The organism is Streptomyces sp. NPDC043746 (assembly GCF_056436485.1).
Window position 1 is genome coordinate 281,095 of record NZ_JBWKCM010000003.1, and the last position, 56,499, is coordinate 337,593.

A 56,499-nucleotide genomic window follows, 5' to 3' on the forward strand; every position below is an offset into this window, starting at 1 on the left:
TCCCTCCGGGACGTTGCCCATCGGCCCGCCCGGCGGGCCTGCCAGCCCCACCCCCTCCCCCCCCCCCCACCCCCCCCCCACCCCCCCCCCTCCCCCCCCCCCCCCCCCCCCCCCCCCCCCCCCGGGACGGCGGGGTGATGAGGCCCCTACCGGCCGCCGGAGACCGAGGCCAGGTACGCCTGCGTCTTCTCCGGCTCGAAGAAGAAGTTCTCGAAGTCCGCCGGGTCGTTGAAGCCGTTGGCGAAGCGGTCCGCGACGGGCTGGAGCTGCCCGGCGGCGCCGATCAGGTTCAGCACGTGCTCCGGCGGGACGCCCAGCATGGCGTTGGTCCACTTCACCACGTGCTGGGCGGTCTCCCAGTAGCGGTCGAAGGTGGACTGCATCCAGGCCGCGTCGAACTCCTTGTCGCCGTGCTCGATGATCGAGTCCAGGTAGGAGTTGGCGCACTTGGACGCCGAGTTGGAGCCCTGGCCGGTGATCGGGTCGTTGGCCACGACGACGTCCGCGACGCCGAGGACCAGGCCGCCGCCGGGGAGCCGGCCGATCGGCTTGCGGACGGTGGGGGCGTAGCGGCCCGCGAGGGTGCCGTTGGCGTCGGTCAGCTCGACCTTGGTGGCGCGGGCGTACTCCCAGGGCGTGAACTTCTCCATCAGCTCCAGCGTCTTCGCCAGGTGCTCGGAGGGGTCCTTGATTCCCTGGAAGGCGTCGAGCGGGCCGCCCGGGACGCCCTCCCAGAAGAGGATGTCGGCGCGGCCGGAGGTGGTGAGCGTGGGCATCACGAACAGCTCGCCGACGCCCGGCACCAGGTTGCACCGGACCGCGTCGTACTCCGGGTGCTCCGGCCGCGGGCCCATCCCGTGGACGTAGGCGACGGCCAGCGCGCGCTGCGGGGCGTCGAACGGCGAACGGGCCGCGTCCCGGCCGAACATGGAGACCAGCTCGCCCTTGCCCGCCGAGACCATCACCAGGTCGTAGGTGCGGGAGAAGTAGTCCAGGTCGGAGACGGCCGCCCCGTGGATGACGAGCTGCCCGCCGCGCTGGGCGAAGGTCTCCATCCAGCCGGCCATCTTCACCCGCTGGTCGACCGACTGGGCGTACCCGTCCAGCCTGCCGACCCAGTCGACGGCCCGGGAGGAGTCGGGGGCGGCGACGGAGACGCCGAGACCCTCGATCTTCGGGGCCTGGGACTCCCAGAAGTTCAGCTGGTAGTCCCGCTCGTGCTGGAGCGCGGTGTGGAACATGCACTGCGTCGACATGACCCGGCCGGTGCGGATCTCGTCGGCGGTGCGGTTGGACATCAGGGTGACTTCGTAGCCCTTGGACTGGAGCCCCAGGGCGAGCTGGAGCCCGGACTGCCCGGCTCCGACTATGAGTATCTTCCGCATCGCGACTCTCCGTTGTGTGTGATCGGGGCGGTGTACGCGTTCTCAGGCGGGGGTGACGTCGAGAGCATGGCCCACCAGGGCCAGCAGCGACTCGACGACCGTGATCCTGTTGCGCGCGTCCATGATCACTATCGGCACCTGCGGCGGTACGGTCAGGGCCTCCCTGACGTCCTCCGCCTCGTAACCGGGCGTGCCCTCGAAGTGGTTGACCGCCACGATGTACGGCAGCCCGCAGCTCTCGAAGTAGTCGAGCGCCGGGAAGCAGTCCTCCAGGCGCCGGGTGTCGGCCAGGACGATCGCGCCGATCGCGCCGCGGACCAGGTCGTCCCACATGAACCAGAAGCGCTGCTGGCCCGGGGTGCCGAAGACGTACAGCACGAGGTCGTCGTCCAGGGTGAGCCGGCCGAAGTCCATCGCCACCGTCGTGGTGGTCTTCTCGGGCGTCGCGGAGAGGTCGTCGGTCTCCTCGCTGGCCTGCGTCATCAGCGCTTCGGTCTGGAGCGGGGTGATCTCGGAGACCGAGCCGACGAACGTGGTCTTGCCCACGCCGAATCCGCCCGCCACCACGATCTTGGTCGCGGTGGGCGCGCGGGTGTGGTCGAGCTGCCAGGGCTGGAGGGCTTCCTCCAGCTGGTCCCGGGGACAGGACGGCTGGTCCAGCGGCCCCGGCTGGCGGGGGGCGAAGAGCGGCGCCTCAGAGACGGCGGAGTCCATTGAGCACCCTTTCGAGCAGTGCGCGGTCGGGCTGGCCGGTTCCGTGACCGGTTCCGTACACGCGGATCTTTCCCTGGTCGGCCAGGTCGCTGAGCAGCACCCGGACGACTCCGAGCGGCATCTTCAACAGGGCCGAGATCTCCGCGACCGTACGCATCCGGCGGCAGATCTCGACGATGGCCTGGAGCTCCGGCATGACGCGCGAGGCCAGGTTGCCGTTGGTCAGCTCACGGCGCTCCTCGGGTGCGTCGAGGGCGGCGACGAACGTCTCGACGAGCAGGACGTGCCCGAAGCGGGTGCGGCCCCCGGTGAGGGAGTACGGGCGGACCCGGGCGGGGCGCTTGTCGGCCCCGCGGACGGGGAGGCGGGGGGCGGGCTCGGCTGCGGCACTCGTCACTGGGCACTCTCCATCGATTTGCGCAGCTCGCTGCGGAGTTCGGGGGTGAGGACGTGTCCGGCCCGGCCGACGAAGAGGGCCATGTGGTACGCGACGACGCTCATGTCGCAGTCAGGGGTGGCGTGGACGCCGAGGAGGGAGCCGTCGCTGATCGACATGACGAAGACGCTGCCCTCGTCCATGGCGACCATGGTCTGCTTGACGCCGCCGCCGTCCATCAGCTTGGCGGCGCCGACGGTCAGCGACCCGATCCCGGAGACGATGGTGGCCAGGTCGGCACTGGACCCTTTGGGTCCGTCCGAGGGCCCCGCCGCCTTCGCCGCGTGGTGGCCGGGGTCGGAGGAGAGCAGCATCAGCCCGTCGGACGAGACGACGGTGACCGAGTGGACCCCTGGCACCTCCTCCACGAGATTGCTCAGCAACCAGTGAAGGTTCCGGGCCTCGGTGCTCAGCCCGAACGTGCTGGGCGCAGTCAACTGCGTGCCTCCTCGACTGTGTCCCCCGTCTCTCCGTTCCGGTGGTCCGCCGCGCGGCCGCCGGTCTGCTCGGTACGTGTGTCGTGTGCGGTGCCTGTGGTGCTCGTGGTGTTCGTGGCGCTGGTGGTCTCGTGCCCCGGACGCCCGTTGGTCACGCCTCCGCGGTCGGCCTCTCGGTCGCCTGCGCGGTCGGCGAGGGCGATGGAGCCGGTGGACTCGGCGATCTCGGCCTCGACATCGCGCCGCCCGTCCTTCGCCGCCTGGTGGAAGCTGCCAAGCCGGCGGCGCAGGTCCTCCTTGTCGAGGCTGCCGGTGCGCCCGGTGGTGGGGGTGCCCTCCGGCCGGACCACCTTGGGGGTGCGCTTGGGCAGCCCCTTGTCGGTGACCCGCCGCTCCTCCGGCCTCCGGGGGCCGGGCACGGTCTCCGCGGCGGCCTGGGCCCGGGGCTCCGGGGCGGCGGCCTCGGCGCGGGGCCCGGGGCGGAAGGCGGAACCGTCCGGCTCCTGACCGCCCGGCCCCCTCTCGGCGGGACGCTCGTGCCGGTCGGGGCCGATGGCGTACGGGTCGGGGGCGGGGGCCTCGGGAGCCGCAGCCGGCTCCGAGGCCGGGGCCGGTTCCGAGGCCGGGGCCGGGGCCGACGCCGGTTCCGCCGGGGGCTTCGGCAGGCGGACCTGCATCGTGATCTCGGGGTCCGACTCCACGGTCGCCTCGGCGGCGGGCTCGGCAACCGGATCGTCGGCCGACGCGGGCTCCCTGCCGGCGGCTGCGGGCGCGTCTGCGTCCGTGCCCGGCTCCGGTACCGGCTCCTGCTGCGGTACGGCGTCGGCTCCGGGCCCCTCGGCGGGTGCGGGCTCCTGTGCGGCGGCCTCCCGGATCGCCCGCTCGGCGGCGGCGATCATCGGGTCGACGAGGGGCAGAGGTGCCGTGGTCTCCGCATCGCCCGGCGTGGCCCCGGCCGCGTCCGGGCCCGGCTCGACGGCCTGCTCGGGCGCCGTGGCGTTCTCTGCCTCCGCCCCGGCTTCCGGAGCGGTCGGAGCGGTCGGAGCGGTCGGCGGCAGGGTCGGCGTACGGCTCGGCAGGGCGTTGGAGTTGGCCTCGGCCACCGAACCCGGCAGGTTGAGCGTGGGCGCCTCGCCGGGCAGGTACACGGCGGGCGGCGAGGAGGCGGGCAGCGAGTTGGGCAGGAGGGTCTGCGGCAGGACGACGACAGCCGTCACTCCACTCCCCTTCTGCTCGCGCAGCTGGACCCGCACGCCGTGCCGGGCGGCCAGCAACGAGGTGACCTGGAGCCCGAGTCCGGCCCCGTCCGCGCTCTGCTCCCCCTCCTCGAAGGAGGCCGGGTCAGCCAGCCTCGCATTCAGCTCGCCCATCCGGACGCTCGACATGCCGATACCCGCGTCCTGCACGGAGAGCATCACCTCGCCGCTCTCCAGCAGCCAGCCGGACAGCTCGACATGGGAGTCCGGCGGGGAGAAGGAGGTGGCGTTCTCCAGAAGTTCGGCCAGGAGGTGGCTGAGGTCGTCGGCGGCGAACCCGGCGATCTGGGCGTGCGGGGGCAGGGACTGGATGGTCACCCGCTCGTACCGCTCGATCTCGCTGACGGCCGCGCGGGCCACGTCGACCAGCGGGACCGGGCCCGTGGGGCCGTGGCCGTGCTCGGCGCCCGCGAGGACGAGCATGTTCTCGCTGTGGCGGCGCATGACCGTGGCCATGTGGTCCAGCTTGAACAGGGTGGCGAGCCGCTCCGGGTCCTGCTCGCGCTCCTCCAGGCTCTCGATGACGGCGAGCTGGCGCTCGACGAGGCCGAGGTTGCGCAGGGAGAGGTTGACGAAGGTGTGGTGGACGGTGTTCTTCAGCCGCTCCAGCTGGGCGGCCAGCTCGGCGGCCTGGACCTGGAGTTCGGCGCGCTGGAGGGTGAGCGCCTCGCGGCCGGCGAGGAGTTCGGCGCGCTCGGCGCCGAGGCTCTCGAAGCGACCGGTGAACTCCTGGTGCAGCCCGGTCAGCTTGGCGTGCAGGGTGTTCATGGACCGGACGACCTGGGCGAACTCGTCGTTGCGGCCGGTGTAGCGGACCGGGTCGGCGCTCGAGGGGTCCTCCGCGAGGCGGGCGGCGCCGATGCGCAGGACGGCGAGCGGCTGGGTGAGGGTGCGGGCGACGGCGGTGGAGACGCCGACGGCGATGAGGAAGCAGCCGCCGAGCAGGGCGATGCTCAGTTCGAGGGCGGTGACGTCGTCGTCGCGGATGCCTTCGAGGCGCTGGACCTGGCTGGTGGCGAGGGCGGACTCGACCCCGCGCATCCGGTCGATGCGGGCGGAGAGCGCGGCCTCCAGCTTGGCGGCGTCGGTCTTGCGCTCGCTCGCGGAGAGTTCGGGGCGGTCGGTGAGGCGGGTGAGGTACTTCTCCGCGCTGTTGACCTCGGGGCCGGTGACGGTGGCGGCGAGCTTGTCGCGGGCGACGGGGTTCGCCGCCTGGTCGAACGCGGCGAGCGAGGCCAGCTCCCGGACCCGGGCCTGCTGGGCGGCGGCGCTCAGCGCGTCCCGGTCGCGATCGGCCCGCTTCGCCTCGTCGTCCCGGGTTTCGACCGGCAGCCCCGTGAAGGGGTCGATCTGCGGGACTGCGGGCTCGGGGCTCGGCACGGCGAGGGCGGCGAGGAGGAGCCCGCGGGTGGCGGAGGCCTGCTCGGCGGCGCCGCCGAGCGCGAGCGGGGCGCGGGCGGCCTCGGCCGCGCGCGGCGGGGTCTTCTCGGCCAGCTCGGCGGCGATGCCGTGCAGCTTGGCGATGACCTCGGAGTACGCCTGGTGGGCCTCCAGGGCCGAGCCCTTGCCGGTGAGGGCGTCTCGGCGCAGGGAGGGCACGGTGGAGAGGTCTCGGCGCAGGGCGGCTGGAGCCGGTCCGTGGATCTCGTCGATCTGCTGGTCGACGCGGGTGGTGCGGGTGAGGCGGCCCTCCTCGCCCTCCTTGCCGTCGTCGGCCCGGCCGCCCGCGATGTACGCGGTGACGGCGTCGCGCTCGTCGGCCAGGGAGTGCGCCAGGGTGACGGCCTGCCGGTTCAGCTGGGACAGGGTCACCAGCCGCTGGGACTCGGCCAGATCGGAGGAGGCGCCGAGCGCCGCGGGGGCGCCCGCCGCGATGACGGTGATCCCGACGACGGCGACCCCGGCGACCAGCCGGCTCCGTACCCGTACGGTCCGCTTGTCGGCTACCGGAGCCGGAGGCTTCGCCCCGGAACCGTCACGCGTGCTGCCCTGGCTCCGCGGCCGCTTCTTCTGCACCGGTGCTCGCAATCTCGACTCGTCCACCCTTGAAGCAGAGGTGACGCTCGGTCACGTAGAAGGCCCCCGCTCCTGGTACGGCTTCCGACCATTCCAGTGCTTTTGAGAGGGGGACGCGCATCGACCGCTCCGCCACTCGAACGAGTGAACCGCACTCTTGAGTTGGCGAACAAGTCTCCCCAGAGACGCCTCTGACCATGCGTAGGGCGCGGGGTGGAACTTCGGCGCCGCCTTTGGCAAGATGCCCGCCCGCACTCGCTCCGGAGCCCCGCGCTCCGCGCACCGGGCCCGCGTTGACCTGCTGGTACGGCTGGAAACCGCTCCCGTGCGGGACTGGTGAAGACCTCGTGCAGACTGGCCCCATGCGCCTCGAACTCGCCACCGTCCCCGGCGACCCCGAACGCCCCAACGAGGACTGGGCATCCGCCGCCCTCCCCGCGTCCGGCCAGGGAGGCGTGGTGGTGGTGCTCGACGGCGTGACACCGCCGCGGGGGGACGACGGTTGTGCGCACACCGTCCCCTGGTTCACCGCCCGGCTGGGCGGCGCACTGGTGGAACTGGCGGGCTCACGGCGAGATCGGGATCTGGCCGAGATTCTGTCGGCGTCCATCCGGCGCACCGCCGACGCCCATCGGGCGACCTGTGACCTTTCTCACGTGCGCACGCCTCAGGCGACCGTGGCCCTGGCGCGTTGGAGCGAACACGCGATCGAGTACCTGGTCCTCTCCGATGCGGTGCTCCTGCTGGAGGCCCCGGACGGCACGGTCCGGGCGGTGGTGGACGACCGCCTCGACCGGCTGCCGCCGGGCTCGCTCTCCTCCACGGCGGACGTGGACTCCCGACTGCGGAACAGGGAGGGCGGCTTCTTCACGGCGGCTGCCGACCCCACGGTCTCCTCACGCGCGGTGACCGGCAGCGTGCCGACTGCCGGGGTCCGGTCGCTGACCGCGCTGACGGACGGGGCGGACCGGTGGACGGCGATGTTCCGGGAGGGCGACCGGGCGGCCACACCGGCGCTGCTGCGCAATGAGGGGCCCCGGGGGCTGATCGACCGGGTGCGGGAGCTGGAGGAGGCCGACGCGGCGGCCGGGCGCGTACGGCTGCGGCGGAGCAAGACGCACGACGACGCGACGGCGGTGTTCGTGGAGCTGTAGGGGCGGGGCGCCCGGTGGGAGGTGCCGGGCGGCTTCGCGGCACGCCGGGGCGCCGACACGCCGCCGGGCTCGCGGGACACCGGGCTCGCGGGACGCCGGGCTCGCGGGACGCCGGGTTCCGCCCACCGGACGTCGGCCTTGCCGGGCGTCACTCCTCCGCGCGGGAGTTCAGCTGGTGCAGCAGCCGGGCCAGCTCGGCCACCTCGGCCCGGTCCCAGTCGGCCAGCTTGCGGACGTACCGCCCGCGCCGGGCGTCGCGGACGCTGCGGAAGCGGGCGAGGCCCTCGTCCGTCAGCTGGACGAGCCAGGCGCGGCCGTCCGCCGGATCGGGTTCGCGGGCGACCAGCCCGAGGTCCTCCAGGGCCCGCAGCTGACGGCTCATGGTGGCCTTGCCGACGCCGAAGTAGGCCGCCAGCTCGGTGGCCCGCTGCCGACCCGCCGACTCCAGGCGGACGAGCAGCCCGTAGGCAGCAGGCTCCAGTTCGGGGTGGACCTCACGGGCCATCTCCCCCGAACTGGCCCGCGCCCGGCGCAGGAAGACCGCCAACTCGCGCTCCAGCGCCAGGAACTCGTGGTCCACGCCAGTTCCGGCGGCCCCGCCCGGCTCCCGCGCGCTCTCGCTCCCGTGCACGTCAGCACCCCTCGTACGGTTTCCTGCCGATGAAAGCCTCTTCCACGGCCGGTCAACGCCGCAGTTGGGCCAGTATTTCGCAGGAGCAGACCAACGGCGGCGGCCAGGCCCCCTTCCGTCGGCCCCGGGACGGGAAGACCCTGCCGGGCGGGCTCGACGGCGAGTGCAACCCGTACGGTGCCCGGGGCTACGGGCTCAGCAGGGCCGCCATGGTGAACCGGATGCGGGGCTTCACCACCGCCTACCGGGCGCGCAGCGGCCGGGACGCGGTCCGCTGCACCGCGAGGGGCCGGTGGGCCGCCTGCCGGCCCGTCCCCACGGTGTGGCAGTACACACATCGAGGGGCCTGATCGTCGGCGCCCACAACCGCTTCAGCGGTGGGCTGGGCCGTGCCGTAGGCGCCGGCTGACGGCAGACAGCAGACAGCAGCCGACGTCGACCGCTCGCGCTCCGGCCTCGGTGCCCCTCCCCGGGCCGCCGGGGTTCCGGGGCGCCCTGCCCCACTATGCACTCGACGTATACATGTTGGGTATAGTCCTCGGCGTACCGCACACCTGTGCGGATATGTCCGCGCAGAGGAGTGGTGTCCGCCATGCCCAAGAAGATGTCCGTGCTCGGTGGCGGGTTGGCCGCCGCTCTGGTGGCGACGCTCACACTGGCGCTCTCCGGCTGCTCGATGGAGACGACGGCTCCCGGCTCGGCACGGCAGGACGCGGCGGCCGAGGCCAAGGGGTCCTTCGGGCGTGCGGACTGCCGCAAGGCGAAGTGCATAGCCCTGACCTTCGACGCGGGGCCGGGGAAGGACACGCCGGAGCTGCTGGACATCCTGAAGGAGAAGAAGGTCTCCGCGACCTTCTTCCTGCTGGGCAAGAACCACGTCCTCAAGCACCCCGAGACCGTGCGGCGTATCCAGGACGAGGGCCATGAGGTGGCCAACCACACCTGGACGCACAAGATCCTCACCGACGAGAAGCCGGAGGTGATACGGGCCGAGCTGGAGAAGACGCAGGAGGCGATCGAGAAGATCACCGGGAAGCGGCCCCGGCTGATGCGCCCGCCGCAGGGCCGCACCGACGACCAGGTCTCCGGGATCAGCAAGGAGCTGGGGCTCTCGCAGGTGCTGTGGAGCGCGACCGCCAAGGACTACTCGACGAACGACTCCGCGCTGATCACCCGGCGGATCCTGGACCAGGCGGGCAAGGACGGCATCATCCTGCTCCACGACATCTACCCGGGCACGGTGCCCGCCGTGCCGGGGATCGTCGACGCGCTCCAGAAGGACGGCTACACCTTCGTGACCGTCCCGGAGCTGATGGCCCCGGCGGTGCCGGAGCCGGGCACGATCTACCGCCCCTGAGCACCGCCGGCCGTCCGCCGTCGCGGGACGGCCCGCCCACGTACGGCCGCGGGACGAACGCGAAGCGGCCCGCCCCCGCCCCGGGGAGCGGGCCGTCCGTACCGGCCGCGTACCTGATGCCGCGCCCGTCACTGCGTGGCGGTCAGGCCGCGGCCGGGATCCTCTCCTCCGCCGGGGCCGAGGCCGGGGCGAGGGCGATCTCCAGCACCTGGCGGACATCGGTGACCGGGTGGACGTCCAGCTTCTCCAGCACCTCGGCCGGGACGTCGTCCAGGTCGGCCTCGTTGCGCTGCGGGATCACCACGGTGGTGATGCCCGCGCGGTGGGCGGCCAGCAGCTTCTGCTTGACCCCGCCGATCGGCAGCACCCGGCCGGTCAGCGATACCTCACCCGTCATCGCCACATCCGTGCGGACGAGCCGTCCGGAGAGCAGCGAGGCCAGCGCGGTCGTGAGCGTGATGCCCGCGCTCGGGCCGTCCTTGGGGACCGCGCCCGCCGGGAAGTGGACGTGCACGCCCCGGTCCTTGAGGTCACCGACCGGAAGCTCCAGCTCCGCGCCGTGCGAGCGGAGGAAGCTGAGCGCGATCTGGGCGGACTCCTTCATGACGTCACCCAGCTGACCTGTCAGGGTCAGTCCGGAGGCCCCGGTCTCCGGGTCGGCGAGGGACGCCTCGACGAAGAGGACGTCACCGCCCGCCCCGGTCACCGCGAGCCCGGTGGCCACGCCCGGCACGGCGGTGCGGCGCTCGGCCGGGTCCTGGGCGGACTCGGGCACGTGGTGCGGCCGCCCGATCAGGCCGCGCAGATCCTCGTCCGTCACGGTGAACGGCAGCTCACGGTCGCCCAGTTCGTGCTGGGCCGCGACCTTGCGGAGCAGCCGCGCGATGGACCGCTCCAGATTCCGTACGCCCGCCTCGCGGGTGTACTCCCCGGCCAGCTTGCGCAGCGCGGACTCCTCCAGGGTGACCTCGTCCTTCTCCAGGCCGGACCGCTCCAGCTGGCGCGGGAGGAGGTGGTCCCGGGCGATGACGACCTTCTCGTCCTCGGTGTAGCCGTCGAGCCGGACCAGCTCCATGCGGTCGAGCAGGGCCTCCGGGATGGCTTCGAGGACGTTGGCGGTGGCGAGGAAGACGACGTCGCTGAGGTCGAGTTCGACCTCCAGGTAGTGGTCGCGGAAGGTGTGGTTCTGGGCCGGGTCGAGGACTTCGAGGAGGGCGGCGGCGGGGTCGCCCCGGAAGTCGGAGCCGACCTTGTCGATCTCGTCGAGCAGGACGACCGGGTTCATCGAACCGGCCTCCTTGATCGCCCGCACGATGCGTCCGGGGAGGGCGCCCACGTAGGTACGGCGGTGGCCGCGGATCTCCGCCTCGTCCCGGACCCCGCCGAGCGCGACCCGGACGAACTTGCGGCCCATGGCGTGCGCGACGGACTCCCCCAGTGAGGTCTTGCCGACGCCGGGCGGACCGACGAGAGCGAGCACGGCACCTCCGCGCCGTCCGCCCACGACCCCCAGCCCCCGGTCGGCGCGCCGCTTGCGCACCGCGAGGTACTCGGTGATCCGCTCCTTCACGTCCGCGAGACCGGCGTGCTCGGCGTCCAGGACGGCCTGTGCGCCCCGGATGTCGTAGGCGTCCTCGGTGCGCTCGTTCCAGGGGAGTTCGAGGACGGTGTCCAGCCAGGTCCTGATCCAGGCGCCCTCGGGGGACTGGTCGCTGGCCCGCTCCAGCTTCTGGACCTCCTTGAGCGCCGCCGTCCGGACGTGCTCGGGCAGCTCGGCGGCCTCCACACGGGCCCGGTAGTCGTCGGACTCGTCCTCCGGGTCGCCGTTGAGCTGGGACAGCTCCTTGCGTACGGCATCGAGCTGGCGGCGCAGCAGGAACTCGCGCTGCTGCTTGTCGACGCCCTCCTGGACGTCCTTGGCGATGGACTCGGCCACATCCTGCTCGGCCAGGTGCTCGCCCAGCCACTGGATGGCGAGCTTCAACCGCGCGACCGGGTCCACGGTCTCCAGGAGCCGGACCTTCTGCGCGGTGGAGAGGAACGGGGAGTATCCGGAGTTGTCGGCGAGGGCGGAGATGTCGTCGATCTGCTGGACCCGGTCCACGACCTGCCAGGCGCCGCGCTTCTTCAGCCAGCTGGTGGCGAGCGCCTTGTACTCCTTGGCCAGCTCGGCGACGGACCCGGGCAGCGGATCGGGCACGACGACGTCGATCACGGTCCCCTCGACCCAGAGCGCACGCCCCGGGCCGCTGGTCCCGGCCCCGATCCGGACCCGGTCACGAGCCCTGATGAGCGCGCCGGGGTCCCCGTCGCTCAGGCGTCCGACCTGCTCGACGGTGCCGAGGACGCCGGTCCCCGTGTACGTCCCGTCGATCCGCGGGACCAGCAGCACCTCGGGCTTGCCGCCCTCGGGCCGGGCAGCCGCCTGCGCGGCCTCCACGGCGGCGCGCACCTCGGCGTCGGACAGGTCCAGCGGCACCACCATGCCGGGCAGGACGACCTCGTCGTCGAGCGGCAGCACGGGCAGGTCGATCGGTGTGAACGCCTTGGACTCGTTAGTCATGATCTCCCCTTCGGCAGGCAAGTTGAGCTACATGGGCTCAATGCTTATGAGCCGCTGAATGTTCCCCTGGCGGTGTTCGCTCTGAGCGATCGACGGATGGCCACCGCGCGGGACCCTCGGGAGCGCGCACCGGAGAAGCGCTGTTCCCGCTGCGCTGTTCCCGGGCCCCCTCCCGCCTGCCTCTTTCCCCGCCGCGTGAACCGGATACGGTCCGGCGGGCGATAGGGAGGGTGTGAGGCTGTTGCGCCCTGTGGGGGAGGACCGGGATGACGGTACGGAGAGAGATGACGCGGCACTCGTCCGCGCCGTGGCACGCGGCGACACGGACGCGCTCGGCGCGCTCTACGACCGGCACGCCGGGTGGCTGCACGCCCGGCTCGCCCGGCGGTGCGCGGACGCGGAGACCGTACGCGAAGTACTCCAGGACACCTTCGTGACCGTGTGGCGCTCCGCCGCCTCGCATCGGGGCGCACAGGTCGGCGGATGGCTGTGGGTGATCGCCTCGCGTCGGCTCGTCGACGCCCTGCGGGCGGACGGCCGCGCGGACCGGCCCCCGGCTCCCCTCCGCCCGGCCCCGGAGGCCCTCGCGCCCTCCGCCGAGGACCGGGTGCTGGCAGGCCTGGAGTACGGGGACGTGGGCACCGCGCTGGCCGGGATCTCCCCGGAGCTGCGCGAGGTCCTGCGCGCCACGGTCGTGGACGGGCTCTCCACGAGGGAGGCCGCGGCGCTGCTCGGCATCCCCGAGGGCACGGTCAAGACCCGCGCCATGCGGGCCCGGCGGGAACTGCGGGCCGCACTGGAGCGGCTGGCGCCGGAAGGCGAAGCCCTGGGAGGTACGGCATGAGCCGGGAACGCCGGGGCCGGGGTCCCGGCTGGCACGTGGACGGCGAGCTGGCCGGGCGCTACGCGGCCGGTACGGCTGCCGAGAGCGACGCCTGGTCCCTGGAGAAGCACGTCGAGGTGTGCGGCACCTGCGCGGCCCTGGTGTCGTCGGCGGTCCGGACGGCCCCGGAGACGGGCGCGCTGCTGGCCGGTGTCCGGTCGGCGGTGCTGGAGCGGGTGGCGCGGGCGGTGCCCGCGTACGCCGACGCGGCCCCAGGCTCCGACGCGAGCCCAGCCCCCGCTGTGGGCACCGCCGCGAGCCCGCCCACGGCCGCCCGGCCCGCCGCGGCCCCGGGCTCCGGCGCGGACCCCACCGCCTACCCACCTGCCGACGCCCGCACCCCGGCAGCCCCCAGCACGGCCGCGGCAGCCACGGGGGTGCCGCCGCGGCTGCCGCGGGCTGCTCGGGCCCTCTGGGCGGCGGGGCCCGCCCTGCGGGGGGCCTGGCCGGTGGCGCTCGTCGTCGTCGCCCTCGGGGCGCTCGCGCTGTCGTACGGGGCCGGGCTCGGGGCCTCCGTACGGCCGTTGCTGCTGGTGACGGCGCCGGTGCTGCCGCTCGCCGGGGTCGCCCTGTCGTACGGGCGGCACGCCGATCCGCTGTACGAGGTCATCACCTCGACCCCGTCCGGCGGGCTGCGGCTGCTGCTGGTACGGGCCGCCGCCGTGCTCGGGGTGAGCGTCCCCGCGCTGACGCTCGCCGGGGCGGTGCTGCCCCCGGCGACGGGCGGCCCGGGGGCAGCCGCCTGGCTGCTGCCGGCGCTGGCGCTGACGCTCGCCGCGCTCGCGCTGGGCAGTTTCGTCGGCAGCCGCCGGGGGGCGGCTGCCGTCGGAGGGGCCTGGGCCGTGTTCGTCGTCGCCCCGGCCACCGTCGGCGGCCCTGCCGGGGCGACGCTGGCGGCGGGGGCCTCCCCGTACTTCTCCGGGCCCGCCGTCCAGAGCGGCTGGGCCGCCGGGGCCCTGGTGTGCGCGCTGCTGCTCGCCGCCCGCCGCCGATCCTTCGACCATCTGGAGACACCGTGACCGCCAAGGTCGCCGGGCTGACCGTCCGGCACCGCAGGAAGACCGCCCTGGACGCCGTGGACCTCGACCTCCCTCGGGGTGTGCACGGGCTGCTCGGGCCCAACGGGGCGGGCAAGACCTCCCTCATCCGGGTACTGGCCACGGTCTCGGCCCCCGACGCGGGGCGTGTGGAGCTGCTCGGCCGGGACGTCGGCCCGGGGGCCGACCACCGCGAGCGGGCCGCTGTACGCCGCCTCCTCGGCTATCTGCCGCAGGAGTTCGGCCACTACCCCGGCTTCACGGTCCGCGAGTTCGTCGGCTACGTGGCCTGGCTCAAGGAGATGGACGGGGCGGGGGTCGCCGCCGCCGTGGAACGCGCGGTGGACCGGGTCGGTCTCGGCGACCGGATCGACGCCAAGGTGAAGACGCTCTCCGGCGGCATGGTGCGACGGGTCGGCATCGCCCAGGCGATCGTCAACGAGCCCGAACTCCTGCTGCTGGACGAGCCGACGGCCGGTCTCGACCCGGAGCAGCGCGTCGAGTTCCGTGCCCTGCTGCGGGAGCTGGGCCGCACCTCCACCGTGATCGTCTCCACGCATCTGGTCGAGGACGTCGCCGCCGCCTGCACGGACGTGACCCTGATCGAAGCGGGCCGGATCGCCTACCGGGGCACGACCGCCGACCTGGTCGGGCTGGGCGACGCGGCGGACGGGCTCGGCGGCAACCCGATCGAGCGCGGCTACACCGCCGCCCTGCGCGCACACCGTACGGGGGCGGGGGCATGACGGAGACGCTGGACCAGGCGCCCGCCGCCCGGACCGCCACCCCACCCCCCGTCCGTCACCCCTCCCGGGCGGCTTTCCGGGCCGAGCTGAGACGGGGGATCGCCCCCTGGACCGCCCCGGCCGTCGCCCTCACCATCGCTGTGCCGATGATCAGCAAGGCCGTTCAGTGGCAGGGAAGTTGGGGTGAAACGCAAGGGCTGCTGCACTCGTGCGCCACGCTGCTGGGCGGGCCGCTGGTCGCGGCCGCCGGGTGCTGGCAGGGAGGCAGGGATCACCGTCGTGGAACCACCGCCCTGTGGCTCACGGTCCCTCGTGGGCGCCCGGCCCAGCTGGTGATGGCCGCCCTGCCGGTGGCGCTGTGGGCCGTCGTCGGGCACCTGCTGGCCGTGGTGGGGGTGCTGGCGGCGACCTGGCCGTACACCGGGGCGGGCGGGCCCTCGGCGGGGCTGATCGCCGTGGACGCGTGGTTCCTGGTATGTGCCGCGTTCGCCGGGTTCGTGGTCGGGCGCCTGTGGCGGTGGCGGCTGGCCGCGCCGGTGCTCGCGGCGGCCACGTACCTCGCCCTCGGCATCCCCTCGTACTCCGACTCCGACCTCCGCTTCCTGAACCCGGCCGAGCAGTACTACCTGGTCGGCCGGGTGCCGGTGGCGTGGTTCGTGCCCGCGATGGTGGTCTGGGCGGGCGCCCCGGTGCTCGCCCTGGTCATCGGGTACGCGGCCCGGCGCCGGCTGTTCGCCCTCGTACCGCTGGTGGTCGCAGCCCTTCTGGCTCCCCTCGTCGTGAGCAGCGGCGACGACCTGTTCCGGGACGACCCGGCGGCCGAGCGGCTGATCTGTACGGAGGCGGTGCCGCAGGTCTGCGTGAGCGCGCTGGAAGGCCCGCTGCTGCCCCAGGTGTCCGACGCGCTGACCGGGCTGTTCTCCCGCCTGGACGGGGTTCCGGGGGCGCCCCGGCGGTACGTCCAGACCCCCGACGACCGGCGGCTCCCGCCCGACACCGCCCGGCTGCCCGTCTCGTCCCTCGGCTGGACCGTGGCGCGCGGCAGGCTCACCGACCCCGCCGCGTACGCCTGGGAGACGGCCGCCCGCCTCGCCGACCGCGACTGCCCCCTGGCCGTGATCATGGCGGAGGACCCCGCGACCGCACGCGTGGGGGAGACCGACGAGGCCGTGGCGCAGTGGCTGGCCCCCCTGGGCGGCTCATGGCTCGACCCCGACCGGGGCGGCAGATACCTGGACCGGCTCACGGCCATGGACGGGACCGAGCGCCGCGCCTGGCTCGGCCGCTATCTCGCCACCCGTACCAGCTGCGACCCGAAGGCGGTGCCCACGCTGTGACGACCCCCGTACGGACGGTGCCGGGCAGGCTGCCCGTCCTCTATCTGCGCTCCCGCGCCGTCCCGGCGACCCTGGCCGCGCTGGCGGGCGTCGCCCTGCTCGCCGCGTGGGCCGCCGACTGGCTGCAGAGCCGACCGCAGTTCGACCACACCGCGCGCGTCCCGGTGCAGGCGCTCGCCCCGCTGCTCGCCGCCGCCGCGATCGGCACCGGGTTCTTCTCGCACACCGAGGAGCTGGACCGCACCGCCGTCCGCCGCTGGTGGCCCCGGCGGCTGGCGTGTCTGCTGGCCCTCACCGCACTCGCCGCCGGGGCCCTCGCCCTCGCCGTCCCGGGGCAGCCGGAGCAGTTCGGCGCCACGGCGATGGTGCGCAACGTGCTGGGGGCGACGGGGGTGACGGCCGCGGCGGCCACGGTCCTGGGGGCGCGGGCGAGCTGGCTGCCGATGACGGTCTACGGGGGCGCGGTCTACCTGGCGGCCCCCCGGACCCCGGGCGGGGCGGCGGCGTACTGGGCCTGGCCGATGCAGCCGGGGCCGCAGGCGGCGGCGTGGGCGGTGGCGGGAGCGGCGTACGTGGCGGGGGCCGCGCTCCTGGTGCTGCGCGGCCCCCGCCCGGAGCGCTGAGAGACCGCGGCCGGCCCCGGCCCGCCCCGAGGCCGGTCGGCAGGGGGCGGCCGGGGCGCGAAGGTGATCTCCCTGGGGCCGCAGCTTCCACGCTCCTAAAATCGGGCCCATGGAGCCCCGCACCGACGCCACCGACGCCTTCACCTGCGCCATGATCCCGCCCGCCCCCGTCACCCTGGACCGCCGCGAAGGCCCCTTCGGCGAGGTCGTCCTGCGCGGGCGCGGGGAGCACTTCGAGATCATCGCCAACGGCTGCTTCCTGATGGACACCTCCGACGGACGCTCCGAGCGACTGCTGATCGATGCCGCCCTGGCCGCCCTGCCCGCCGGGCGGACCGGCCCCTCCGTGCTGATCGGCGGGCTCGGGGTGGGCTTCTCGCTGCTGCGGGCGGCCGAGGAGGAGCGGTGGGGGCGGATCGCGGTCGTGGAGCGGGAGCGGGCGATCGTGGACTGGCACCGGCACGGGCCGCTGGACCGGATCTCCGGGGCGGCGCTGGCCGATCCCCGCACCGAGATCCTCCACACGGATCTGCTCGACCACCTCCGTACCACCACGGAGCGTTACGACGCGCTCTGCCTGGACATCGACAACGGGCCGGACTGGACCGTCACGGAGGACAACGGAAGCCTCTACTCCCCCACCGGACTGGCCCGCTGTCTCGACCGGCTGACCCCGGGCGGGGTGCTCGCGGTCTGGTCGGCGCAGCCGTCGGCGAGCTTCGAACGGGCGTTGCGGAATGCCGGGTTCACCAGAGTTCGGACCGAAGAAGTGGCTGTTGCCCGAGGTGTGCCCGACGTGGTCCATCTCGCATCGAAGAGTTACTGAAAGGGGCGCGGAACCCCCTGTCGGTATGCCCGGCCCGGCGGTGAGGCGGTCATCGCGGCACAAGGCCGACGATCCGCCGCCCCGCCGGGCCGCTCCCGCACCCTCGGGGCAACACCCTGCGTAGCCGAGAGCCCTCCGCTGCCTTTACGCTGCTGAGCGGCACACGGGGATCACCCACGAAATCCACGAGCGAAGACCGTGCCTCACGGGGGTTGGCCCCCCGCGAGAGCGGGCAGGGGCGGGGCGATGGAACAGACACACACCACCCACAACGGCGTCGCGGCCACCCCGGGGGCCCAGCGGCGGGTGCTGGTCGTCGAGGACGACGCCACGATCGTCGACGCCATTGCCGCCCGGCTCCGGGCGGAGGGCTTCCTGGTGCAGACCGCGCTGGACGGGCCCGCGGCCGTGGACGCCGCCGAGGCCTGGCAGCCCGACCTGATGGTGCTCGACATCATGCTCCCGGGCTTCGACGGCCTGGAGGTCTGCCGCCGGGTGCAGGCGCAGCGCCCGGTGCCGGTGCTGATGCTCACCGCGCGCGACGACGAGACCGACATGCTCGTCGGTCTCGGGGTCGGCGCCGACGACTACATGACCAAGCCGTTCTCCATGCGGGAGCTGGCCGCTCGGGTGCACGTCCTGCTGCGCCGGGTGGAACGCGCCGCCCTGGCCGCCGTCACCCCCCGCAGCGGGATGCTGCGCCTCGGTGAGCTGGAGATCGACCACGCCCAGCGCCGGGTCCGGGTGCGGTCCGAGGACGTCCACCTCACGCCGACCGAGTTCGACCTGCTGGTCTGCCTGGCGAACACCCCGCGGGCGGTGCTCTCCCGCGAGCAGCTGCTGGCCGAGGTCTGGGACTGGGCGGACGCCTCGGGCACCCGTACGGTCGACAGCCACATCAAGGCGCTCCGCCGCAAGATCGGAGCCGAGCGGATCCGTACGGTGCACGGCGTGGGGTACGCCCTGGAGACCCCGGCTCCATGACCCGACCAGGGTCGGGGGTGCGGCCCTTCTCCATCAAGGCCAAGCTGGGCACGCTCGTCGTGGTCTCGGTGTTCATCACGACGGGGCTGCTGATCGTGGCCCTGCGGACCCGTACCGAGTTCCAGTTCATCACCGTCTTCTCGGTGATCGCGACGCTGCTGATCACCCAGTTCGTGGCGCACGGGCTGACCGCGCCGCTGGACGAGATGCGGGCGGTGGCCCGGTCGATCTCGCACGGCGACTACACGCGCCGGGTGAGCGGCGCCGGGCGGCGGGACGAGCTGGGCGACCTGGCCCGGACGATCAACCGCATGGCGGACGACCTGGAGGCGGAGGACCGGCACCGCAAGGAGCTGGTCGCCAACGTCTCCCACGAGCTGCGCACGCCCATCGCGGCGCTGCGGGCCGTGCTGGAGAACGTGGTGGACGGGGTGTCCGCCGCCGATCCGGAGACGATGCGTACGGCCCTGAAGCAGACCGAGCGGCTCGGCCGGCTGGTGGAGACGCTGCTGGACCTGTCCCGGCTGGACAACGGGGTGGTGGCGCTCAGGGCCCGCCGTTTCGAGGTGTGGCCGTATCTTTCGGGCGTACTGAAAGAAGCCAATCTCGCCGCCTCGCAGCGCCGGCTGTCGTCGGGGTCGGGCAACCACTCCCGTACGGACGTCCATCTCCACCTGGACGTCTCGCCGCCGGAACTCACCGCGCACGCGGACGCCGAGCGGCTGCACCAGGTGGTGGCCAACCTCATCGACAACGCGGTCAAGCACAGCCCGCCGCACGGCCGGGTGACGGTGCTGGCCCGGCGCGGCCCCTCCCCGGAGTCGCTGGTCCTGGAGGTCCTCGACGAGGGCCCCGGCATCCCGGAGGCGGAGCGGCACCGGGTCTTCGAGCGGTTCAACCGGGGCCAGGCCCCCTCACCGCACGGCCCGGGCAGCGACGGCGGTACGGGACTGGGCCTCGCGATCGCCCGCTGGGCGGTGGATCTCCACGGCGGCCGGATCGGGGTGGCCGAATCCGCTCGGGGCTGCCGCATCCAGGTCACCCTCCCGGGGCTGCCCGAGCGAAGCGGTTGACGATGCGGTTGACATAGGGTTCGAACCGGGAGGGCGCGGTCCCCGTGTCCTTCTGGGAGGGGGTCCCCGAGGGGAGCCCCAGGGGATACGGTCGCAGGACCGTATCCACGGTCCTGCGTACCCGAAGTGCAGTGGAACCTCGCTTGTTTCCCGCCATTTCCTGCGCCGAAACCCGCGTTGCGATGTGATGTGCACGACGAAGCACCGGCCCGGCCTGCAAGGAACGGTTTGGGGGGCGTAGCCTTGATTTCCGCTGTCCATCACCTTGTGAAGCGGAAGAGGGCGGTTGCCGCCGTGTCGTCTCAGTCCCCCAGTAACTCGAGCATCTCGACCGACCAAGCCAGCCCGGGTACCGACCCGGCCGCCGCTTTCGGCGCCAATGAGTGGCTCGTCGACGAGATCTACCAGCAGTACCTCCAGGATCCCAGTTCGGTCGATCGCGCCTGGTGGGACTTCTTCGCCGACTACAAGCCGGGTTCCTCCGGCACGGCGGACAAGCCCGCTCCCGGCGCCGCAGCCTCGGGGGCTGCGGCACCCCAGGCCCCGGCCGCCACCACCCCGGCGAAGCCCGCGGCCCCGGCCGCTGCCGCTCCGGCCCCGGCGAAGCCCGCCGCCGCCCCGGCGGCACCGGCACCGGCCAAGCCCGCCGAGGCCGCCCCGGCTGCCGCTCCGGCGAAGCCCGCGGCGGCCAAGCCCGCCGCCGCGCCCGCCAAGCCGAAGGCCACGGCGGACGAGGCCACCGAGGCCCCGGCAGGACCGGAGTACGTGACGCTGCGCGGCCCCTCGGCCGCCGTCGCGAAGAACATGAACGCCTCGCTGGAGCTGCCGACGGCCACGTCCGTCCGCGCGGTCCCGGTGAAGCTGCTCTTCGACAACCGCATCGTCATCAACAACCACCTCAAGCGCGCCCGCGGCGGGAAGATCTCCTTCACGCACCTCATCGGGTACGCGATGGTCCAGGCCCTCAAGGCCATGCCGTCGATGAACCACTCCTTCGCCGAGAAGGACGGCAAGCCGACCCTGGTCAAGCCGGAGCACGTCAACCTGGGTCTCGCCATCGACCTGGTGAAGCCGAACGGCGACCGCCAGCTGGTCGTCGCGGCCATCAAGAAGGCCGAGACGCTCAACTTCTTCGAGTTCTGGCAGGCGTACGAGGACATCGTCCGGCGCGCCCGCATCGGCAAGCTCGGCATGGACGACTTCACCGGCGTCACCGCCTCGCTGACCAACCCCGGCGGCATCGGCACCGTCCACTCGGTGCCCCGCCTGATGCCCGGGCAGGGCCTCATCATGGGCGTCGGCGCGATGGACTACCCGGCGGAGTTCCAGGGCACCTCCCAGGACACCCTGAACAAGCTCGGCATCTCGAAGGTCATGACGCTCACGTCGACCTACGACCACCGGGTCATCCAGGGCGCCGCCTCCGGCGAGTTCCTGCGGATCGTCTCGCAGCTGCTGCTCGGCCAGAACGACTTCTACGACGAGATCTTCAAGGCCCTGCGCATCCCGTACGAGCCGGTCCGCTGGCTCACGGACATCGACGCGTCGCACGACAGCGACGTGACGAAGGCCGCGCGGGTCTTCGAGCTGATCCACTCCTACCGGGTCCGCGGCCACGTCATGGCCGACACCGACCCGCTGGAGTACCGCCAGCGCAAGCACCCCGACCTCGACATCACCGAGCACGGCCTCACCCTGTGGGACCTGGAGCGGGACTTCGCGGTCGGCGGGTTCGCCGGCAAGTCGATGATGAAGCTCCGCGACATCCTCGGCGTGCTGCGTGAGTCGTACTGCCGCACCACCGGCATCGAGTTCATGCACATCCAGGACCCGAAGCAGCGCAAGTGGCTCCAGGACCGGGTGGAGCGGCCCCGCGCCCAGCAGCCCGAGCGCGAGGAGCAGCTGCGCATCCTGCGCCGGCTGAACGCGGCCGAGGCGTTCGAGACCTTCCTGCAGACCAAGTACGTCGGCCAGAAGCGGTTCTCGCTGGAGGGCGGCGAGTCCGTCATCCCGCTGCTCGACGCGGTCATCGACTCCGCCGCCGAGGCCCGCCTCGACGAGGTCGTCATCGGCATGGCCCACCGCGGCCGCCTGAACGTGCTGGCGAACATCGTCGGCAAGTCGTACGCGCAGATCTTCCGCGAGTTCGAGGGCAACCTCGACCCGCGCTCGATGCACGGCTCCGGCGACGTCAAGTACCACCTGGGCGCCGAGGGCACCTTCACCGGTCTGGACGGCGAGCAGATCAAGGTCTCGCTGGCCGCCAACCCCTCGCACCTGGAGGCGGTCGACCCGGTCCTGGAGGGCATCGCCCGCGCCAAGCAGGACATCATCAACAAGGGCGGCACGGACTTCACGGTCCTGCCGATCGCGCTCCACGGCGACGCGGCCTTCGCGGGCCAGGGCGTCGTCGCCGAGACGCTCAACATGTCGCAGCTGCGCGGCTACCGCACCGGCGGCACCGTGCACGTGGTGATCAACAACCAGGTCGGCTTCACCGCCGCCCCGGAGTCCTCGCGCTCCTCGATGTACGCCACCGACGTGGCGCGCATGATCGAGGCGCCGATCATCCACGTCAACGGTGACGACCCGGAGGCCGTGGTCCGCGTCGCGCGGCTCGCCTTCGAGTTCCGGCAGGCGTTCAACAAGGACGTCGTGATCGACCTCATCTGCTACCGCCGCCGCGGTCACAACGAGGGCGACAACCCGGAGTTCACCAACCCGCAGATGTACACGCTGATCGACAAGAAGCGCTCGGTGCGCAAGCTCTACACCGAGTCCCTCATCGGTCGCGGCGACATCACGCTGGAAGAGGCCGAGCAGGCGCTCCAGGACTTCCAGGGGCAGCTGGAGAAGGTTTTCGCCGAGGTCCGCGAGGCCACCTCGCAGCCGGCCGCCCCGCACGTCCCGGAGCCGCAGGCCGCGTTCCCGGTGGCCGTGGACACGGCGGTCTCCGCCGAGGTCATCAAGCGGATCGCCGAGTCCCAGGTCAACATCCCCGAGTCGATCACCGTGCACCCCCGTCTGATGCCGCAGATGCAGCGTCGCGCGGCCTCGGTGGAGAACGGCACGATCGACTGGGGCATGGGCGAGACCCTGGCCATCGGTTCGCTGCTGATGGAGGGCACCCCGGTCCGGCTCGCCGGCCAGGACAGCCGCCGCGGCACCTTCGGCCAGCGCCACGCGGTCCTGGTGGACCAGGTCACCGGCGAGGACTACACCCCGCTGCTGTACCTCACCGAGGACCAGGCCCGGTACAACGTCTACGACTCGCTCCTCAGCGAGTACGCGGCGATGGGCTTCGAGTACGGCTACTCGCTGGCCCGCCCGGAGTCGCTGGTCATCTGGGAGGCCCAGTTCGGTGACTTCGTCAACGGCGCGCAGACCGTCGTGGACGAGTTCATCTCCTCGGCCGAGCAGAAGTGGGGCCAGACCTCCGGCGTCACGCTGCTGCTGCCGCACGGCTACGAGGGCCAGGGCCCGGACCACAGCTCCGCCCGCCCCGAGCGCTTCCTCCAGATGTGCGCGCAGGACAACATGACGGTCGCGATGCCGACCCTCCCCTCGAACTACTTCCACCTGCTGCGCTGGCAGGTGCACAACCCGCACCACAAGCCGCTCATCGTCTTCACCCCGAAGTCGATGCTGCGTCTGAAGGCGGCGGCGTCGAAGATCGAGGAGTTCACCAGCGGCGGCTTCCGCCCGGTGATCGGCGACGACACCGTCAAGGCGGAGGACGTCCGCAAGGTCGTCTTCGTCTCGGGCAAGCTCTTCTACGACCTGGACGCCGAGCGGGAGAAGCGCGGAGACACGGAGACCGCGCTCATCCGGCTGGAGCGGCTGTACCCGCTGCCGGGTGCGGAGATCCAGGCCGAGATCGCCAAGTACCCGAACGCCGAGAAGTACCTGTGGGCCCAGGAGGAGCCGGCCAACCAGGGTGCGTGGCCGTTCATCGCGCTCAACCTGATCGACCACCTGGACCTGGCCGTCGGCGCGGACGTGCCGCACGGCGAGCGCCTGCGCCGCATCTCGCGGCCGCACGGCTCGTCCCCGGCGGTCGGCTCGGCCAAGCGTCACCAGGCGGAGCAGACGCAGCTGGTCAACGAGGTCTTCGAGGCCTGAGGACCGCATGGCCGAACACACCGGGGACCCGGCTCCGCGCTCGTCGCGGGGCCGGGTCCCCGGCGTTTCCCCGCTGGATATCCTTCTCCCATGTACTTCACGGACCGTGGCATCGAGGAACTGGAGAAGCGGCGCGGCGAGGAGGAGGTCACCTTCGAGTGGCTGGCCGAGCAGCTGCGTACGTTCGTCGATCTCAACCCCGACTTCGAGGTGCCGGTCGAGCGCCTGGCGACCTGGCTGGCCCGGCTGGACGACGAGGACGACGAGGACGCGTGAGCCCGAGGGACCCGGGCCCACAGCCGCTCAGCGCGCCTCCGTAGCCGCCCTGGCCCGGTGGTACGCGAGCCCGAGCGCGCCCTGCGCCAGCAGCAGGGCTCCGGCGGCGGCCCAGCCCCCGCTGCGTCGGCGGGCGCCCCAGAGCAGCAGCGGAAGCCCGGCCGCGAGCTGGGCGGCGGCGATGGCCCGGGCCCGGGGTCCGCGCACCCAGGGGCCGAGGCTGCTGCTCTCGACCGCGTCGAGTTCGGCCCGTACGGCATCACGCCACCCCGCCCACTCCACGCGCTCCGCCCCGCGCTGCACCGCCGCGACGCTGCGCAGCCGGTCCGCGCTCTCCCCCGGGCCGAGCCCGGCGGGCAGGGTGAGTCCCGTCCGGGTCAGGACCGCGAGCAGCCCGCGCAGCCGTGCCTCGGCATCCGCGTCCGGGTCGGGCCGGGTCAGCTCCTCCAGGGCCTGGAGGTCCAGTACGGGGTCGAGCCCGAGGCGGGCCGCGAAGGTGCGCATCGCCTCGTCCTCGCCCACCGGGGTGCCGTCGGCCAGCCAGATGTAGCCGACCGTGCGGCGGAATCCCGCGGCGAGGGTGTAGCCGGCCCGGTCGGCGTCCCACCACAGGGCGAGCACCGGCCAGGGGGAGCCGACGGCCAGCGCGGTGGCACAGCCGCCGAGGACCCGGTCGACCGGTTCGGGGGCGTCGCCGGAGGGGCCGGTCTCCCGCCAGGGCTTCCCCTCGGGGACGAGAACACTCCACTCCTCGCCCGCCCGCGTCAGCAGCATCCGCTCGCGCAGCAGGTGGGCGAGCGGCCGTACGGTCTCGGGATCGGCACGGCACAGCAGCAGCGCCCCGGTGGATGTCGCGTTCATAGGCCACACGCTAGGGCAATTTGCTCACGTTCGACGCCTTTTGATCACCTCAGACACCGCCGACACCCCTTGACTTCCCGCATCCGCGATATATCGTGTTGTTTACGAGACGCGATATGTTGCGTCGTGATCCTCTCCGGGAGGTCCATCCATGACTGCGTCGAAGCGGACCGTCGCCGAGCCGCAGAAGCTCGCCTTCGACGACCCGGTGACCGCCCTCCAGGTACGGGTCGTCGGCGGCACGGTCAACGTGGTCGGGACCGACGAGCCGGGCGCCCGGCTGGAGGTCGCCGCCGTCGAGGGCCCACCGCTTCTGGTGACGTACGAGGACGGTCGGCTGACCGTGGCGTACGAGGACCTCCCCTGGCAGGACCTCCTGCGCTGGCTCGACCCCGGCGGGCGCCGCCGCAGCGCGGTCGTCTCGCTCACCGTGCCCGCCGCGGCGTCGGTGGAGGTCGGCGTGGTCGGCGCGGGCGCCGTCGTCTCCGGGATCGAGGGCCGCACCGACGTACGGGGCATCACCGGGGACATCACCCTGGTCGGGCTGAGCGGGGCGGTCCGCGGGGACTCCGTATCGGGCAGCCTGGAGGCCCAGGGCGTCACCGGGGACCTGCGCTTCCACTCGGTGGCCGGGGACCTGACGGTGGTGGACGGGGCGGGCGCCTCGGTCCGGGCCGAGTCGATCAGCGGCGACATGGTCCTGGACGTCGAGCCCTCGGCCGCCGCCGCGGACCGGCCCACCGACATCCGGCTGACCACGGTCTCCGGTGAGATCGCGATCCGTCTCCCGCATCCGGCGGACGCCCGGGTCGAGGCGAACACCGCCAGCGGGGCCGTCTCCAACGCCTTCGAGGACCTGCGGGTCGGCGGGCAGTGGGGCGCGAAGAAGATCACCGGCACGCTGGGCGCCGGGACGGGGACCCTGAAGGCGACGACCGTCTCCGGTTCGATCGCCCTGCTGCGCAGGCCCCCGGCCGAGGATGCCGCCCATGGTGCCGAGCCGACCGGAAAGGTTCTCTGACATGGCCCCCGTATTCGCCCACGGCCGACTGCGCCTGTACCTGCTCAAGCTCCTGGACGAGGCCCCGCGCCACGGCTACGAGGTGATCCGGCTGCTGGAGGAGCGCTTCCAGGGCCTGTACGCCCCCTCCGCCGGCACGGTCTACCCCCGGCTGGCCAAACTGGAGGCCGAGGGACTGGTCACCCACGCCACCGAGGGCGGCCGCAAGGTCTACTCGATCACCGACGCCGGACGCGAGGAGCTGGCGGGCCGCAGCGGTGAACTGGCCGACCTGGAGCTGGAGATCCGCGACTCCCTGGCCGAACTGGCCGCCGAGATACGCGACGACGTGCGCGGGGCAGCCGGCCGGCTCCGCGACGACATGCGGGCCGCCGCCTCCGAGTCCCGTACGGCCCGGGGCAAGCAGCCCTCCTCTCCCTTCGGGGACCTGGGCGACTTCGGGGACTTCGGCAACCTGGGCGACCTGGCGGACAGCAAGGCGTGGCACGCGGCCAAGGAGGAGGTGCGCCGGGCCAAGGAGGAATGGCAGGAGCAGGCGCGCCGGGCGAAGGACGAGTCCCGCCGCGCCCGCGAGGAGGCCCGGCAGGCCCGCCGCCAGGCCAAGGAGGCCCAGGACCGGGCGCGCGAACAGATGCGGGACGCCGCCCGCCAGGTGCAGGAGCACTTCGCCCGGGGCGACTGGCCCTCCGGCGTAAGGGAGGGCCTGGCCGAGATCACCGGCCAGCTCGGCGGCTTCGCCCGCTCGGGCGGCTGGCCCCCGTTCGGCAGGCCCTGGTCCGCCGACGCGGAGGCGGAGGCGGCCGACACGGCCGGAGGACCGGAGACCGTCCACGCCCCCCGCTGGGGCGAGGACGTCCCGACCACGGACGACCCCGCCCGCGACCTGGACCGCCTGCTGGACCGCTTCCGCGACACGGTCCGGGACGCGGCCCGCGACCACGGCGTGACGGACACCCAGCTGACCGAGGCCCGCCACCACCTCGGCGCGGCGGCGACCCGCATCGAGGCGCTGCTGACCCCACCGGAGACGGACGGGAAGAAGGGCGGCTGAGCCGAAAGCGCGCGGACGCGCTCGGGGGCGGGGCCTGCTGTGTACGGGCCCCGCCCCGCCGTACGTCGTCGAGGGCGCCCTCGCCGTGTGCCCCCTCGACGCGGGAGACGATCGCGCCGACATCGATCCCGACACCCCTCTCTCGTCAATCAAAGTCGACAACATCGTCGGCCAGCCGGGCATGCCGCTCGATGTCGTACCGGGTACGGCCGTAGCGCAGCTTGCCCCGCTCGATCCCCTCGGTGGCGAAACCCGACCGCTGGGCGACCCGGCAGGAGGCGTGGTTGTCGGTACGGTGGCCCAGCTCCAGCCGGTACAGCCCCTGTCGGCGAAACGCCCAGCGCGCCACCGCCCGTACGCCCGCCGAGGCGACGCCCCGGCCGCGGGCGCTCTCCGTGGTCCAGTAGGAGACCCAGGCCGTGTCGTGGGTCTGGTTGATGTCCTGGAGGGCCACGCAGCCGAGCGCCCCGCCCTTCTCCCCCGTGACGGCCCAGGAGTAGTCGGTCCGGGCCCCGCGCTCCCGGGTGCGTTCCGCGATCCAGGCCAGCGCGCTGGAGAGGTCGAAGACGGGCCGGTCCGTCTGGCGGTCCATCTCGTCCGGCTCGAAGGCACGGAGTACGGCGGGGGCGTCGACGGGGAGCCAGGGCCGGAGCAGGAATCCTTCAGGAGTGGTCAGTTCGTCCATGCGGCCCAGCCTCCCGTACGGTGACCACCACCTCCGACCCGGGCCACGCCAGGACGGCCACCCGGCCGCCGTACGGCGCCGTGCCGATGACGTGGGCGGCCCGCCCGGCGACGGAGATCCGCCAGCCGCGGGCGGAGGGCGGGAGGGACAGCTCCGTGGTGCCGGGGCGGGTGGCCGCCCGGTAGGCGAGGCGGTAGGTGCGGCTGCCCGCGTCGTACGTGTCGGAGCGCACCGTGCCCGCGACGGCGGGGGCGTACGGGGTCGCCGTCTGCTCCTTGTTCGTACGGAAGCGGCCCTGCTCGTCCACCGCGCAGTAGCCGCCGCCGTAGCACCAGACGTACCCGGCCCAGCCGGAGCTGTAGCGGTTCAGGGAGGCGACGGCCTCGCGGTAGAAACGGCCCATGTTCGGGAGGGAGTTGTTGAGCGGGCCCCACTCCCCCACGACCACGGGCATCCCGTACCGGGCCGGATAGGCGGTGACGGCGGCCTCGTACGCCTCGATCCACCCCGCGTCCGGGTCGTAGTCGGCGCCCGCCTCCATGGCGGTGTTGTAGAAGTGCGGGGCGTACACGGTCCGGCTGTCGTGGATCCGGCCGAGGCCGGTGGGCACGCCCTCCCCGACGATCGGCGTCGGCTCGACGAAGAGCCAGGTGGAACGGTCCTTGGCGCGGATGGCGCGGGCGAGGCGGTTGTACATCGGGGTGAGGTGCTCGGCCTCGATCCGGCGGGCGGCGGTCGGCAGGTCCTCGCCCTCGCGCAGTTCCCCCATCGGCTCGTTGATCAGGTCGTAGCCGATGACGGCCGGATGGCCGCGGAAGCGTTCGGCCAGGACCTGCCACATGGCGGCCTGGGCGCGTTGCAGGTCGGGGTCCTCGTAGAGGTGGGTGAAGGCCCGCTGGACGGCCGGTTCGAAGTACTCCGAGAACCAGTCGTCGGGGTTGGGGGTGAACGGCAGCCCGTCGGTCCTGGTGGCCCAGGCGGGGATGCCCCGGTGGCCGAACGCGGGCCCGAAGACGTCCTGGTGGGCGTCGATGAGGACGTGGATGCGGTGCTTGTGCGCCCAGTCCAGGATGCGCTCGATCTTCCGGAGGTAGCGCTCGCTGTACTGGCCGCGCCGGGGCTCCAGGTCGTCCCAGAAGACCAGCAGCCGGGCGAAGTTGAAGCCGCCTGCCCGCAGGTCGCGGAAGTGGCGTTCGGTGATGGCACTGAGCGCGGCCTCGCCCCGGTTCGTCTTGTCCTCGACGTTCCAGCCGCGCAGGGTGAGGGTGCGGCCCCGGCTGTCGGTGAGGGGTGGGATGGAGCGTTCGAACGTCGAGGGGGCGGCGGCCCGGGTGGGTGCGGGGTCCGCCGAGGCGGCGGGAGCGAGGGCCCCCGCCGCCAGGACGGACGCGACGACAAGTGCTATGAGTGCTCTGCCCATACGCATGGGCGGCATCCCATCAGCAGAGCTGACACTTGTTCAAGTATGAGGTGCTGACTACTTCTGCGGAGTTCTGTGGAGCTACTCCGTCGGCCGGAGCACGATCTTCCCGAACTGCTCGCCGTCGGCCAGCCGCTGGAACGCCTCACGGGCCCGGTCCAGCGGCAGCACCTCGTCGATGACCGGCCGCACGCCGGTGGTGGCGCAGAACGCGAGCAGGTCCTCCAGCTCGTCCTTGGTCCCCATGGTGGAGCCGACGACCTTCAGCTCCAGGAAGAAGATCCGGGTCAGCTCGGCGTGCGAGGGCCGGTCGCCGCTGGTGGCCCCGGAGATGACGAGCGTGCCGCCCGGGCGCAGCGACTTCACCGAGTGGGACCAGGTGGCGGCCCCGACGGTCTCGATGACGGCGTCCACCCGCTGCGGGAGCCGCGCCCCGGGCTCGTACGCCTCCAGGGCCCCCAGCTCCACCGCCCGCTTGCGCCGGGTCTCGTCGCGGCTGGTGGCGAAGACCCGGAGCCCGGCGGCCTTCCCGAGGACGATCGCGGCGGTGGCGACCCCGCCGCCCGCGCCCTGGACGAGCACGGAATCGCCGGGCCGGACCCCGGCGTTGGTGAAGAGCATCCGGTACGCGGTGAGCCAGGCGGTGGGCAGGCAGGCGGCCTCCTCGAAGGAGAGCCCCTTCGGCTTGGGCAGCACGTTCCAGGTGGGCACGGTGACCTGCTCGGCGAAGGTGCCCTGGTAGCGCTCGGTGAGGATGGAGCGCGGCTCCTTCGGCCCGACGCCGTGGCCCGACTGGCCGATGACGGAGTGCAGGACGACCTCGTTGCCGTCCTCGTCGACGCCCGCGGCGTCACAGCCGAGGATCATCGGCAGCCGGTCCTGCGAGAGCCCCACGCCCCGCAGCGACCAGAGGTCGTGGTGGTTGAGGGAGGCGGCCCGGACGGTGACGGTGCTCCACCCGGCGCGCGCCTGCGGTGCGGGGCGCTCACCCAGCTCAAGTCCGTCGAGGGGCCGGTCGGGATCGATGCGGGCTGCGTAGGCGGCGAACATGGCTTGACGATAGGGCGACGAGGCCCCCCACGAAACCGCCCGCGGGTGTGACACGCACCAAGTACCCGCCACCGAACACACGCCTCGCCCCCTCCGGGGAAACAATCAAGCCCCTCCGGCGAACCGCTCAATCGCCGGAGGGGCTGATCTCACGCCGACGTCAGCGCCGGGCCACACCCTCCGCCCGCGCCGCCGCGGCCACAGCGGCCGTCACGGCAGGCGCGACCCGCTCGTCGAACGGGGACGGGATCACGTAGTCCGCCGCCAGCTCATCGCCCACGACATCCGCCAGCGCGTTCGCCGCGGCGATCTTCATGCCCTCCGTGATCCGGGAGGCCCGGACCTGGAGCGCACCGGCGAAGATCCCGGGGAACGCCAGCACGTTGTTGATCTGGTTCGGGAAGTCCGAGCGCCCGGTCGCCACCACGGCCGCGTACTTGTGCGCGACCTCGGGGTGGACCTCCGGGTTCGGGTTGGCCATGGCGAAGACGTACGCGCCGGGCGCCATCGACGCCACCGCCGCCTCCGGCACCGTACCGCCGGAGACACCGATGAAGACGTCCGCTCCGGCGAGCGCCTGCTCCAACGAGCCGGAGATCCCGGCCCGGTTGGTCAGCTCGGCCAGCTCGCGCTTGACGTCGGTCAGGTCCTCCCGGTCCCGGCTGACGATGCCCTTGCGGTCGGCCACGGCGACATCGCCGATGCCGGCCTCCAGCAGGAACTTGGCGATGGCCACGCCCGCCGCGCCCGCGCCGGAGATCACGCCGCGCAGGTCGCCGAGCGTGCGCCCGGAGAGCTTGGCGGCGTTGCGCAGGGCGGCGAGGGTGACGACGGCCGTCCCGTGCTGGTCGTCGTGGAAGACCGGGATGTCCAGCCGTTCCTGGAGCTTGCGCTCGATCTCGAAGCACCGGGGCGCCGAGATGTCCTCCAGGTTGACCCCGCCGAAGGAGGGGGCGAGCCGGACGACGGTGTCGACGATCTCGTCGGCGTCGGTGGTCGCGAGCGCGATCGGCACCGCGTCCACGCCGCCGAACTGCTTGAAGAGGATGGCCTTGCCCTCCATCACGGGGAGGGACGCCTCGGGCCCGATGTCACCGAGGCCGAGCACGGCGGTGCCGTCCGTCACGACGGCCACGACCTGGGACTTCCAGGTGTAGTCGTGGACGAGCTCGGGATTGTCGGCGATGGCGCTGCAGACCTTCGCCACGCCGGGGGTGTAGGCCAGGGAAAGGTCGTCCTTGTCCCGGATCGGGACGGTGGACCGCACGGCCATCTTCCCTCCCCGGTGGAGGGCGAAGGCCGGATCGAAGGGCTCGTCGGCCCCGGTCTCCGTATCGATGGCGCCCACGCGCCGGGTGTCACTGTCAGTCGTGCTGTCGCTGCGAGGATTGACGATCTCCGCTGCCATGGTGTTGACCCCTTAAGTCTTCATCGTTTGAGGGTGGCCACTCCTGGTTGAGGAGGGGTGGGCGGGCACCGCGTACGCGCCCCGCACTGGGCGGTTGGCCCGCCCCGGCAGGGAGAGGTACGCACGCGCGGGCGCGCCGCACACGCGCCCTGGGCCCCGGATGAGGGGTGTAAACGTCTTTCTTACCGGACCAACCCTGTTACGCACGAGTCCATTCCGGTGCGGTGACGTGACTCATAGTCGAATATCTGGACAAGTCGGCAAACCGGTACAAATGCGGCCTGACAGGCGAGGCACACCGAAGATTCTTCGGCGCCATGGAGGGTTCACCACAGAAGGTCCGGTCCAGACCTGTCGGTCACGCGAGTTCGGGTGTTGCCCGTTATCCGATTTTGACATGACTGGGGCCCTGAATCGGCCGGTCCGAATGGCAGGATGCCGTCATCACACGAGGTGCCGACACTCGAAGGTGCGTGCCAAGCCTCCTGAAAGCCCCCCACTCTCACTTTCATCCCTCACCTGCCGGAGGATCCCGACATGACCGCAAGCTTCATGCGTCGCAAGACCGCCAAGTCCCGGATGGCGGCGGTCGGCGCCATCGCGGTCGCCGGCTCCCTGCTGCTCACCGCCTGTGGCGACCAGACCGACGGCGCGTCCTCGGGGAGCGGCGACAGCACTGCCACCAAGGCCGGCGCCCCGCTCTTCTCCAAGCTGCCGGAGAAGTACCAGAAGTCCGGTGTCATCAAGGTCGGCACGAACGCCGAGTACGCCCCGATGGAGTCCGTCGAGAACGGCAAGATCGTGGGCGTCGACCCCGACATCGCCGCCGAGCTCGGCAAGAAGCTGGGCGTGAAGTTCGAGTTCACCTCCGGCAACTTCGACGGGCTGATCACCGCCCTGAACTCCGGCCGCCACGACATCGCCATGTCGTCCATCACGGACAACAAGCAGCGCCAGGAGGGCCTGGACGACTCCGGCAAGAAGCTGGGTCCTGGCGTCGACTTCGTCGACTACTTCCTCGCCGGTACCGCCGTGTACACGAAGAAGGGCAACCCGCAGAACATCAAGTCCATCGAGGACCTCTGCGGGAAGACCGCCTCCGTGCAGCGCGGCACCACCTACGAGGAGGCCCTCAAGAAGCAGTCCAAGGCCTGCACGGACGGCGGCGAGAAGGCCATCAAGATCGAGTCGTTCGAGAACGACACCGAGGCCCAGACCCGGGTCAAGTCCGGCGGCTCGGTCGCCGGGGTCAACGACTACCCGGTCGCGGTCGACCTGGCCCGCAAGGCCGACGGCGGCAACGCCTTCGAGGTCGTCGGCGAGCAGATCGACGCGGGCCCGTTCGGCATCGCCGTCAAGAAGGACAACACGGGGCTGCGGGACGCCCTGAAGGAAGCCGTCGACGCGATCATCGCCGACGGTTCGTACCAGAAGGTGCTCGACAAGTGGGGCGCCGGCACCGGAGCGATCGACAAGGCCGCCATCAACGGCGGCAAGTGACCGGACGCTCCACTGAAGGGCAGTCACCATGACTGACAAGTTCGACAAGACACCCGCCGCCTCACCGGCAGGCCCGGTGTCCGCTCCCCAGGGCTCCACCACGGCCCCGGAGAGCATCAGGGCCATCCCGGTCCGCCACGTCGGCCGCTGGATCAGCGGTGCCGTGGTCATCGGCCTCCTCGTCGCCCTCGGCTACGCCTTCTCGCAGGGCAACATCCAGTGGCAGGCGGTGGGCGACAAGCTGTTCGACAGCACCGTCATCGCCGGAGCCGGCCGGACCCTGCTGATCAGCATCCTCGCGATGGTGCTCGGCGTGGTCCTCGGTGTGGTCCTGGCCGTGATGCGGCTCTCGAAGAACCCGGTCACCAGCTGGGTGGCCTGGCTGTACATCTGGTTCTTCCGGGGCACCCCGGTCTACGTACAGCTGCTGCTCTGGTTCAACCTGGCGCTGATCTTCCCGATCCTGAACATCCCGTTCATCTACAAGGACGAGATGACGGACGTCATGACCCCGTTCATGTGCGCCCTGCTGGGCCTCGCCCTGAACGAGGCCGCCTACATGGCGGAGATCTGCCGCGCCGGCATCCAGTCGGTCGACGAGGGCCAGACCGAGGCGTCCCACGCGCTCGGCATGACCCAGGCGAAGACCATGCGCCGCGTGGTCCTGCCGCAGGCGCTGCGGGTGATCATCCCGCCGACCGGCAACGAGTTCATCAACATGCTGAAGACCTCCTCGCTGGTCTACGCGGTCACGTACAACGAGCTGCTCCGCTCCACCTCGCAGATCGGCTCCACGTCGTACGCCGTCATGGAGATGCTGTTCGTCGCGTCCATCTGGTACATCGTGATGACCAGCGTGTTCAGCGTCGGCCAGTACTACCTGGAGCGCCGCTACGCCCGCGGCTCGGTGCGCTCCCTGCCGCCCACCCCGTGGCAGCGCGTCAAGGCCAACCTCGCCGGGTTCAGCAACCGGCCCTCCGGAGGTGTCTCCGCATGACCACCCCCATGGTGAAGGCCGAGGGCGTCCACAAGTCCTTCGGCGCAGCCCACATCCTCAAGGGGATCGACCTGGAGGTCGCCCCGCGTGAGGTGTTCTGCCTGATCGGCCCGTCCGGCTCCGGCAAGTCGACCTTCCTGCGGTGCATCAACCACCTGGAGAAGATCAACGCCGGCCGGCTGTCGGTCGACGGCGAGCTGGTCGGCTACCGGCAGAAGGGCGACAAGCTCTACGAGCTGAGGGACAGCGAGGTCGCCTTCCAGCGCCGGGACATCGGCATGGTCTTCCAGCGCTTCAACCTGTTCCCGCACATGACGGCCCTGGAGAACGTCATGGAGGCGCCGATCCAGGTCAAGGGCGAGGCCAAGGCCGTGGCCCGGGCCCGCGCCGAGAAGCTGCTGGACCGGGTGGGCCTCGGCGACAAGGCGAAGAACTACCCCACGCAGCTCTCCGGCGGCCAGCAGCAGCGCGTCGCCATCGCCCGCGCGCTGGCGATGGAGCCGAAGCTGATGCTCTTCGACGAGCCGACCTCCGCGCTCGACCCGGAGCTGGTGGGTGACGTCCTGGACGTCATGCGCGGCCTGGCCGAGGACGGCATGACGATGGTGGTCGTCACCCACGAGATGGGCTTCGCCCGCGAGGTGGGCGACGCGCTGGTCTTCATGGACGACGGTGTGGTGGTCGAGTCGGGCCACCCGCGCGATGTGCTGACCAACCCGCAGCACGACCGGACGAAGTCGTTCCTGTCGAAGGTGCTGTAGAGCCGTACGTACGCAGGCGAAGGCGCCCCGGGCCGACGAGACCCGGGGCGCCTTCGCGTCCCGTCCCTGCTTCCTGGCTTACCGGCCTTCCGGCTTCCCGGCTTGCCTGCTCAGGACGATCTACTTCACGGCGAGCACCAGGGTGTCCGAGGGGGACGCCCAGACCGCGCGGGCCTCACCGAAGCCGGAGGCGATGAGCGTGCGGGCGTGCCACTCGGCAGAGGGCATGTCGCCGTCCGCGTGCTCGCCGTAGATCGCGAACCGCTCGGCGGTGGGCGCGGCCAGAACCGGGTCCTTCGCGGCCAGCGCCCACCACTCCGCCCAGTCCAGCGCCCCGGCGGCCTTGGCGCGGTCCATCGCGGCGTGCCGGTGGGCGCGCTCGGCGGCGTTGATCCGGGGCGTGCTGGTGTCGATCATGTGGTCGGCGTTCATGAACACCCCTCCGCCCCGGACGAGCCCGCCGATCTGCCCGTAGAGGGCCGCCAGCGGCTCACTGTGCAGCCAGTGCAGGGCGGTGGCGGTCAGGACGGCGTCGTACGAGGTGTGGGGCAGCCGGGCCGTCCACTCCGGGGCCTTGAGGTCGGCGGTGACGAAGGTGACCCGGCCGTCGCCCTCGAAGGTGCCGCGGGCTATGGCCAGCAGCGCGGGGTCGAGGTCGACACCGGTGCTCGTGGCGTTCGGGAACCGCTTGAGGAGCCGGTCCGTGATACTTCCCGTACCGCACGCGAGGTCCAGCACCCGCGGTTCCGGTCCGACGACCGCCTCGACCATGTCCAGCATCACCCGGAACCGCTCCTCGCGGTCGGGCATGTACCACTCCTGCTGCCGGTCCCAGCTCTCCTGCCAGGACCGCCAGTCGGTGCTTGTAGCCGTCTCCGTCACGCCAACCTCCCAAGTAAGCCCCTCAACACCGACCACCCATTACACTGGCCGACACCTCGACCTTAGACCGCGCCCGTAAGGACTAAAAGTGGAACTGGCCTATTACTCGGACTACGCCGTACGCCTGGTCAACACCGAGGAGCCGGCCCGCAACAAGGACACCCTCACCTCGGTCGACGCGGTTCGGGAGCTGTTCGGCGCCAACCAGCAGGCGGCGCGGCGGACGACGGAGGCGGACGTCACCCGCTTCCGTTCGGTACGGGGACGGCTCCGCGCGGTCTTCGAGGCGGCGGACGGCGGGGACGAGACGCTCGCGGTCGACCTGCTCAACTCGCTGCTGCTGGAGTTCCCGGTGAGCCCGCAGATCTCGGGCCACGACGTACGGGACGAGGACGGCAGGCCGGACTGGCACATGCACCTGGCCGACCACCCGTCGAACGCCACCGCCGGCTACGCGGCCATCGCGGCGATGGGCCTGGCCTTCCACCTGACCTCGCACGGCGTGGACCGGCTCGGCCTCTGCGAGGCGGCCCCCTGCCGCAACGCCTACCTGGACACCTCCACCAACCGCTCCAGGCGCTACTGCTCCGACCGGTGTGCCACCCGGGCCAACGTGGCCGCCTACCGGGCCCGCAAGCGCGCGGAGGCGGACCGGACGGGCCTCAGCGCGGAGAACGCCCAGCCGAGCACCTCGGACACCGACCGCTGACCTTGGGGCGTCCTCGCCGGAGGCCGGTAGCGGGCCCGCACCCGAGCGACCACCAGCTCCTCCGGCACGACGCCGTAGTCCGTGCTGTCCCCGCCCGCGAAGGTGTTGTCCCCCCGCACCCACCACCCGCCCGGCCGCCGTTCGACCGCCCGCTTCACCACCAGCAGGTCCTGCTGGAAGGGGTGACGCAGGATCACCACGTCGCCGGCGCGCACCAGCGCCCCGTACTGCACCAGGAGCAGGTCCCCGTGGTAGAGCGTGGGCACCATCGAAGGCCCCGTCACCTCCACCACCCGCAAGGGCCGCCGCCCGCGCCGCCTGCCTCCGGACACCCGTCCCCACTGCGGCACCTCGGCCACCTCCCGCTCCTCCTGCGGCATACCGTCCCGCATACCGCGTTCCGCTCCGTACATTCGGCCGACGGCCCGAATCCCACCCCGGACTTTTGACCTAAGCCCCAGGGGCAGCCACGGAAAGCCGCGCTCCACGGAGTAATGTCCCACCTGAGAAGACGATCACGAGGAGGACAGCTCCATGCTTTCCCGCCTGTTTGCCCCCAAGGTGAAGGTCAGCGCCCACTGCGACCTGCCCTGCGGCGTCTACGACCCGGCCCAGGCCCGCATCGAGGCCGAGTCGGTCAAGGCCGTCCAGGAGAAGTACCAGGCCAACGAGGACGCGGACTTCCGCACCCGCGCCGTCCTGATCAAGGAACAGCGCGCCGAGCTCGCGAAGCACCACGTGTCGGTGCTCTGGAGCGACTACTTCAAGCCCCCGCACTTCGAGAAGTACCCGGAGCTGCACCAGCTCATCAACGACACCCTGAAGGCGCTCTCCGCGGCCAAGGGCTCGAACGACCCGAAGACGGGCCAGAAGGCCCTGGACCTGATCGCTGAGGTCGACCGGATCTTCTGGGAGACCAAGAAGGCCTGATCTCCTTCTAGGCGGCCTGACCTGCACTTTCGCGGGTCTGGCTACCTACCTGTCCGCACCCGGTCCGCAGGCCGCCGAGCACGGCGTCCATGACGGCCCGGGTGCGGTCTTCTTCCCCGGGCCACAGGTGCGCGTAGATCCGCAACGTGATGACGGCGGACGCGTGCCCGAGGACCAGCTGCACCTGCTTGACGCTCGCGCCGCCGGCGATGAGCGCGGAGGCATAGAAGTGCCGCAGGTCGTGGGTGACCATGTGCGGCAGCTCGACGGCCTTACGGCCTTCCCGCTCGGCGGCCCCGCTCTCGGCCGCCTGGAGCGCCCTGCGGCGCCATTCCACTCGGTCTTCCACCGCCGGTAGTTGAGCGGCTCCCCCTCCTCCATGGTGAACAGCCACTCCCTGGACGGACGTGCGGCGAGATGCGCGAGGAGCGCATCGGTGACGACCTCGCCGACCGGGACCGTACGCCGGGACTTGGCGGTCTTCGGCGGGCCGATCTTCCCCGACTGGAGCCGCTGCCGCTCGACGCGGATGGTGCCGGCCTTGAAGTCGACGTCCGACACCTTCAGACCGAGCAGTTCGCCGATGCGCAGCCCTGATCCGGCGAGGGTGACGATCGCCGCGCGGATGTACGGCGGCATCACCCGCGCCATCGCCTCGACCTGCTCGACCGTGGGAGGGGTGACCTCCTCATCCGGCATGGCCGGGAGGGTGATCCGGCGGCACGGGCTGGAGGCGATGACCTTGTCGTCCACTGCCGCCGTCATGACGCGTACGAGGACGTCGTAGACGTTCCGCACGCTGCCGGGGCCGAGCTGGTCGGAGAGGTGCTTGAAGAGCACCTGGATGTCGTTGCGGCGTATCGCCGCCATGGAGCGGGCTCCGAGCGCCGGTACGAGGTGGAGCCGCAGCGCGTTGTCAGTGATGCGCTCGCCCGCCTCGCTGGCTATGAGCGAGCCTTCCCACTTCTCGGCGTACTTCTCGAAGGTGACGCGACCGGCGCGCGGATCGACGTACTGGCCGGTGACCATGCTCGCCGTGACCTCGTCGAGCCACCGCTGAGCGTCGAGCTTCCGCTCGAAGTGGCGGGCGTGCTCCTTGCCGTCGAGATCGCGGTAGCGGGCCCGCCATTTGCCGTTGGGGCGCTTCTGGATGTTGGCCAAGTGGCCTCTCCTTCGTGTCGGTTGTCAGTAGTGACCACCGTCCTCGATGTCACTGCTGAGGGTGCGAGCGTCGCGCTCGTCGCCCATGAGGCGGAGGCACTGCTCGTGGATCGCTCGCGAGCTGTCGGGATGAGCCTTGATGTGGTCGGCGATGGCGACCACGGCGCGGTGGAGGCGGTCGCGCGCGTCGCGGGCCTCATAGAACGCTTCGACGGCTTCTTGGACGAGCCGCCGACTGTCGATGTCGAGCCCCTCCAGGGGCGGTGACATCAGCTCTTCGAGAGGGAGCTCAAAGACGCGGCTGAAGGCGAGGGCCTCATCGAGATTAATGCGCCGACGCGGTGTGCCGTTCTCGATGCGCCAGACCGCCGTCTGGTTCATCTTCACGCCGGCTCTGGTCACCCGATCCGCCAGCTCGGTCGTGCTCCACCCTCTGACCTCACGCTCCAGGGCCACGCGCGCGGCCACGTTCCCCTCGCTGTAGAGCAGCGGCACCTCGCCGCCTTCGGGTCTGTCGCCTGCCATCGAACCTCCATCATCACCGTCACTATCCCAATTGAAACATGAGTTTCCCGATTTGGTTAACCGCCGATCCCGAGGTACAACTCTATGCAGATCGAATCGCCACCTAGCCGAATGGGAATGCGTGCGATACCTGACCACTGCCGAGGTCGCCGAGCGCTGCCGCACAGCCGAGAGCACCGTCCGCTACTGGCGCCAGATCAAGAAGGGGCCGCGCGGCATCAAGGTCGGCAAGCGGGTGCTCTACCCCGAGGCCGAGCTGCTGCGCTACGAGCGCACCCTGATCGACGGCCGAGACGAGTGGGGCCTGGCCTCGTGAGCCGCCAGCAGCACCGGACACAGCAACGGCCCCCAGCGCGCCAACGCCGAGGGCCGGAGATTCCCCTGCCTGTCGCCCATCCCTGAACGAACGAACTGGTGAGGGGCGGGACCTTGCCCGTCCCGTCCCTCACCTGAGAGGAACGTCGATGGAGGACTCTACGTCCCCCGCCACCTCGAACACATCCCGCAAGGTCGTCTGGCCCACCCCCGCGGTCCCCGGCCAGGGCATCCCCTGGCGCAACGGGGACCGAGGCGGGGACCGAACGGAGTCACGGTCGCCTGCTTCGACGGGTGTTCCGGTCGGGGACCGAAATTCCCCCAGCACGGAGCATGCGCAGGTCAGCGTCTTGGGGACCGGTCCCGCCGGAGCGGAAGCCGGGTACCGGGTGGAGACTTTCGGTCCGCCGGTCCCCGAGCCTGATCCCCGAATTTCGGGCGAGCACGCCATGCTCCGAGCCGATGGTGAGGGCCACGGTCCCCACGAATCTGCGGGGACCGTGGTCCCCGACGGCGGATCGGGGACCGGGGACCGCGCTGGTACGGGCGGCGAGACGGCCGACGAGGGAGCCGCGCTGTTGGACGACCTGCGCGCGGCGATCGGCCGGTACGTCGTACTGCCGAGCGAGGAGGCACTGACCGCGGTCACCCTCTGGGTGGCGGCCTCCCACATCCAGCCCGCCCTCCAGCACGCCCCACGACTGGCGGTGGTGGGGCCGACCAAGGGCTGCGGCAAATCCCGCGTCCTGGACGTGCTCCACGAGACCGTGTCCCGGCCGATGATGACGGTGAACACCTCGCCGGCGGTGGTCTTCCGCGTCATCGGCGAGGACCCGCCGACGCTGCTGGTGGACGAGGCCGACACCATCTTCGGCCCGAAGGCAGGCGACAAGGAGGACCTGCGCGGCCTACTGAACGCGGGGCACCAGCGCAACCGGCCCGCCTGGCGAATCTCCGGCCCGGAGCACAAGGCGACGGCGTTTCCCACCTTCGCCATGGCGGCGCTCGCCGGGATCGGCGACCTGCCAGACACGATCATGGACCGGGCGGTCGTGCTCCGCATGCAGAAGCGCAAGCCGGGTGAGCGCATAGCCCCGTTCCGCTCGCGGTATTCCGTCCCGGAACTGAACGCGCTGCGCGACCGTCTGACCGCCTGGCTGGCCCCACTGCGGAGCACCGCAGAGGGCCTGGTTCCGCAGATGCCGGTCGAAGACCGTGCCGCCGACACGTGGGAACCGCTGGTCATCGTCGCCGACCTGGCCGGCGGGCGCTGGCCCTCGCGGGCCCGTGCCGCCTGCCTGGCGATGACCAGGAACGAGGTGGTCCAGGACGAGCAGACGACGCTGAAGACCCGGCTGCTGCGCGACATCCGCCGCGTGTTCGAGCAGCAGGGCGACACGGAGGCGCTGCGCAGCCACGATCTGCTCGCCGCCCTCGTCCAGGACGCCGAGGCGCCGTGGGCCGAGTACGGGACGAAGGGCCTGAACGCCTACCACCTGGCCAACCTGCTGCGCGACTTCGGCATCAGCCCGGCCAACCACCGCTTCGAGAACGGCAGGCAGGCCAAGGCGTACGCCCGTAACCAGTTCCTCGACGCCTGGGCCCGCTACTGCCCCGACCCCGCCCAACCGGCACCCACAGCCGAGGAGACGGCGCTCGCACGTCGAGCCCCGGTCAAGCCACCGGCCCCTCCGTCGGGGACGTTGCCCATCGGCCCGCCCGGCGGGCCTGCCAGCCCCAGGCCCACGCGCTGACACGAGCTCCGTATCAATCCGTCGCATCCGTCCCCCGCGCAGGTCAGCGCGGGGACGGAGTTCCTTGCCGATACGGATCACTCCGTACCTGCGGCCGCCTCCGTACCTGTCCTGACCAGCTACGGGACGGATGCAACGGACGTGACGAAGCCCCACCCCACACGACCACCGGAGCACCACCATGCCCGAAACGAGCACCGACAACTCCCCCACCCGCCGCCGCAAGGGATTCTTCGGCCTGACCCGCCGATCAGCAGCAAGCTGGAGCGAACGAGCCTCTAACGAGGCTTCGTCCGCGCTTGCCCCCGCCCCAGGGGTGGCGGAGGAGGCCGAGCGCCAGGGGGCGCCCGAGCTGGAAGGGGTCATAGCCGACTCCGCCGCCCTCCGCTCCCAGACACCGACCGACGTCCAACCGCCTGTCGAGCAGCCCTCCTGGCGGGACCTCGACGCCCCCGCCCTGCCCGCACTGATGAACCGCAAGCGCACCGTGGAGAAGCGCGACCAGGAGAAGACCATCCGCTTCACACGGACAGCGGTGGGCGTGATCAGCGCCGCCGCCCACCAGCGCGGTCAGAAGTTCGCCGGATTCGTCGGCGACGCCGCCCTGGCCGTCGCCCTCGGCAAGGCGGGGCTGGTCGGTAGTCCGGAGGACGACCCGGTCCGCCCACTGGTCGAGGCAGTCGAGGCACACACGGTCGCGCTGAACCGCATCGGCGGCAACCTCAACCAAATCACCGCAGCCATCCATCGAGGAACAGTGCCCGAGCGCGCCGAGGCGGTGCTGGACCGCGTCGAGCAAGCTGCCGAGAGCAGCTACCGACTGATCGACCAGCTCCTGACGGAAGGCACCGCGCATGGTTCCTGACGTCTCCACCGGCTCCGACACCCGCGGACTGATCGTCTACCTCTTCGGACCCGGCCGCCGCGACGAACACATCGACCCTCACATCATCGCCGCCTGGGACATGGCCGGCGCCCCCGACCCCGGCCGCGACCCGGCAGCCACCTACTCCCTGCTCGCCAAGCGCCTCGACACCCACGTCGACCTGCGCACCCGCGAGCTGGGCGGCAAGAAACCACCTCAGCATGTCTGGCACTGCCCGGTCCGTACGGCGCCCGGCGACCGCTACCTCACCGACGCCGAGTGGGCCGAGGTCGCCCGCCGCATAGTCCACGCCACAGGCATCGCCCCCGAAGGCGACGCCAAGGCATGCCGGTGGATCGCGGTGCGCCACGCCGACGACCACATCCACATCATGGCCACCACCGTCCGCGCCGACGGGCGCCGCCCACGCACCCACCACGACGGACAGCGGGCCCAAGCCGAGTGCCGCAAGATCGAGGCCGAGTTCGGCCTGCGCCGCCTGAAGTCCGGCGACCTCACCGCGCCCCGCACCCCCACCGGCGCCGAACGCGCCAAGGCCGAGCGCCAGGGTCAGGCGGTCACGGCACGGCACTGGCTGCGCGAGCAGGCATACGCGGTCGCCGCCGCCGTACGAACCGAAGCCGACTACTTCTCCGTGCTGCAGTCCCTCGGAATCAAGGTCAAGACCCGCCTCGGCCCCGAGACCGGTGACGTGATCGGCTACAGCCTCGCCGCACCCGGCGACACCAACGCGGCCGGCGAACCCGTCTGGTACGGCGGCTCAAAACTCGCCCCCGGCCTCTCCATCAACCGCCTGCGCGAACGCCTCCCCGACCAGAAGGTGGCCGACCACCCGCGGTATGTGGCGGACCCCGCCGACCCATGGCGGCACACCACCACCGTCATACACACGGCACGCATCGTCCTCGACTCCGGTGACGATGCCGCCGCCCAGGGCCACCTGGCCGCCTTCGGCGACGCCCTGTACAACATCGCCAGCGCCACGACCGGCCCGCACCGGGCGGAACTACGGGCGGCGGCGACGGCGTTCAACCGCGCCCGCCGCTCCGCCACCCGCGCCGACCACCAGGCCGCCACCGCCCTGCGCAAGGCTGCCAAGGAACTCGCCTACGCCTCCAGCGAGCCGGGCGGACTCGCCATCGCCCTGCTCTTCGCCACCGTGCACCTGGCCCGCGCCGCCGCCAAGTGGCACGAGCAGCGCGGCCACGAACAACAGGCCGCTGCGGCCGAAGAAGCCCTCCGCCACCTCCAGGCGGGCTACCAGCGGGCTGCCCCACCTGTCCTGGCTGACCTGACCCGCCGCGCACCACGAGCCGCAACCGCCAGCCGCTTCGAGCAGGCTGTGCGCGCGGCCCTCCCTGACCACGCCGTCCGGATCCTCGCCGACCCCACTTGGACCGCCCTGACCACAACCCTCGCCCAAGCCGAGACCGCCGGCCACAACCCCCGCCGCCTCCTGACCGAAGTGGGAACCCAGCGGGAACTCGACAGCGCCGAGCGCCCCGCCGAGGTCCTCAACTGGCGCATCACGGCTCAGCCGAACCGGAGGACGCAAGCGGCTCGCACGCGAAGTACGGTCAGCGGCACGTCGTCCATGTCCACCACGCCAAACCAGCCAACTACACCAGTGGCCGATCGCTCCCAGCCAGACGCCCTGCGAAGGGGTCGGTAATGCAAAGGCCGACACGCCCAGCGCACATGTCCCCCGAGGAAATGGTGTTGGCCATTCCGTTTCTGAAGGGCGGTCGCGTTCAATCACTGAACGCCGTCCCGTTCCGAAACGGAACGGGGCCCGAGGCTGCTGTGTTCGTCAGCGCTAGTTGGCGGATAGCAGCGATGGCTGGCGATCGCGGTGCCCGTCGCTGTCGGTGACAGTCCCCCCTGGTTGAATCGGCGGATGAGTGAGACCTCTGTCGACCTTGGTGTCGTCACCGTGCCGTCCGGTGTGCTTGTCCTGGGTATGGCTGGCTGGATCGATCAATGGTCCGAGCTCGGCGACCCGTTGTCCGTACGGGCACTGGCCGCCGCGGCGCACGGCGGTGGCCATCTGCACGAACCTGCGGACGGCCCGAGCGAGAACTGGACCTGCGAGGCGGTCGCGGTGCCGGCCGCCGTCGACCAGTCGCTGAAGGTGCGGGCCGAAATCGGGGAGGCGTACGACGGGCCGGTGATCACGGTCCTGGAAATCGACCTCGGCCTGCCCTGGCCGGGCGCCCCCGACGGAGAGCCGATCCAGCTCGGTGATCTGCCGGTTGACCGGTGCGGCATGGTCCTCGGGGACGCCCGTGCCCTCGACTCGTTCGTCGGGCTGGCGGGCGAGTCGATCAACGGACTCGCTGACGTCCGGTACTGGGGAAAGTACGAGGAGGACGCCCACGCCCGCTTCGGCGGCGAACGTACGCCCCAGTACGGTGGAGAGGGCCCTTATGGACGGCTCGACCTTCCACTGGCCGAAGCTCACGAGTTCGCCGGTCGGCTTCAGAGCTGGCTTTCGCAAGGGCCCGGCATCGGGCTGATGGTCTCCGTTGATGTGCACACCCACTTCCACCTGCTGGAGCGGGCCGGCCTGGCCCACCCCCTGCTCGCCGGACAGATCGAGATCGACGGATGTCAGGTCCTGGGGCTGGGCTGGGACCCGGGCGACCACTCCATGCGCCACCGCGGCGAACGAGCCTGGAACCAGGTTTACGCAGTCACTCTGGAACAGCGCGCCGCCACCACCCTGCTGCGCTGGACGGTTCCCGCAGACGGAGAAGAACCCGAGTAGGCCGACACGGACAACGTGCCCGTCTTGCCGTGCAACAGCGAGGTGGCCACCAAACTCTTGCCACCCACGCCCGAACCGTTCCGCTGAGCCAAGCGATCACCGTCTGTGATCGGCAAGGAAGAAGCCCGCCAGCAAACTCTGACCAGAACCGCCAACTACCGCTGGCAGATCGTGCTGCCCCTGCACAGACGCCAAGCCCATCCGCCAGCTACCGCTGACGGTCAAAGCCGCCAGACCCGATAGTGCACGCTGATGCCCTCGCTGCCCGTGGCAGCGAGGGCATCAGTCGTCAGGCGGCACGAGCTGCGGGCAACCGTGCGATCCACTTCGTCACCTCGGTCAGGTGGCCGGACTGCAGCCCGAGGTGTGGGTCGGGCTGCACGAGGCGGGTCGCCACTCCGCAGGCGGTGCGCTCGGCCGCCCAGGCGTGGTCGAGGCCGGTGAAGTCGTCGTCGATCCAGACGGCGGGGGTGTCGCCGAGCCAAGCATCGACGTGGTCGCGTTTCCACAGGTAGCCGTTGGGGTGACTGGTGGTGATCTGCGGACGCGGGAGGTCGACGTGCGGCAGGGGCGGGAGGTCGAGGAGGGGGCCGATGAGGGTGGCGGCGTCCTGGCGCCAGCTGGTGCACCAGACGGGGGTGACCAGGCCGGTGCGGATGATGTCCATGAGCAGGCGGCCGTGATTGGGGTTGAGCCAGACGGTGACCGGGTTGTCGGCGCTGCGGCCGACGGGGACGACATCGTGGCGGGCGTGGGTGGCCGGGGTCGAGCCGTGCTCGTCGGGGAAGGGGATGAGGACGCCGTCGATGTCGAGGAGCAGGTAGGGCGGGCGCATCGGTCCTCCATATAGGCCGGATGAACGCGGCTGTCAGAGCTTGCGGGCGCGGATCAGCAGGGTGGTGGGCCAGTGGCCCATGCGGGGGTCGTGGAACTCCTGGGCCGAGGTGAGCCAGAAACCTGCCTGGCTGAGGTGCCTCTCCCAACGGTCGGTATCGAACTCCCAGCGGGCGATGGGGAGCCGTGTGCGGTCGGGCAGGGTGACGAAGTCGCGGCGGGGCCGGTCGTCGCCGGAGGGACTTCGACCGCCGCGCTGCGGGTGGGGGACAGAGAAGGCGAGCACTCGCCCGGGCATGAGGTGCTGGGCGATGGTCGGGAGCAGGAGCTCGGGTGCGACGAGCCCAACGGCGCCGAAGACGGAGTAGATCGCGTCGAACTGCTCGTCGGTGGCGTACAGGTAGTGCAGGGCGTGGCCGGCGACGAAGGTGAGGTTGTTCAGTCGTCCGTAGTGGGAGCGGGCGCGGCGGACCTGGAGGCCGACCAGGTCGACGCCGGTGACGTGGGCTGCGTGGCGGGTGGCGAGGTGGGCGGCGTTGTGGCCGGGGCCGCAGCCGAGTTCCAGGAGTCGCTTGCCGCGCAGGTCGGGGCCGAGGGTCTCTGCTCCGGGGCCTTGGCCGGGTCTCGTGGTCCATTCCATCCGGGCAGGCACGGAGAGGGGTTCGGCGAGTCCGGCGGCGGTCCGCTGGAGCGCATGGGCGTGCCAGGGGGATGCCTGGGCAAGCACGTCAGATCTCCAGGAGGTGGAGGACGTCGGTGAGGTGGCGGCGGACGGCCTTGATGTAGGCGGGGTCGGTGGCCGGGTCGTTGATCCAGCGGACGGCCTGCTCCATGAACCACTCGACGGCCCACATGCGGTGCCAGCCCAGGGCCCAGTTCTCGGCGGTGAGCCCGCCGCGCGGGGCGAGGGCGTCGGGGGTGCCGCCGGCGGTGACGTACTGCTCCAGGAAGACGCGCAGGCGGACGGGGTGCGGGGGCTCGATGGTGCCGTGCCAGCTGGCGAGGTCGAGCAGGCCGGGGCCGGTGAAGGCGCGGGCGAAGTCGAGCAGCCGCCAGCCGCGCTCGCCGATGTGGAGGCTGGTGGGGTGGAACTCGGAGTGGACCCAGCCGAACGGTTCCAGCGTCGCTCCGGCCGAGCGGGCCTCGGCGGCCTGAGCGATCCGGTCGAGCGCGTCCTCGACGTCGTCGGCGTCCTGCCACCGGTCGGCCTTGCGCAGCCGTTCGAGGTGCTCCAGCGCCCGGGCCGGGAGCATGCGCAGCCGGTCCTGGTCGAGGAGGGGCAGGGGCGGAGCCGTACGGGTGCCGTGCAGGACCACGGCCGCCGCGACACCGTCGAGGTCGTCGGCCTCGCGGACGGACGGTCCGAGGTCCTCCATGAGCATGCCGAGCCAGCCGTCCAGGACGGCGGAGGCGTGGACCGGGGGGACGGGAACGCCGAGGGTATGGGCCAGGCGGAGGGCCTGGTCCTCCCAGTCGAAAGGCTTCTTGGCGTACTTGAAGACGGCCGTGGAGCCGTCGGGGAAGGCCACGCGCTCGACGCCGGACATGGACCACACGCGCACCTCCTCCCGTACGGCGGTGGTCTGGCCGGTCGCGGTGAGCAGGTTTTCAAGGAGTTCGGCGCTGGGGTTCGTGGTCACAGGAGGGCTCCGGGGAGATGGTGGCTTCCGGGGCGGGCGAGGGATGCCGGCCCGCCCCGGAGCCTGATCGGGTGGGTTACGCGGCGGGGTTCACGCGGTGGGCGTAGACCTGCTCGATCCAGCCCGCCTTGAACGCGGCGAGGTCGTCGCGGAAGTTCGCCATCGAGGCACCGTAGGGCGCGACCACGCCGCCGGACTGGTCCGGCACGGACTGGCAGCCGTGCACGAGCCGGCCGCCGAGCGCGGCGTGGGCCTTGATGGACTCGATCCGGCGGTGCTCGTTGAACCAGCCGCCGTGGTAGACCTCGTCGAGCATCCCGCCCATCTCGTCGTCCAGGTCGAAGACGACGGACGTGGCGGCGGGGAAGAACCAGCACGGGCCGACGTTGGAGATGTGCCCGTCCAGCTCGACCTTGTTGAGCACCATGAGCGTGGCCGCCTCGCGGAGCATCCGCAGGTGGTCGGCGGTGATCTGCGGCAGGCCGAGGCCGGCCAGGTGCTCCTCGCGGAAGAGGTACGCGTACACCTCGTACGCGGTGGCCAGAACGCGGGCAGCGTCGGAGGTGGACTCGCTGTTCTGCTTGATGAAGTCGAGCGCGAGCTGCTCGACCGCGCTCTCGGTCGTCTCGTCCACATCCAGGAGCTGGGACTTGACCAGCTCCCAGTCAGCGACGAGCCACGTGTTCGACTCGAAGCGGAAGAAGTACTCAGCCGGGTCGATCGTGATGCGTCGGCCGTCGACCTGGACGCCGGGCAAGCGGCTCCAGCGCGCGTCGAACGCCTCGGGCAGCTCGACCGTGATGGCCGTGGTGTCGATGGTGGTCACCGTGTCTCCGTCTCTGATCGGCCAGGTTCGGGCACAGGAATGCCCGAGCCCGGTGTGGGCGTACGGAACTTCGGGGTGCCGCCCGGACCAAGGGGGAGCCTGGATCACGGTCGCGCCGTTCCGGGCGGCTGCTGATAAGTGAACCCGTGGTCACGCTCAGTGGGTACGGTGGAAGGCAGTTGAAGCGGTATACGCGGTTTACAGCTCCAGGGCGGAGGCGATCGTGGCGGCGCAGAGAGACCCCAACTCCCGTCTTCGCGACGTCATCGAGGCGGTCGACTGCACCTACGAGGCCCTCGCCCGAGACGTGCGGCGTATCGCCGCCGAGAACGGCGAGATCCTCCAGACCAACAAGTCGGCCATCTCGCACTGGGTGAACGGCACCCGTGCCCCGTCAGGCCGGGTAGGCCAGTACCTGGCCGAGGCGCTGTCCCGCCGAGCGGGGCGCACGATCACCCAGACCGAGATCGGCCTCCAGGCCAGCGATGACGAAGAGCCGGCGGAATCCGACCCCGTCCTCGCCGCCACCGACCTGGGCCGCGCCGACGTCGAGCGCCGCCGCTTCCTCGCCATCGCGGCCTTCACCACCGCCGGCGTCGCCATGCCGCTCGGATACGACCACGAAGCCACCGCCCGCATGCTCCGCGCCCGCACCGGCACGTCCATGGTCGGCGCGGAGGACGTGGACGTCGTCCGGCAGATCACCGCAGCCTTCAGCGCCGCCGACGAGCGCCTCGGCGGCGGGCACGGCCTGACCACCGTCACCGCGTACCTCGCCGACACAGCCGCCCCCATGCTGCGCGGACGCTTCCCCAACGAAGCCTTACGCCGGGCCGCCTTCGGCGCCGTCGCCGAACTCGCCTACCTCGCAGGATGGAAGCACCACGACCTCGGCCAGGAAGGCGCCGCCCAGCGCTACTACCAGGTCGGCTACAAACTCGCCTGCGAAGCCGACCCCCACGGCCACGCCGCCTGGATGATGCGCGCCCTCGCCCACCAGGCCCTGAGCCTCAAGCAGCCCCACCACTGCGTCGACCTCGTCGAAGGCGCTCTACGTACAGGTCTCGGCCACGTCGACGGCCAGACCGAGGCTCTCCTCCACATCACCCACGCCCGCGCCTACGCCGCCATCGACGAGAACTCGTCGGCCGCACGCGCCCTGCTCGCCGCCGAGGATGCCCTCCTCCATGACGACGACCCCCAACCCAGCTACTCCCGCGTCAGTGGCCCCGCCGCCGGCACCGTGGCCAGCCACACCGCCCGCACCCTGACCGACCTCGCCGACCACATCGGCACCGAACAGCAGCACCGAGACGCCCTCACCCGCTGGGACCCTGTGAAGTACAAGCGCGTCCACGCCCTCACCCACGCCGACCTCGGCGACAGCCTCGCCGCCCAGGCCCGCGCCGACGAGGCGGTCGCCGCCTGGGCTCAGGCCCTGGTCCTCATGGAGGGCATGACCTCCGACCGCACCCGCAAGGCGATCACCTCGATCCGCTCCACGCTCGCGGTCTACCAGCGCCGCCGCGTGCCCGGCGCCGCCGATCTCGCTCGCCGCGCAAGCGAGGCCCTCGCCTAACATGCCCAACAACCCGCCCCACGAAGGGAACACCGTGACCCAGCAGGCTGACGACCAGCCCAAGGCCCTGAAGCCGGCGCTCGAATCCATGACCCTGCTGGTCGCCGCCGTCATCGTCCACGACAGGGCCGCCAACCGCGTGGTCCTTCTCCAACGCAGCGAGAACGCGAAGTTCGCCCAGGGAATGTGGGACCTGCCTGTCGGCAAGAGTGAACCGGGCGAGCCGATCACCGAAACTGCGGTCCGCGAGCTCTACGAGGAGACCGGCCTCACCGTGAAGCCCGAGTCTCTCAAGGTCGCCCACATCATCCACGGAGCTTGGGGCGTCGAAGCCCCCAACGGCTTCCTCACCGTCGTCTTCGCCGCCCACGAATGGACCGGCGAACCCGAAAACCGCGAACCCCACAAACACTCCCAGGTCCGCTGGATCGACGCCAACGCCATCCCCGAAGCGTTCGTGGACACCACCTCCAGCGCCCTCCACCGCTACCTCACGGGAGGTCCGGAGGTTTCCCTCGACGGCTGGCAATAGAGGCACCATCTGCGGCCCGACCGATTGCCCCGGGCAGACCCTTCACTGCCCGTAGTGGATGGTTCGGTCATCATGCGGCTGATCTCGGTTGCCGGGTAGAGGCGTTCCCGCTCCCATGACCGACACCACCGCCCGCATACGCGAGCCCCAGAGCCATTGCGGGATAATTGGGCCATGTCGCCTCTGATTAGTCGTGCGGGAGTCTTTGAGTTTCCTTGGGGACTGCCATTGGATGTGGATTGCCTGGGGCTGGTTGAGCAGCTACGCATCGGAGAGCACCAGGTGACCATGGCCTTGCCCGTCCTTGGCGGCGACAACCAGTCATGGGAATCGGCTGCACCAACGGTCTGCGGCGGTGAGCCGCTTCCTAGCCAGCTTGCGAACAAGAACTGGTGGGGCTCACGAAGCTCGGAACGCGTCTGCAATGTAACGGCGATGGCTGTCTCGTTCGCGCTTCCCCCACAAGCGGCGACGCCAGGCTCACCTGAGTTCACGGCCCTGTGGCAAGCATTCGTTCAATGGTTCAGGATCGTGCAGGAGTGGGTTGCTGCGTGGACTCGGGTTCCCTTGAGAGACTTCGACACTTCGCGTGATCCAGCCCTTCACATCCTCATCAAAGATCATCACCTGACCGGTAGTGCGTCGCGAGGGAGAACGATCTACATCGAAGCGAGGCCGTTAGGTCAGGCCCAACTGAAAGACGCGTTTCGCCGGGCCTCCCGAGATGAGCAGGTGCCACTTGCGCACCGCATGCTGCTGTACGCCAAGGACGCCCAGACTGGCGGTGATCTCCGAAAAGCGGTCATCGATGGTGCGACAGCAGTTGAGATCGCGGTGGCCGACGCGATCCGTGTCCATCTCGTGAGGGAAGGGGTGCCAACTGCCTCCATCAAGAAAGGGATCGATAAAGCCAACGGCGTTGTGAAGCTGTGCAAGCTGCACGAACGCCTGATCGGCAGCTTGCCCTTGCCATGGGGAAAGCTTGCGAATGATCTCGCCGGCGTGAGAAACAGTGCCGCGCATGAGGGTCGCGCTCCGAACGAACAAGAGGCTCGCACCGCGAGGAAGCATGCCAAGAAGATCGTTCAGGTGCTCCAGCCCCTTCCCGAGGTCATGAGCGACAAGGCGAGTAAGGCGACGACAACGCCATGCGACGGGACAGCCGGTTCCTAGCCAGTGATCACATCAGAGGCCGCCAAGGGTCCGCACACAGTCCGCAAGACACCCGATCAAGACCGTCGCACCCCATCGCCAGCCAACACCAAAAGGCCAGGTCAGCGGCCTGCGGCCATCATCACCGCAGGTCACCGACCTGGCCCATTACTAGGAGACCAAGAAGGCCTGATCCGGACGGGTCCGGCCGACCCGGCCTCTTCGGGCCGGTGACGTCCCCCTCCGACTCCGACCGCACCCGGTCCACCGGTCGCCGTACGCGGCGGCTCGGGGGCCGGGTGCGGTCCTTGCGGCCGGCCTTCTTCGCCCGGCGTGCCGTGGGCACCCCGCCGTACCGGAGAGGCGCCCCGAAGATCCGCTCCTCTGCGGGACGTCACCCGCCCTTCCCCCCCCTCCGCGGCTTCCGTACGGGAATCAGGTAGCTCCCCCGATGCCGGAGGACCCCAAGGGGGACACCCCGCGCAGACGTCGGCTGCGCCGCACTCCGATCGCCGCTCTCGTCACCCTCGCAGGGGCCGTCCGGTCTCCGGAGTGGCCCGCCGGGGCGCGTGGGAACGCCCCCGTCACACGCCGGGCAGCAGGTGGCGGTAGCTCTGCGGGTGTTGGGCGAGGAACGTGGCGAAGTCCATGGCCGGGTGGCCGGCGAGCGTGGGCACCGCGTCGGAGACGGCGGCCAGTTCGCCCGCCGCGATCGCCTCGTACGAGGTGACCCAGCCGGCCACCTCCCACTCCTCGGCCCCCAGCCCGGCCCGGGAGGCGTAGGCCTCCGCGACGGTCTCGGGGACGTAGCGGACCGAGCGCCCGGTGACCCGGCTCAGCTCCTCGGCCGCCTCGGCGAGGGTGAACGCCTCGGGGCCGGTGAGGTCGTGGGCCCGGCCGTCGTGGGCGGTGGAATCGTCCAGCAGGACGGCGGCCGCGGCGTCCGCGATGTCCTCGTGGGCGACGGCGGCGACCCGGCCGTCACCGGCGGGGCCGCGCAACACCCCGTCGGCGCCGGTCATCGCGGGCAGCCCCGCCAGATACCAGTTGTCCCGCAGGAACGTATGGCGCACGTCGGCCGTGCGGATGTGGGCCTCGGTGTGCCAGTGGTCCCGGGCGAAGGTGAACGTGGCATCGGGAGCGGCGCCCTGGAAGGACACGTACACGATCCGCTCCACGCCCACTGCCACCGCCGCGTCCACCGCCGTGATGTGCTCGCGCACCCGGTCCGGGCTCTCGTGGGCGGAGACCAGGAACAGGGTGTGCGCCCCGTCCAGGGCCCGGCGCATGGCTTCCCCGTCGCCGTAGGGGGCCGCGGGGGCGCGGTCGGCGCCGGGCAGTTCGGGGAGACGGGCCGGGTCTCGGCCGAGGAGGCGTACGGGGACTCCGGTACGGGCGAGCCGCTCGGCGACCCGGCCGCCGACGGCTCCGCTCGCTCCGGTCACTGCGGTGAGGGGGCCGGTCACTGGGTTCGTGTTCCTCTCGTCGGTCGTCGTGGGCCGCGCGGTCGGGGCGTCGGCCGCGGTCCGCGCGGTCGCGGTCCGCGCGCCGTCAGGACACGGCCGGCCAGGGCCGCACCTCGACGACCGCCCCCACCGGAAGCGGTCCGTACAGGTGCGGGAACTCCTCACCGCCGGGCTTCGTCGCCTCGTACCGGAGGGGGTCGGTGAGACGGGCGGGGTCGACGACCAGGACCACCAGGTCATGGCCGTCGGCCCCGCCCGCACCCTCGCTCCCGTCTCCGTCCCCGTACAGCATCCTTGCCACGCCCGGCAGTTGATGGGGCAGCGAGAGATGGATGAAGCCCTCCTCCTGGAGAGTGCGGCCGCGGGTGGACATCTCGTACGTCCCGGTCCCGCGGGCCGCCTCCCAGAGAGGTGCTTCGGCGAGGTGCAGCAGTGGTTCGGTCATCGAACCACGCTAGCGGGTGCTGCTAGTAGGTGCGGCGGCGCGCCCTGCGCGTGGCCACGAGGACGGTTCCACCGGCGGCCACCAGCACAGCCGCGATGGACCCGAGGATCCATTCACCGCCCTGCGACCCGGTGTCGGGCAGCTGGCCCGGGTCGGACGGGGACGGGGTCGGCTTCCACGTCGGCGTGTCGGTGGGGCCTGGCGTGGGCGAGTCGGTGGGACCCGGAGTCGGCTCGGTCGGGGTCGGGGTCGGGTCGGTGGGGGTCGGCGTCGGGTCCGTCGGCGTGGGCGTCGGGTCCGTGGGGGTCGGGGTCGGGTCGGTGGGCGTCGGGGTCGGGTCCGTCGGCGTGGGCGTCGGGTCCGTGGGGGTCGGGGTCGGGTCGGTGGGCGTCGGAGTGGGGTCCGTCGGGGTCGGCGTCGGGTCCGTCGGCGTGGGGGTCGGGTCCGTCGGGGTCGGCGTCGGCGTCGGGTCCGTGGGAGTCGGCGTCGGCGTGGGGTCCGTCGGGGTCGGCGTCGGGGTCGGGTCCGTCGGCGTCGGCGTGGGGTCGGTGGGGGTCGGCGTCGGCGTCGGATCCGTGGGAGTCGGGGTCGGCGTCGGATCCGGGCCGCAGGTCGGGAGGTCGCCGTCGAACGGGTACGCGTGGATCTCCTGGCCGCCCGAGGTGCCCGACGAGGTGTGGGTGAGCGAACCCGCGGTGTAGAAACGGCCGTTGGTGCCGCTCATGGAGAGCGTCGTGGTGCTGGCCTGCTGCCCGACGAGCACGCTCCCCTGGAACTGGGCCGGGCCGGTCAGTGTCAGGTCCGTCGCGTCCGGGAAGTTCCACAGCAGGCGCTCGCGGAGCCCCGCGTTGGGGAGGGACCCCATGAACGTGGCGACTGTACGAGCGTCCCCGTAGACGTTGACCAGGACGGTCGCCCCGGCGGGGATGCCGTTGAAGACGAACCCGGCGTTGCCGCCCGTCGAGGAGACCAGGTCCATGTCCACGTCGAAGATCTGGATCGCCGAGGTGCCGTCCCCGGTGAAGGTGAACGTGTCACCGACCCGCTCCCAGTCGCCGGTCGTCGCCCGGTGCTCGTCGCCCTCGTACGCGTAGCACCGGCTGGCCTCGGTGAGCTGCGGGCGCAGGCCGGTGAACGGGGTGACGGCGTCGGGGTCGAGGCGCGGCGCTGTGGTCGGGTTCACCGTGCCCGTCAGGGCCCCCGCGTGCGCGACCTGGCCGGAGTGCGTCCCCTCCTCGGCGAGCAGCCGCTCACCGTCGGCGATGGTGACGGTTCCGCCCACGGAGAGGTAATCGGAACCGTCCGGCGGCGGAACCCGCGAACCGACGCCCACGATGCCGACGTTGTAGATCTGCGAGGCCTCGGGCCGCTTGTCCATGTCGAACCGGCCGAGGGTGACGATCTTCCCCTCGGCCTCGGCGGCGGCCTCCCTGACCAGGAAGTCCCCGCCGACGTAGATGTTGATGTTCTCGTCGTAGCCGACGACCGGACCGTTGTTGGGGTCGTTCCAGCTCGACGGGCACTGACTGCCGAGGCAGGGGCCGAGTCCGCCCGGCAGCGGGTCGGCGACAGCGGCCGGGGCCAGCATGCCCACCATCGCCGCGGCCGTGGCCACTGTCACTGCTGCCCGGATTGCATTGCCGCGCCTGCGCGCCTGTTGTTCCATGCCGCGCAATATGCATCTTTAATGCAAGTCATTTGTTATGACACGCCGGATTTACCCCTGTGCGTCGACCTATAGGAGGGATCGGAGCGGACCATCGGAGCGGATGACGACCGAAGCGGGGGGTCAGCCGGATCAGGAGGTCAGCAGCTTCTCCTCCAGCCGGGGGTCGAGGCCGACGGTCGGTCGGTCCGGCCGCTGCGGTGCGGTGCCGCCCACCCCGCGAAGCCAGGCCCAGGTGTCGGCCACGGTCTCGGCGACCGGCCGACAGCGCAGCCCCGCTGCCTCGGCCCTGACATGGCCGCCCCGGTGCATGGCGTCGTACAGCTCCCCCTCCGGCAGCCAGATCGGCAGCCCGGTCCAGGGCTCGACCCCGGCGGCCAGCAAGGTGTCGGGGTCCGTCCAGCGCAGCTCGGCGCCGGAGCCGGTGGCCTGGACGCAGGCGTCGAGCAGCTCGCCCATGGTGGCGTGGCCGGGGCGGCTGACCGTGTTGTACGGGCCGCGCAGCCCGGCCTCCGCCGCGTCCAGCGTCCACTCCGCCAGGTCGCGCACGTCGACGTACTGGAGTGCGGCCGTGCGGGGGCCGGGGGCGATCACCGGGCCGCCGCGGGCGATCCGCGCGAGCCACCAGGGCAGCCGCCCGACGTTCTCCCCGGGGCCGATGATCAGCCCGGCCCGCGCCAGCAGGGCCCGGTCGCCGAAGGCGTCGAGGGCCGCCAGCTCTCCGCCCCGCTTGGCCCGGTCGTACGGGACGTCCCCGCCCTCGTCCGGCGAGGCACCGGTCACCAGCGGTCCGTCCTCGTCCAGCCCGGCCGGCGCCGGGTAGGCGTAGACCGAGCGGCTGGAGACGTACGTGTAGTGGCCCGCGCGGTCCGCCAGGAGCCGGGCCGCGTCCCGGACGGCCGTGGGCACCCCGCTCCAGGTGTCGACGACCAGGTCCCAGTCGCCCGCGTGGTCCGCCAGCGCCGCGAGGCCCTGCTCCCCTCCCGTACGGTCACCCGTCAGCGCCCGCACGCCCGGTGGCGGGGCGTGGTGGCCCCGATGGAAGACGGTGACCTCCCAGCCCCGCTCCAGCGCGGCCTCGGTGACGGCCCGCCCGACGAACTCCGTACCGCCCAGCATCAGTAGCTCCATGCCCCGAGCCTGCCCGTCGGAACGGCACGGGGGAACCCCTGCACGCTGTCAGCAGAGCGGGGAACTTCCGCACCTTCGGCGCGTGTTCGCGCGCAAGACGGGGCCCCGGCTCTCCCGGCGGCTTGCGCGCGCAGGCGCGCGGACCGCCGTGCTATCCGGCCTGATCGGCCCAGGCTGCGCGGCTTGCGCGCGGGCGCGGGAACCCCCGGCGGCCCGGCCGCGCACCCCGGCCCCCGCGCCCGGTCTCACGGTGTGCGCGCGAGCGGGCTGCGGTGGCGCAGCAGCCAGGCGTAGTAGCCGCTGGATCGCCGGGCCGCCTCCACATAGGCCGCCTCCAGCTCCCCGTACACCACCGAGATGTCCGTCCCCGGCCGGGAGACCAGCAGCAGCCGGACGGCGAGGGGGTCGCCGCGCAGCGGGCGGATGGCCATGTCGTCGCGCGGGCCCGAGGTGGGCTGGCAGGGCGCGACGGCCTCGCCGAGCACGACGAGGGAGGCGGCGGTGAGGTAGTCCCCGTGCAGGACCGGCGGGTCCAGGCCGGCGGCGCCGAGCACCCGGCGCACCCCGTCCCACTCCCCGTCCACCGTCGGATCGACCATCCACCGGTCCCCCGCCAGGTCACCCAGTTCCACCACCCGGCGGGCGGCGGCCGGATGGTTCCGGGAGAGGGAGATGAACTGCGGTTCGCG

52 protein-coding genes and 1 pseudogene (1 of these 53 only partly in view) are annotated in these 56,499 nt (G+C 71.8%); 28 read left to right on the top strand and 25 right to left on the bottom strand.

Annotation, left to right across the window (positions count from 1 at the left end):
• Window positions 1–146: 146 nt before the first annotated feature.
• The 5 genes from AC0682_RS05075 to AC0682_RS05095 are packed head-to-tail and all read right to left on the bottom strand — an operon-like array spanning window position 147 to window position 6,244.
• A complete protein-coding gene (locus tag AC0682_RS05075; protein WP_478530976.1) occupies window positions 147–1,385 on the bottom strand; it encodes a styrene monooxygenase/indole monooxygenase family protein in 1,239 nt (412 codons plus the stop codon).
• Between the two features lie 42 nt (window positions 1,386–1,427).
• The gene (locus AC0682_RS05080) at window positions 1,428–2,099 is read right to left on the bottom strand and encodes a GTP-binding protein (protein ID WP_478530978.1); all 672 of its coding nucleotides are present in this window, start codon (window positions 2,097–2,099) and stop codon (window positions 1,428–1,430) included.
• Window positions 2,080–2,496 (bottom strand): DUF742 domain-containing protein, encoded by a 417-nt coding sequence (locus AC0682_RS05085; RefSeq protein WP_478530979.1) that lies wholly within the window; start codon window positions 2,494–2,496, stop codon window positions 2,080–2,082. The genes AC0682_RS05080 and AC0682_RS05085 overlap by 20 nt, the downstream gene beginning before the upstream one ends.
• Window positions 2,493–2,972 (bottom strand): roadblock/LC7 domain-containing protein, encoded by a 480-nt coding sequence (locus AC0682_RS05090; RefSeq protein WP_478530981.1) that lies wholly within the window; start codon window positions 2,970–2,972, stop codon window positions 2,493–2,495. Before AC0682_RS05090 ends, AC0682_RS05085 begins: the two co-directional genes overlap by 4 nt.
• Window positions 2,969–6,244, bottom strand: a complete 3,276-nt coding sequence (locus AC0682_RS05095; protein ID WP_478531104.1) for a sensor histidine kinase — start codon at window positions 6,242–6,244, stop codon at window positions 2,969–2,971. The genes AC0682_RS05090 and AC0682_RS05095 overlap by 4 nt, the downstream gene beginning before the upstream one ends.
• 362 nt (window positions 6,245–6,606) lie before the next feature.
• On the opposite strand from AC0682_RS05095, the gene AC0682_RS05100 reads away from it, so the two are divergent.
• On the top strand, window positions 6,607–7,398 hold the full coding sequence (locus AC0682_RS05100; protein ID WP_478530983.1) for a hypothetical protein: 792 nt from the start codon (window positions 6,607–6,609) through the stop codon (window positions 7,396–7,398).
• Between the two features lie 148 nt (window positions 7,399–7,546).
• Here the strand turns inward: AC0682_RS05100 and AC0682_RS05105 are convergent, their stop codons facing one another.
• Window positions 7,547–8,029: a MarR family winged helix-turn-helix transcriptional regulator gene (locus tag AC0682_RS05105; protein ID WP_478530984.1), complete on the bottom strand. Its 483-nt coding sequence runs from the start codon at window positions 8,027–8,029 to the stop codon at window positions 7,547–7,549.
• A 29-nt stretch (window positions 8,030–8,058) separates the two neighbouring features.
• On the opposite strand from AC0682_RS05105, the gene AC0682_RS05110 reads away from it, so the two are divergent.
• Window positions 8,059–8,379, top strand: coding sequence for a hypothetical protein (locus AC0682_RS05110; protein ID WP_478530985.1), 321 nt, complete (start codon window positions 8,059–8,061; stop codon window positions 8,377–8,379).
• 242 nt (window positions 8,380–8,621) lie between these two features.
• Window positions 8,622–9,386 (top strand): polysaccharide deacetylase family protein, encoded by a 765-nt coding sequence (locus AC0682_RS05115; protein WP_478530986.1) that lies wholly within the window; start codon window positions 8,622–8,624, stop codon window positions 9,384–9,386.
• A 142-nt stretch (window positions 9,387–9,528) separates the two neighbouring features.
• Here the strand turns inward: AC0682_RS05115 and lon are convergent, their stop codons facing one another.
• Window positions 9,529–11,949 (bottom strand): endopeptidase La, encoded by a 2,421-nt coding sequence (gene lon, locus AC0682_RS05120; protein WP_478530988.1) that lies wholly within the window; start codon window positions 11,947–11,949, stop codon window positions 9,529–9,531.
• 232 nt (window positions 11,950–12,181) lie between these two features.
• Between lon and AC0682_RS05125 the strand changes: the two genes are divergently transcribed.
• From AC0682_RS05125 to AC0682_RS05170, 10 genes are all read left to right on the top strand, one after another.
• Window positions 12,182–12,793, top strand: a complete 612-nt coding sequence (locus AC0682_RS05125; RefSeq protein WP_478530989.1) for an RNA polymerase sigma factor — start codon at window positions 12,182–12,184, stop codon at window positions 12,791–12,793.
• Window positions 12,790–13,851 carry a zf-HC2 domain-containing protein gene (locus AC0682_RS05130; RefSeq protein ID WP_478530991.1) on the top strand — a complete coding sequence of 354 codons (1,062 nt, stop codon included), beginning with the start codon at window positions 12,790–12,792 and terminating at the stop codon, window positions 13,849–13,851. The genes AC0682_RS05125 and AC0682_RS05130 overlap by 4 nt, the downstream gene beginning before the upstream one ends.
• A complete protein-coding gene (locus AC0682_RS05135) occupies window positions 13,848–14,615 on the top strand; it encodes an ABC transporter ATP-binding protein (RefSeq protein WP_478530992.1) in 768 nt (255 codons plus the stop codon). The genes AC0682_RS05130 and AC0682_RS05135 overlap by 4 nt, the downstream gene beginning before the upstream one ends.
• Window positions 14,612–15,952 (top strand): hypothetical protein, encoded by a 1,341-nt coding sequence (locus AC0682_RS05140; RefSeq protein ID WP_478530994.1) that lies wholly within the window; start codon window positions 14,612–14,614, stop codon window positions 15,950–15,952. Before AC0682_RS05135 ends, AC0682_RS05140 begins: the two co-directional genes overlap by 4 nt.
• Entirely contained in the window at window positions 15,949–16,575 is a 627-nt protein-coding gene (locus AC0682_RS05145; RefSeq protein WP_478530996.1) for a hypothetical protein, read from the top strand. The genes AC0682_RS05140 and AC0682_RS05145 overlap by 4 nt, the downstream gene beginning before the upstream one ends.
• Before the next feature lie 109 nt (window positions 16,576–16,684).
• Window positions 16,685–17,401 (top strand): spermidine synthase, encoded by a 717-nt coding sequence (locus AC0682_RS05150; RefSeq protein ID WP_478530998.1) that lies wholly within the window; start codon window positions 16,685–16,687, stop codon window positions 17,399–17,401.
• A 246-nt stretch (window positions 17,402–17,647) separates the two neighbouring features.
• Complete coding sequence (locus AC0682_RS05155; protein WP_254811681.1) at window positions 17,648–18,385, top strand: response regulator transcription factor; 738 nt, start codon at window positions 17,648–17,650, stop codon at window positions 18,383–18,385.
• On the top strand, window positions 18,382–19,458 hold the full coding sequence (locus AC0682_RS05160; protein WP_254811682.1) for a HAMP domain-containing sensor histidine kinase: 1,077 nt from the start codon (window positions 18,382–18,384) through the stop codon (window positions 19,456–19,458). Before AC0682_RS05155 ends, AC0682_RS05160 begins: the two co-directional genes overlap by 4 nt.
• A 294-nt stretch (window positions 19,459–19,752) precedes the next feature.
• Window positions 19,753–23,580 carry a multifunctional oxoglutarate decarboxylase/oxoglutarate dehydrogenase thiamine pyrophosphate-binding subunit/dihydrolipoyllysine-residue succinyltransferase subunit gene (locus tag AC0682_RS05165; protein ID WP_478531000.1) on the top strand — a complete coding sequence of 1,276 codons (3,828 nt, stop codon included), beginning with the start codon at window positions 19,753–19,755 and terminating at the stop codon, window positions 23,578–23,580.
• A 90-nt stretch (window positions 23,581–23,670) separates the two neighbouring features.
• The gene (locus AC0682_RS05170) at window positions 23,671–23,856 is read left to right on the top strand and encodes a DUF6104 family protein (RefSeq protein ID WP_003966321.1); all 186 of its coding nucleotides are present in this window, start codon (window positions 23,671–23,673) and stop codon (window positions 23,854–23,856) included.
• A gap of 27 nt (window positions 23,857–23,883) precedes the next feature.
• On the opposite strand, the gene AC0682_RS05175 is transcribed toward AC0682_RS05170, so the two are convergent.
• Window positions 23,884–24,717: a hypothetical protein gene (locus AC0682_RS05175; protein WP_478531002.1), complete on the bottom strand. Its 834-nt coding sequence runs from the start codon at window positions 24,715–24,717 to the stop codon at window positions 23,884–23,886.
• A 151-nt stretch (window positions 24,718–24,868) separates the two neighbouring features.
• Here AC0682_RS05175 and AC0682_RS05180 point away from each other — a divergent pair, with 151 nt between their 5' ends.
• Window positions 24,869–25,738: a DUF4097 family beta strand repeat-containing protein gene (locus AC0682_RS05180; RefSeq protein ID WP_478531003.1), complete on the top strand. Its 870-nt coding sequence runs from the start codon at window positions 24,869–24,871 to the stop codon at window positions 25,736–25,738.
• A 1-nt stretch (window position 25,739) separates the two neighbouring features.
• Window positions 25,740–26,789, top strand: coding sequence for a PadR family transcriptional regulator (locus AC0682_RS05185; protein WP_478531004.1), 1,050 nt, complete (start codon window positions 25,740–25,742; stop codon window positions 26,787–26,789).
• A 145-nt stretch (window positions 26,790–26,934) separates the two neighbouring features.
• Here AC0682_RS05185 and AC0682_RS05190 read toward each other — a convergent pair whose 3' ends face one another.
• From AC0682_RS05190 to AC0682_RS05205, 4 genes are all read right to left on the bottom strand, one after another.
• On the bottom strand, window positions 26,935–27,474 hold the full coding sequence (locus AC0682_RS05190) for a GNAT family N-acetyltransferase (protein ID WP_478531005.1): 540 nt from the start codon (window positions 27,472–27,474) through the stop codon (window positions 26,935–26,937).
• Entirely contained in the window at window positions 27,452–28,900 is a 1,449-nt protein-coding gene (locus AC0682_RS05195; RefSeq protein WP_478531006.1) for a cellulase family glycosylhydrolase, read from the bottom strand. The genes AC0682_RS05190 and AC0682_RS05195 overlap by 23 nt, the downstream gene beginning before the upstream one ends.
• A gap of 75 nt (window positions 28,901–28,975) precedes the next feature.
• Window positions 28,976–29,944, bottom strand: a complete 969-nt coding sequence (locus tag AC0682_RS05200; protein ID WP_254811686.1) for a zinc-binding dehydrogenase — start codon at window positions 29,942–29,944, stop codon at window positions 28,976–28,978.
• Window positions 29,945–30,104: 160 nt separating this feature from the next.
• Window positions 30,105–31,352, bottom strand: coding sequence for an NAD(P)-dependent malic enzyme (locus AC0682_RS05205; protein WP_254811687.1), 1,248 nt, complete (start codon window positions 31,350–31,352; stop codon window positions 30,105–30,107).
• Between the two features lie 537 nt (window positions 31,353–31,889).
• On the opposite strand from AC0682_RS05205, the gene AC0682_RS05210 reads away from it, so the two are divergent.
• From AC0682_RS05210 to AC0682_RS05220, 3 genes are read left to right on the top strand one after another with little or no spacing between them, the layout of a single operon-like run.
• The gene (locus AC0682_RS05210) at window positions 31,890–32,852 is read left to right on the top strand and encodes an ABC transporter substrate-binding protein (RefSeq protein ID WP_478531007.1); all 963 of its coding nucleotides are present in this window, start codon (window positions 31,890–31,892) and stop codon (window positions 32,850–32,852) included.
• Window positions 32,853–32,880: 28 nt separating this feature from the next.
• Window positions 32,881–33,849 carry an amino acid ABC transporter permease gene (locus tag AC0682_RS05215; protein WP_254811689.1) on the top strand — a complete coding sequence of 323 codons (969 nt, stop codon included), beginning with the start codon at window positions 32,881–32,883 and terminating at the stop codon, window positions 33,847–33,849.
• Complete coding sequence (locus tag AC0682_RS05220) at window positions 33,846–34,610, top strand: amino acid ABC transporter ATP-binding protein (protein ID WP_302885867.1); 765 nt, start codon at window positions 33,846–33,848, stop codon at window positions 34,608–34,610. The genes AC0682_RS05215 and AC0682_RS05220 overlap by 4 nt, the downstream gene beginning before the upstream one ends.
• A 120-nt stretch (window positions 34,611–34,730) precedes the next feature.
• On the opposite strand, the gene AC0682_RS05225 is transcribed toward AC0682_RS05220, so the two are convergent.
• On the bottom strand, window positions 34,731–35,492 hold the full coding sequence (locus tag AC0682_RS05225) for a class I SAM-dependent methyltransferase (RefSeq protein WP_478531008.1): 762 nt from the start codon (window positions 35,490–35,492) through the stop codon (window positions 34,731–34,733).
• A gap of 88 nt (window positions 35,493–35,580) precedes the next feature.
• On the opposite strand from AC0682_RS05225, the gene AC0682_RS05230 reads away from it, so the two are divergent.
• Complete coding sequence (locus tag AC0682_RS05230; RefSeq protein ID WP_254811691.1) at window positions 35,581–36,201, top strand: CGNR zinc finger domain-containing protein; 621 nt, start codon at window positions 35,581–35,583, stop codon at window positions 36,199–36,201.
• Here the strand turns inward: AC0682_RS05230 and sodX are convergent.
• Complete coding sequence (sodX, locus tag AC0682_RS05235) at window positions 36,114–36,581, bottom strand: nickel-type superoxide dismutase maturation protease (protein WP_437441667.1); 468 nt, start codon at window positions 36,579–36,581, stop codon at window positions 36,114–36,116. The genes AC0682_RS05230 and sodX overlap by 88 nt on opposite strands.
• A 154-nt stretch (window positions 36,582–36,735) precedes the next feature.
• On the opposite strand from sodX, the gene sodN reads away from it, so the two are divergent.
• Complete coding sequence (gene sodN, locus AC0682_RS05240; protein ID WP_003966342.1) at window positions 36,736–37,131, top strand: superoxide dismutase, Ni; 396 nt, start codon at window positions 36,736–36,738, stop codon at window positions 37,129–37,131.
• A gap of 7 nt (window positions 37,132–37,138) precedes the next feature.
• Here the strand turns inward: sodN and AC0682_RS05245 are convergent.
• Window positions 37,139–38,292 (bottom strand): annotated as a pseudogene (locus tag AC0682_RS05245) (tyrosine-type recombinase/integrase).
• A gap of 24 nt (window positions 38,293–38,316) precedes the next feature.
• Complete coding sequence (locus tag AC0682_RS05250) at window positions 38,317–38,817, bottom strand: helix-turn-helix transcriptional regulator (RefSeq protein ID WP_362427413.1); 501 nt, start codon at window positions 38,815–38,817, stop codon at window positions 38,317–38,319.
• Window positions 38,818–38,938: 121 nt separating this feature from the next.
• Here AC0682_RS05250 and AC0682_RS05255 point away from each other — a divergent pair, with 121 nt between their 5' ends.
• The 5 genes from AC0682_RS05255 (at window position 38,939) to AC0682_RS05275 (ending at window position 44,539) form a co-directional block, all read left to right on the top strand.
• Window positions 38,939–39,133 (top strand): helix-turn-helix transcriptional regulator, encoded by a 195-nt coding sequence (locus AC0682_RS05255; RefSeq protein WP_478531010.1) that lies wholly within the window; start codon window positions 38,939–38,941, stop codon window positions 39,131–39,133.
• A gap of 448 nt (window positions 39,134–39,581) precedes the next feature.
• Window positions 39,582–40,886 (top strand): DUF3631 domain-containing protein, encoded by a 1,305-nt coding sequence (locus tag AC0682_RS05260; protein WP_478531011.1) that lies wholly within the window; start codon window positions 39,582–39,584, stop codon window positions 40,884–40,886.
• A gap of 316 nt (window positions 40,887–41,202) precedes the next feature.
• Window positions 41,203–41,751: a MobC domain-containing protein gene (locus AC0682_RS05265; RefSeq protein WP_478531105.1), complete on the top strand. Its 549-nt coding sequence runs from the start codon at window positions 41,203–41,205 to the stop codon at window positions 41,749–41,751.
• Window positions 41,741–43,444, top strand: a complete 1,704-nt coding sequence (locus AC0682_RS05270; RefSeq protein ID WP_478531012.1) for a relaxase/mobilization nuclease domain-containing protein — start codon at window positions 41,741–41,743, stop codon at window positions 43,442–43,444. The genes AC0682_RS05265 and AC0682_RS05270 overlap by 11 nt, the downstream gene beginning before the upstream one ends.
• A gap of 225 nt (window positions 43,445–43,669) precedes the next feature.
• Complete coding sequence (locus tag AC0682_RS05275; RefSeq protein WP_478531013.1) at window positions 43,670–44,539, top strand: hypothetical protein; 870 nt, start codon at window positions 43,670–43,672, stop codon at window positions 44,537–44,539.
• 289 nt (window positions 44,540–44,828) lie between these two features.
• Here AC0682_RS05275 and AC0682_RS05280 read toward each other — a convergent pair whose 3' ends face one another.
• The 4 genes from AC0682_RS05280 to AC0682_RS05295 form a co-directional block, all read right to left on the bottom strand.
• A complete protein-coding gene (locus tag AC0682_RS05280) occupies window positions 44,829–45,374 on the bottom strand; it encodes an HAD domain-containing protein (protein ID WP_478531015.1) in 546 nt (181 codons plus the stop codon).
• A gap of 33 nt (window positions 45,375–45,407) precedes the next feature.
• Complete coding sequence (locus AC0682_RS05285) at window positions 45,408–46,100, bottom strand: class I SAM-dependent methyltransferase (protein WP_478531017.1); 693 nt, start codon at window positions 46,098–46,100, stop codon at window positions 45,408–45,410.
• A gap of 1 nt (window position 46,101) precedes the next feature.
• Complete coding sequence (locus AC0682_RS05290; RefSeq protein WP_478531019.1) at window positions 46,102–47,013, bottom strand: phosphotransferase family protein; 912 nt, start codon at window positions 47,011–47,013, stop codon at window positions 46,102–46,104.
• A gap of 76 nt (window positions 47,014–47,089) precedes the next feature.
• Window positions 47,090–47,839, bottom strand: coding sequence for a hypothetical protein (locus AC0682_RS05295; protein WP_478531020.1), 750 nt, complete (start codon window positions 47,837–47,839; stop codon window positions 47,090–47,092).
• A gap of 223 nt (window positions 47,840–48,062) precedes the next feature.
• Between AC0682_RS05295 and AC0682_RS05300 the strand changes: the two genes are divergently transcribed.
• The 3 genes from AC0682_RS05300 (at window position 48,063) to AC0682_RS05310 (ending at window position 51,123) form a co-directional block, all read left to right on the top strand.
• Window positions 48,063–49,418, top strand: coding sequence for a tetratricopeptide repeat protein (locus tag AC0682_RS05300; RefSeq protein ID WP_478531021.1), 1,356 nt, complete (start codon window positions 48,063–48,065; stop codon window positions 49,416–49,418).
• Between the two features lies 1 nt (window position 49,419).
• A complete protein-coding gene (locus AC0682_RS05305) occupies window positions 49,420–49,950 on the top strand; it encodes an NUDIX domain-containing protein (RefSeq protein WP_478531022.1) in 531 nt (176 codons plus the stop codon).
• A 174-nt stretch (window positions 49,951–50,124) separates the two neighbouring features.
• Entirely contained in the window at window positions 50,125–51,123 is a 999-nt protein-coding gene (locus AC0682_RS05310) for a hypothetical protein (protein ID WP_478531023.1), read from the top strand.
• Between the two features lie 563 nt (window positions 51,124–51,686).
• Here AC0682_RS05310 and AC0682_RS05315 read toward each other — a convergent pair.
• The 5 genes from AC0682_RS05315 to AC0682_RS05335 all read right to left on the bottom strand — a co-directional run.
• On the bottom strand, window positions 51,687–52,568 hold the full coding sequence (locus tag AC0682_RS05315) for an NAD(P)H-binding protein (RefSeq protein WP_478531024.1): 882 nt from the start codon (window positions 52,566–52,568) through the stop codon (window positions 51,687–51,689).
• A gap of 85 nt (window positions 52,569–52,653) precedes the next feature.
• Complete coding sequence (locus AC0682_RS05320) at window positions 52,654–53,013, bottom strand: DUF952 domain-containing protein (protein ID WP_478531025.1); 360 nt, start codon at window positions 53,011–53,013, stop codon at window positions 52,654–52,656.
• A 22-nt stretch (window positions 53,014–53,035) separates the two neighbouring features.
• Window positions 53,036–54,679, bottom strand: coding sequence for a choice-of-anchor A family protein (locus AC0682_RS05325; protein ID WP_478531027.1), 1,644 nt, complete (start codon window positions 54,677–54,679; stop codon window positions 53,036–53,038).
• Between the two features lie 132 nt (window positions 54,680–54,811).
• The gene (locus tag AC0682_RS05330; RefSeq protein WP_478531028.1) at window positions 54,812–55,810 is read right to left on the bottom strand and encodes an NAD-dependent epimerase/dehydratase family protein; all 999 of its coding nucleotides are present in this window, start codon (window positions 55,808–55,810) and stop codon (window positions 54,812–54,814) included.
• Between the two features lie 245 nt (window positions 55,811–56,055).
• Window positions 56,056–56,499 carry the end of a LysR family transcriptional regulator gene (locus AC0682_RS05335; RefSeq protein WP_478531030.1) on the bottom strand. Its footprint extends 510 nt past the window's final position, so 444 of the gene's 954 nt are visible here — the last part of the coding sequence; its start codon lies beyond the right edge, outside the window; it ends in the stop codon at window positions 56,056–56,058.

What these genes read in the sequence shown, in the direction of transcription:
- AC0682_RS05075 (WP_478530976.1), bottom strand. Translation starts at nt 1,385, where the DNA reads ATGCGGAAGATACTCATAGTCGGAGCCGGGCAGTCCGGGCTCCAGCTC.
- AC0682_RS05080 (WP_478530978.1), bottom strand. Translation starts at nt 2,099, where the DNA reads ATGGACTCCGCCGTCTCTGAGGCGCCGCTCTTCGCCCCCCGCCAGCCG.
- AC0682_RS05100 (WP_478530983.1), top strand. Translation starts at nt 6,607, where the DNA reads ATGCGCCTCGAACTCGCCACCGTCCCCGGCGACCCCGAACGCCCCAAC.
- AC0682_RS05110 (WP_478530985.1), top strand. Translation starts at nt 8,059, where the DNA reads ATGAAAGCCTCTTCCACGGCCGGTCAACGCCGCAGTTGGGCCAGTATT.
- AC0682_RS05115 (WP_478530986.1), top strand. Translation starts at nt 8,622, where the DNA reads ATGCCCAAGAAGATGTCCGTGCTCGGTGGCGGGTTGGCCGCCGCTCTG.
- lon (WP_478530988.1), bottom strand. Translation starts at nt 11,949, where the DNA reads ATGACTAACGAGTCCAAGGCGTTCACACCGATCGACCTGCCCGTGCTG.
- AC0682_RS05130 (WP_478530991.1), top strand. Translation starts at nt 12,790, where the DNA reads ATGAGCCGGGAACGCCGGGGCCGGGGTCCCGGCTGGCACGTGGACGGC.
- AC0682_RS05140 (WP_478530994.1), top strand. Translation starts at nt 14,612, where the DNA reads ATGACGGAGACGCTGGACCAGGCGCCCGCCGCCCGGACCGCCACCCCA.
- AC0682_RS05150 (WP_478530998.1), top strand. Translation starts at nt 16,685, where the DNA reads ATGGAGCCCCGCACCGACGCCACCGACGCCTTCACCTGCGCCATGATC.
- AC0682_RS05155 (WP_254811681.1), top strand. Translation starts at nt 17,648, where the DNA reads ATGGAACAGACACACACCACCCACAACGGCGTCGCGGCCACCCCGGGG.
- AC0682_RS05160 (WP_254811682.1), top strand. Translation starts at nt 18,382, where the DNA reads ATGACCCGACCAGGGTCGGGGGTGCGGCCCTTCTCCATCAAGGCCAAG.
- AC0682_RS05170 (WP_003966321.1), top strand. Translation starts at nt 23,671, where the DNA reads ATGTACTTCACGGACCGTGGCATCGAGGAACTGGAGAAGCGGCGCGGC.
- AC0682_RS05175 (WP_478531002.1), bottom strand. Translation starts at nt 24,717, where the DNA reads ATGAACGCGACATCCACCGGGGCGCTGCTGCTGTGCCGTGCCGATCCC.
- AC0682_RS05180 (WP_478531003.1), top strand. Translation starts at nt 24,869, where the DNA reads ATGACTGCGTCGAAGCGGACCGTCGCCGAGCCGCAGAAGCTCGCCTTC.
- AC0682_RS05185 (WP_478531004.1), top strand. Translation starts at nt 25,740, where the DNA reads ATGGCCCCCGTATTCGCCCACGGCCGACTGCGCCTGTACCTGCTCAAG.
- AC0682_RS05190 (WP_478531005.1), bottom strand. Translation starts at nt 27,474, where the DNA reads ATGGACGAACTGACCACTCCTGAAGGATTCCTGCTCCGGCCCTGGCTC.
- AC0682_RS05195 (WP_478531006.1), bottom strand. Translation starts at nt 28,900, where the DNA reads ATGCGTATGGGCAGAGCACTCATAGCACTTGTCGTCGCGTCCGTCCTG.
- AC0682_RS05200 (WP_254811686.1), bottom strand. Translation starts at nt 29,944, where the DNA reads ATGTTCGCCGCCTACGCAGCCCGCATCGATCCCGACCGGCCCCTCGAC.
- AC0682_RS05205 (WP_254811687.1), bottom strand. Translation starts at nt 31,352, where the DNA reads ATGGCAGCGGAGATCGTCAATCCTCGCAGCGACAGCACGACTGACAGT.
- AC0682_RS05210 (WP_478531007.1), top strand. Translation starts at nt 31,890, where the DNA reads ATGACCGCAAGCTTCATGCGTCGCAAGACCGCCAAGTCCCGGATGGCG.
- AC0682_RS05215 (WP_254811689.1), top strand. Translation starts at nt 32,881, where the DNA reads ATGACTGACAAGTTCGACAAGACACCCGCCGCCTCACCGGCAGGCCCG.
- AC0682_RS05220 (WP_302885867.1), top strand. Translation starts at nt 33,846, where the DNA reads ATGACCACCCCCATGGTGAAGGCCGAGGGCGTCCACAAGTCCTTCGGC.
- sodX (WP_437441667.1), bottom strand. Translation starts at nt 36,581, where the DNA reads ATGCCGCAGGAGGAGCGGGAGGTGGCCGAGGTGCCGCAGTGGGGACGG.
- sodN (WP_003966342.1), top strand. Translation starts at nt 36,736, where the DNA reads ATGCTTTCCCGCCTGTTTGCCCCCAAGGTGAAGGTCAGCGCCCACTGC.
- AC0682_RS05250 (WP_362427413.1), bottom strand. Translation starts at nt 38,817, where the DNA reads ATGGCAGGCGACAGACCCGAAGGCGGCGAGGTGCCGCTGCTCTACAGC.
- AC0682_RS05260 (WP_478531011.1), top strand. Translation starts at nt 39,582, where the DNA reads ATGCTCCGAGCCGATGGTGAGGGCCACGGTCCCCACGAATCTGCGGGG.
- AC0682_RS05270 (WP_478531012.1), top strand. Translation starts at nt 41,741, where the DNA reads ATGGTTCCTGACGTCTCCACCGGCTCCGACACCCGCGGACTGATCGTC.
- AC0682_RS05275 (WP_478531013.1), top strand. Translation starts at nt 43,670, where the DNA reads ATGAGTGAGACCTCTGTCGACCTTGGTGTCGTCACCGTGCCGTCCGGT.
- AC0682_RS05280 (WP_478531015.1), bottom strand. Translation starts at nt 45,374, where the DNA reads ATGCGCCCGCCCTACCTGCTCCTCGACATCGACGGCGTCCTCATCCCC.
- AC0682_RS05305 (WP_478531022.1), top strand. Translation starts at nt 49,420, where the DNA reads ATGCCCAACAACCCGCCCCACGAAGGGAACACCGTGACCCAGCAGGCT.
- AC0682_RS05310 (WP_478531023.1), top strand. Translation starts at nt 50,125, where the DNA reads ATGTCGCCTCTGATTAGTCGTGCGGGAGTCTTTGAGTTTCCTTGGGGA.
- AC0682_RS05320 (WP_478531025.1), bottom strand. Translation starts at nt 53,013, where the DNA reads ATGACCGAACCACTGCTGCACCTCGCCGAAGCACCTCTCTGGGAGGCG.
- AC0682_RS05325 (WP_478531027.1), bottom strand. Translation starts at nt 54,679, where the DNA reads ATGGAACAACAGGCGCGCAGGCGCGGCAATGCAATCCGGGCAGCAGTG.
- AC0682_RS05330 (WP_478531028.1), bottom strand. Translation starts at nt 55,810, where the DNA reads ATGGAGCTACTGATGCTGGGCGGTACGGAGTTCGTCGGGCGGGCCGTC.